The following is a 57,671-nucleotide window of genomic DNA, read 5'->3' on the forward strand; positions in this document are numbered from 1 at the left end:
CTTTCGGGACCGTAGGCGACATGGATGTCGCCTACGAGCCCCCATGGATGGGTTCACGGCGTGTCCCGAAAGGGCCCAGCCCCCGCAGGCCGTGCACGATCAAAGAACAGCCGATCAACCTCGAAGGCCAACACGCCCCAAAAACAAAGCGCACAAAAGAAAAGGCGGCCCGCAGGCCGCCTCTCCAACATCCAAAATCCACTGCAAAGATCAAAGCGCCTCGATGATCCCCGCAGCGCCCATGCCGGTGCCGATGCACATCGTCACCATGCCGTACTTCTGCTGGCGACGACGCAGACCGTGCACGATCGTCGCGGTACGGATCGCACCGGTCGCACCGAGCGGGTGGCCCAGCGCGATCGCACCGCCCAGCGGATTGATCTTCGACGGGTCCAGCTGGCTGTCGCGGATCACCGCCAGCGACTGCGCCGCGAAGGCCTCGTTGAGCTCGATCCAGTCGAGCTGGTCCTTGGTCAACCCGGCCTGCTTCAGCGCCTTCGGGATCGCCGCGATCGGACCGATGCCCATCACTTCCGGCCGCACGCCCGCCACCGAGAACGACACGAAGCGCGCCAGCGGCGTCAACCCGTAGTCCTTGATCGCCTGCTCGGAAGCCAGCAGCACCGCGCCGGCGCCATCGCTCATCTGCGACGAATTGCCCGCCGTCACCGAACCGCCGAACTGGCCGTTGCGGAACACCGGACGCAGCTTGCCCAGGCCCTCCAGCGACGTGTCCGCACGCGGGCCTTCATCGGTATCCACCAGCTTCTTGCGCAGCGCGATCGCGTTGCCCGCCAGGTCCGGCACGTGCGAGACGATCTCGTACGGGCTGATCTCGTCGCGGAACTCGCCGGCCGCAATCGCCGCCAGCGCCTTCTGGTGCGACGCCAGCGCGAACGTATCCTGGTCCTCGCGCGACACCTTCCACTCCTCGGCCACCTTCTCGGCGGTGATGCCCATGCCGTAGGCGATGGCCACGTGGTCGTCCTTGAACACCGACGGCGACAGCGCCACCTTGTTGCCCATCATCGGCACCATCGACATCGACTCGGTGCCGCCGGCCAGCATCAGGTCGGCATTGCCCAGGCGGATTTCGTTGGCCGCCAGCGCCACGGCCTGCAGGCCCGAAGAGCAGAAGCGGTTGATCGTCTGCCCGGCCACCGTGTTCGGCAGGCCGGCCAGCAGCACGCCGATGCGCGCCACGTTCATGCCTTGCTCGCCCTCGGGCATCGCGCAGCCGATGATCGCATCGTCGATACGCGCCAGGTCGATGCCCGGCGCCTGCGCCACCACCGAACGCAGCACGTGCGCCAGCATGTCGTCGGGGCGGGTATTGCGGAACATGCCCTTCGGCGCCTTGCCCACCGGGGTGCGGGTGGCGGCGACGATGTAGGCGTCCTGGATCTGCTTGGTCATTTCATTACTCCGGAATTCGAAGAAGGCCTCAAGCGCTGCGCATCAATTGCGCAGCGGCTTGCCGGTCTTGAGCATGTGGGCGATGCGGGCCTGGGTCTTCTCCTGCTGGGCCAGCTCCACGAAGTGCTGGCGCTCGAGCTTGAGCAGCCATTCCTCGTCCACCAGCGCGCCACGGTCCACTTCGCCACCGCACACCACCGTGGCGATGCGGCTGGCGATCTCGTAGTCGTACTCGCTGATGAAGCGGCCTTCCAGCATGTTGACCAGCAGCATCTTGAAGGTGGCGATGCCGACATCGCCGGCGACCTGGATGCGGTTGGCGGGCAGCGGCGGGCGATAGCCGCCCTCGGCCAGCGCCAGCGCCTCGGCCTTGGCGATGTACAGCGACTCGAAGGTGTTGAACACCACCTTGTCGGTCTGGCGCAGCAGGCCCAGTTCCTTCGCGTTGACCGCCGAGTTGGACACCTTGGCCATCGCCACGGTCTCGAAGGTCTTCTTCAGCTCGGCGAACACGTCACCGCCCGGACCGGCCGCCTGCGAAGCGCGCACCGCCAGTTCCTTCAGGCCGCCACCGGCCGGCAGCAGGCCCACGCCGGCCTCGACCAGGCCGATGTAGCTCTCCAGCGCGGCCACCGTCTTGGCACTATGCATCTGGAACTCGCAGCCGCCGCCCAGCGCCAGGCCACGCACCGCGGCCACCACCGGCACCAGCGAATACTTGATGCGCTGGCTGGTGCGCTGGAAGTTGGCGACCATCGCCTCGAACTCGGCGACCTTGCCGGCCTGCAGCGCGCCCAGCGCACCGGCCAGGTCAGCGCCGGCGGAGAAGGGCTCCTTCTGCTGCCAGATCACCAGGCCCTTGAAGTCCTTCTCGGCGCGCGAGACCGCTTCCTGCAGGCCATCGAGCACTTGGTCGGAAACGGTGTTCATCTTGGTCTTGAAGCTGACCACGGCGATATCGTCGCCGTCGTGCCACATGCGCAGGCCATCGTTCTCGAACACCGTCTCGCCCGGGCTGAACTTCTCGCCCAGCAGCGGATCGGGGAAACGCTGGCGGCGGTACACCGGCAGCGAGGAACGCGGCAGCTTGGCATCGCGCGCCGGGCTGTAGCTGCCCTCGGCGGCGTGCACGCCGTCGCGTCCGTCGAACACCCAGTTCGGCAGCGGGGCGTTGCTCATGCTCTTGCCGGCGGCGATGTCGTCGGCGATCCACTGCGCGACCTGCTTCCAGCCGGCGGCCTGCCAGGTCTCGAACGGGCCCAGCGACCAGCCGTAGCCCCAGCGGATCGCCAGGTCCACGTCGCGCGCGGTGTCGGCGATGTCGGCCAGGTGGTAGGCGCTGTAGTGGAACAGGTCGCGGAACGTCGCCCACAGGAACTGTGCCTGCGGGTGCTGGCTTTCGCGCAGCTTGGCGAACTTCTCGGCCGGGTTCTTGATCTTCAGGATCTCGACCACTTCCGGCGCCGCGGCGCGGTCGGCCGGGCGGTAGTCCTGCTTGGCCACGTCGAGCACGACGATGTCCTTGCCGACCTTGCGGAAGATGCCCGCGCCGGTCTTCTGGCCCAGCGCGCCCTTGGCGATCAGCGCCTCCAGCCACTTGGGCGACTTGAAGAACGCATGCCACGGGTCATCGGGCAGGGTGTCGGCCATGGTCTTGATGACGTGCGCCATGGTGTCCAGGCCGACCACGTCGGAGGTGCGGTAGGTCGCCGACTTCGGGCGGCCCACCAGCGGGCCGGTCAGGCCGTCGACCTCGTCGAAGCCCAGGCCGAACTGCTCGGTGTGGTGGATGGTGGACAGGATCGAGAACACGCCGATGCGGTTGCCGATGAAGTTCGGCGTGTCCTTGGCGTACACCACGCCCTTGCCGAGCGTGGTGGTGAGGAAGGTCTCCAGGCCTTCGAGCACGGACTTGTCCGTGCCCTTGGCCGGGATCAGCTCGGCCAGGTGCATGTAGCGCGGCGGGTTGAAGAAGTGCACGCCGCAGAAGCGGTGGCGCAGCTGCTCGGGCAGCACCTCGGCCAGCTTGTTGATGCCCAGGCCGGAGGTGTTGGAGGCCAGCACGGCGGTGTCGGACACGAACGGCGCGATCTTCGCGTACAGGTCCTGCTTCCAGTCCATGCGTTCGGCGATGGCTTCGATGATCAGGTCACAGCCGCGCAGCTGCTCCAGGCCGGTGTCGTAGTTGGCCGGGGTGATGGCCTCGGCCAGCGACTTGGACGCCAGCGGCGCCGGGCTCAGCTTGCCCAGGTTGGCGATGGCCTTCAGCACGATGCCGTCGGCGGGGCCTTCCTTCGCGGCCAGGTCGAACAGCACGGTGTCGACACCGGCGTTGGTGAGGTGCGCGGCGATCTGGGCGCCCATGACGCCGGCGCCGAGGACGGCCGCGCGACGGACTAGCAGGGGATTGGACATATCGATAAACCCTTGATGGATAACGACTACGGTGTGAACGGCTTAGGGTTGGGGGCGGGCCAGGAAGCCGGCCTCCGCGAAACGGATGAGTTCGCGCGCCGCATGGGCGCGGTGGTCGGCCTCGCTGACGCCGGCCGGGCGCTTGATCAGGCCGAAGTCGGCCATGGCGTAGGTCAGGGCGCCGGCCAGGAAATCCAGCCGCCAGTACAGCTCCTCCTTGCTCAGGCCCGGCACGCAGGCCGCGATGGCCTTGCCGAACTCGCGCAGGACATGGCCGTAATGGTCGGAGAGGAACTTGCGCAGGTTGTCGTTCTTCTCGGCGTAGGCCCGCGCGATGACCCGCACGAAGGCGCCGCCGCTCTGGCGGTCCTGCGCCATCGCCAGCGCCGGTTCGACGAAGGCGGCCAGCACGGCGGCCAGGTCGCCCGGGCGCTCGCGGCGCGCCTGTTCCAGCTGGGCCAGGCGGGCGGCGGTCATCTCGTCCATGCGCCGGCGGAAGACCTCGTTGACCAGGTTTTCCTTCGAGCCGAAGTGGTAGTTGACCGCGGCGATGTTGACGTCCGCGTGGCTGGTGACCAGCCGCAGCGAGGTGCCGGCGAAGCCATGCTGGGCGAACAGCTCCTCCGCCGCGCCGAGGATGCGGTCCTTGGTGGAGAAGTGGGCGGGCTTGGGCATGGCGGCGAGGGCATCAATCAAACGATTGTTTGATCCTATACCCTGCCGTATGGAAGTGCATTGTGCGCCGCAGCATGACCGCCCCGGCAGCCGGCGCCCGCCCAGTATGCAAAGCCCGCGCCAAGGCGTTAGAATTGTCCATCGCAAGTTCGGCTAAGCCCGCGTTTTGACGCGGGTTTTTTTCATGTTAACCTCGGGCCAGTCAGTGGCCCGCCCTCGGGAGATTTTTCCATGGCGCTGGAGCGCACCCTGTCCATCATCAAGCCCGATGCCGTCGCCAAGAACGTCATCGGCGAAATCTACAGCCGCTTCGAGAAGGCCGGCCTGAAGGTCGTGGCCGCCAAGTACAAGCAGCTGTCGCGTCGCGAGGCCGAAGGCTTCTACGCCGTGCACCGCGAGCGCCCGTTCTTCAACGCGCTGGTCGAGTTCATGATCTCCGGCCCGGTGATGATCCAGGCGCTGGAAGGCGAGAACGCCGTGGCCGCGCACCGCGACCTGCTGGGCGCCACCAATCCGAAGGACGCCGCGCCGGGCACCATCCGCGCCGACTTCGCCGATTCGATCGATGCCAACGCCGCCCACGGTTCGGACTCGGTCGAGAACGCCGCCATCGAAGTGGCGTATTTCTTCGCCGCCACCGAAGTGGTTTCGCGCTAAGAGAGAAGTGCCGTGAACGAGGTCGTCAGCCCCACCGAGCCGCGTGAGCTTCCCGTCCTCGACGGGAAGGTTGCCAAGCAGAACCTGCTGGACCTCGATCGCGCGGGCCTGGAGCAGTTCTTCGCCGAAACCCTCGGCGAGGCGCGCTACCGTGCCCACCAGGTGATGAAGTGGATCCACCACCGCTACGTCACCGACTTCGACCAGATGACCGACCTCGGCAAGGCGCTGCGGGCCAAGCTGCACGCGCACGCCGAGGTGGTCGTCCCGAACGTGGTGTTCGACAAGCCTTCCGCCGACGGCACGCACAAGTGGCTGCTGGCGATGGGCGCCGATGGCAAGAATGCCATTGAGACGGTGTACATCCCCGACAAGACGCGCGGCACGCTGTGCGTGTCCTCGCAGGTGGGCTGCGCGCTGAACTGCACGTTCTGCTCCACCGCCACGCAGGGTTTCAACCGCAACCTGTCCACCGCCGAGATCATCGGGCAGGTGTGGGTCGCGGCGCGCCACCTCGGCAACGTCCCGCACCAGCAGCGCCGCCTCACCAACGTGGTGATGATGGGCATGGGCGAGCCGCTGATGAACTTCGACAACGTCGTGCGCGCCATGAACGTGATGCGCGACGACCTCGGCTACGGCCTGGCCAACAAGCGGGTCACGCTGTCCACCTCCGGCCTGGTGCCGATGATCGACCGCCTCTCGGTGGAGAGCGACGTCTCGCTGGCGGTGTCGCTGCATGCGCCCAACGACGTGCTGCGCGAGACGCTGGTGCCGCTCAACAAGAAGTACCCGATCGCCGAGCTGATGGCGTCGTGCGCGCGCTATCTGCGCGCGAACAAGAAGCGCGACTCGGTGACCTTCGAATACACCCTGATGAAGGGCATCAACGACCAGCCCGAGCATGCGCGCCAACTGGCCAAGCTGATGCGCCAGTTCGACAATGCCGTGCAGGCGAAGGATTCGGGCAAGGTCAACCTGATCCCGTTCAATCCCTTCCCGGGCACGCGCTACGAGCGCTCGGACGAGGGACAGATCCGCGCCTTCCAGAAAATCCTGCTCGATTCGCAGGTGCTGACGATGGTGCGCCGTACCCGCGGCGACGACATCGACGCCGCCTGCGGCCAGCTCAAGGGGCAGGTGATGGATCGCACCCGCCGCCAAGCCACGTTCCGCCGGCAACTGGAAGCCCAAGACGGCCATGACGCGGCGGCATGAGCTGACGTTGTGTTTGCTGGTCGCGACCGCGCTGCTGACCGCCGGTTGCGGCACCGGGTCGCGCAACGCGAAGGCGGGCAAGGTCAAGCGCGTGGACAATGTCGCCCCGCGTTACGACGTGCGTGACGACCCGGCCACCCGCCAGCGGCTGGCCCGGCAGGAAAAGCTCGGGCTGGCGGTCAACCGTCTCCAGGGCGGGGATATTCCCGCCGCCGACGCGCTGGTGCGCGAGGTGATCAAGCAGGACCCGCGGCTGGCCGACGCCTATACCGTCCAGGCGCTCGTGCGCGACCGCCAGGGCGATGCACGAGGCGCCGGCGAGGCCTATCGCAAGGCGGCCGAACTGGCCCCGGAGCAGGGCGACACCCTCAACAACTATGGCGCGTGGCTGTGCGCGAACGGCTTCGCCGCCGAAGCGCTGGTGTGGTTCGACCGTGCGCTGGCCGCGCCCAATTACCGCACCCCGGCCGCCGCGCTGGCCAACGCCGGGGGCTGCGCCTTGCAGTCCGGGCAGGGCGAACGGGCGGCCGCGGACCTGGAAAAGGCGCTGCAGCTCGATCCCACCAATGCCTACGCGCTGGAATCGATGGCGCGCTACCAGGTCTCCCAGCGCCGCTACTTCGAGGCGCGGGCTTTCAGCGAACGGCGTCTGGCGGCTGCACCGGCCACGGCTTCCGTGCTACAACTTGCTATTCAGATTGAACAGGGGCTTGGCGACAAGGCAGCCGCCAGCCGATATCAGCAGCGGCTGGTCGAGGAGTTTCCGCCGACCACCGCCAACCCGGGGGCCAAAGCATTGTGATCAGTGAGTCCAATCCGAACCCTTTCGAGCAGGAAAAGGGATGCGGACAGTACCTGCGTGAAGCGCGCGAGGCCGCCGGGCTGACGGTGGACCAGGTGGCGACCCAGCTGCGCATGCCGGTACAGGTGGTGCGGTCGCTGGAGCAGGAGGACTGGCAACGCCTGGGCGCCCCGGTATTCGTTCGCGGCCAGCTGCGCAGCTACGCGCGCCTGTTGAAGGTGGACCTGGCGCCGCTGTTGCAGCAGGCGCGGCTGGAGAACGTGGAGCCGGTCAAGCTGGTCAGCCATTCGCACACCCCGCGCGGCCGGCGGATGATGGAGAGCATCGCCCGCCGCGCCGTGTACGTCGTGATCACCGGCGTGCTGGTCGTGCCGGTCTGGTACGCCATCCGCAGCGTGCCGGGCGAGCAGGGCCGCAACACCGCATCGCTGGACGTGGTGCCCGGCGAGAGCGCCGCCGCCCAGGTGGCCGGCGAGCCGGCCGCCACGCCGGCCACTTCGTCCACCCCGGCCGCCGCGGCGGCCAGCGCCGATGTCCCCAAGCCCACCACGCCGACCGCGCCGTACATCGCGTCGTTGACGCCGATGCCGCGCGCGGCGAGCGCGCCTTCCGGCGCCGGCCTGTCGTTGCACTTCACCGGCGAAAGCTGGATCGAGATCGTGGCGCCGGACGGCAGCGTGGTCGAGAAGGGGCTGGTGCGCGCGGGCGAGGATCGCAGCTACGAAACCGGCCGCGTCGGCCGCGTCAAGCTGGGCAATGCGTCGGCGGTAGAGGTTCAGCAAGCCGGCAGTATCGTCGACGTGAAACCGTTCCAGCGCGCTAACGTGGCGCGTTTTGCGGTATCCTCCGACGGCTCCGTGGTGCCCGCTGCCGAGTGATGTCGCAGGCTGCAGGCACCGCGGTTTTTCGTTTCCCCTTTGATGCTCCGGATCCGACAAGGACGGGGTGAGAGTACGCATGGCGATCGACGATCTGCTGGACGAACACGAACAAGGCGAACGCGTTCGCTCGTGGTTGAGGAAGAACGGCGCCGGCCTGATCGGCGGTGTCGTGGTGGGCCTGGGCCTGATCCTGGGCTGGCAGTGGTGGCAGAAGCAGCAGCTTTCCCACGCGGCCGAAGCCGGCCGCCGCTACGACGCGGTGGTCAAGGGCGTGGAAGCCGGCAAGCTGGACGAAGCCGCCAAGGCGATGCAGGACCTGTCCGCGGCCAAGGCCGCCGGCGTCTATATCGACCTTGCGGCGCTGGACCTGGCCAAGGCGCAGGTCACCGCCGGCAAGAACGATGATGCGATCAAGACCCTGCGGGGCATCCAGGCCGACGGCGCGCTCAAGCGGGTGGTCGACCAGCGGCTGGCCAAGCTGTTGATCGACGCCAACCAGGCCGCCGAGGCGGACAAGCTGCTGGCCGGGTACGACGACGGCATCAGCCTGGAAATCCGCGGCGACGCGGCGCAGGCCCAGGGTCAGCGCGACGCGGCCCGCGACCTGTACACGAAGGCCCTGGCCCAGGTGGCGGTCGGCGCGCCGCAGCGCGCCCTGCTGGAAGTCAAGCTCACCGATGCGGGCGGCACCGTGCCCGAACCCGCGGAGCAGATCTGATGAATCACTCGAAGTTGAAGCAGTTGGCGGCCATCGTGCTGCTGGGCGCCGCGCTGAGCGGCTGCAGCACGGTCAAGGGCTGGTTCACCAGCAAGGACGCCGCCGCGAAGAAGGCACAGGAGCCGGCCGAACTGGTCGATTTCAAGCCGACCGTGGAAGTGCGCAAGCTGTGGTCCACCGGCGTGGGCAAGGGCGAAGGCCGTATCGGCGTGCGCCAGCATCCCTCGGTCGCCGACGGCAAGGTGTTTGCCGCCGCGGTGGAAGGCGGCGTCGTCGCGCTCGACCTGCAGACCGGCAAGCAGGTCTGGGAATACAAGCCCGAGAAGGTCAAGAAGAAGCCCAAGCTGCGCCTGTCCGGTGGTCCCGGCGTGGGCGAGGGGCTGGTGGTGATCGGCACGCTCGACGGCCAGGTCATCGCCCTGGACGCGGCCAACGGCAGCGAGAAGTGGCGCGCCCGCGTGCCGAACGAAGTCATCGCCGCCCCGGCCATCGCGCAGAACCTGGTGTTCGTGCGCAGCAACGACGGCCGCGTCACCGCCTTCGAGGCGGGCAACGGCCAGCGTCGCTGGTTCCATGACAAGGAGTCGCCGTCGCTGACCGTGCGCGGCAACGCCTCGGTGCTCGCCGGCCCGGGCGTGGTCTTCGTCGGCAACGACGACGGCACCGTCGACACGCTGGCCATGCAGGACGGCCGCCCGCTGTGGTCGCAGGCGATCGGCGTGCCGGAAGGCCGCACCGAGCTGCAGCGCATGGCCGACGTGGACGGCACCCCGGTGCTGGAAGACCGCACGCTGTATGCCACCAGCTTCAAGAACGAGACGCTGGCCATCGACGGCCCGACCGGTCGCCCGATCTGGTCGCGCGACCATGGCGGCGCCGGCGCGGTGGGCGTGTCCCCCGGCCTGGTGGTCGTGGCCGACAACGCCGGCTCGGTCTGGGGCCTGGACAAGGGCACCGGCTCGGCGATGTGGTCGCAAGCCGCGCTGGCCCGCCGCTCGCTGACCGGCGCGGCGATCCAGGGCGACTACGCCGTGGTCGGCGACTACAAGGGCTACCTGCACTGGTTGCGGCTGGACAACGGCGAACTGGCGGCGCGCGAGCGCGCCGGGCGCGACGCCCTGGTCGGCCAGCTCGTCGTCTCCGATGGCATACTGCTGGTGCAGAACACGGACGGCAAACTGACCGCCTTCCGGCTGGCCCAATAAGACAGGAGTGACGCGATGCTGCCTTTGGTCGCCCTGGTTGGACGGCCGAATGTCGGCAAGTCCACGCTGTTCAATGCGCTGACGCGCAGCCGCGACGCGCTGGTCCACGACCAGCCTGGCGTCACCCGTGACCGCCACTACGGCGTGTGCCGGCTGGAAGGGCACGAACCCTTCATCGTGGTCGATACCGGCGGCATCGCCGGCGATGAAGAAGGCCTGGCCGGCGCGACCGCGCGGCAGGCCCGCGCCGCGGCCGGCGAAGCGGACCTGGTGCTGTTCGTGGTCGATGGCCGCGAAGGCGCCTCCGCGCTCGACGACGAAATCCTGGCCTGGCTGCGCAAGCTGTCGCGGCCGACCCTGCTGGTCATCAACAAGATCGACGGCGTCAACGAAGACGCCGTGCGCTCGGACTTCGCGCGCTACGGCTTCGCCGACGTCATCACCGTCTCGGCCGCGCACCGCCAGGGCCTGGACGACCTGCTCGACGAGGTGTGCGAGCGCCTGCCCGAGGAAGGTGCCGGCGAGCTGCTGGACGAAGACCCCAAGCGCATGCGCATCGCCTTCGTCGGCCGCCCGAACGTGGGCAAGTCCACGCTGGTGAACCGCCTGCTGGGCGAGGAACGCATGATCGCCTCCGAGGTGCCGGGCACCACGCGCGATTCCATCGCCGTGGACCTGGAGCGCGATGGCCGCGAGTACCGCCTGATCGATACCGCCGGCCTGCGCCGCAAGTCGCGCGTGGAAGAAGCGGTGGAGAAGTTCAGCGCGTTCAAGACGCTGCAGGCGATCGAGCAGTGCCAGGTCGCCGTGCTGCTGCTGGACGCCACCGAGGGCGTCACCGACCAGGACGCGACCGTGCTCGGCGCCATCCTGGAGGCCGGCAAGGCGCTCGTGGTGGCGATCAACAAGTGGGACGGCCTGACCGACTACCAGCGCGAACAGGCCGAAGACCTGCTTTCGCGCAAGCTGAGCTTCGTCAACTGGGCCGAAGCGGTGCGCATCTCGGCCAAGCACGGCTCGGGCCTGCGCGAGTTGTTCCGCGCCATCCACCGCGCGCACGCCTCGGCCACCAAGGAATTCAGCACCGCCGAGGTGAACAAGACCCTGGAAGTGGCCTACGAGACCAATCCGCCGCCGAGCATCCGCGGCCACGTCTCCAAGCTGCGCTACGTGCATCCGGGCGGCAGCAACCCGCCGACCTTCATCGTCCACGGCACGCGCCTGAAGGTGCTGCCCGATTCGTACAAGCGCTACCTGGAAAACTTCTTCCGCAAGCGCTTCAAGCTGGTCGGCACGCCGGTGCGCTTCATCTTCCGCGAAGGCGCCAATCCGTACGAAGGCAAGAAGAACGAGCTGACGGACCGGCAGATCGCGCGCAAGCGACGCCTGATGCGCCACGTCAAGGGCAAGTGACCGCGGCATCGCCGATGACCGCGTTTCCCACCCGCCTGTCCGTCGATGAAGCCCTGGCGCTGCTGCGCGGGCTGGCGGCAGCGCGTCGCATGCCGGTGGAACACCTGGCCACCGCCCGCGCGGAGGGCCGCGTGCTGGCGGCCGATGTCATCGCCGAGGTCCACCTGCCGGCGTTCGACAACAGCGCGATGGACGGCTTCGCGTTCCGCCATGCCGATGCCGCCGGCCACCGCCTGCGCCTGGCCGGCGAGCAGTTCGCCGGACATGCCGACGCCGCGCCGCTGGGCGAGGGCGAATGCGTGCGCATCACCACGGGCGCCCTGTTGCCGGCGGGTGCCGACACCATTTTGATGCGCGAACTGGCGCGCGAGGAGGGGGGCTGGATCACCTTCGACGCCGCCCCCGCGCCGGGCAGCTACGTGCGCCGCGCGGGCGAGGACGTGGGCGCCGGCGATGTCGTGCTGCGGGCCGGCAGCGTGCTCACCGCCGCGCGGATCGGGCTGGCCGCCGCCGTGGGGCGCGCGCAGTTGCCGGTGCATGCGCGGCCCACCGTGGCGGTGTTCGCTACCGGCGACGAACTGGTGGAACCCGGCGTGCCGCTGGCGCCGGGGCAGATCTACAACGCCAACCGCGACCTGCTGATGGCGCGGCTGCGCGAGCTGGGCTTCACCCCGGTGGCCTGGCCCACCTTGCCCGACGACCCGGCGCGCATGGAAACGGTGCTGCGCGATGCCGCCGCCGCGTTCGACCTGATCCTGACCTGCGGCGGCGTGTCCGCCGGCGAGAAGGACCACTTGCCGGCGCTGCTGGAACGCACCGGCCGCATCCATTTCTGGAAGGTGCGCATGCGGCCGGGCATGCCATTGCTGTGTGGTGAGCTGGACCGGGCCCTGGTGCTCGGGCTGCCGGGCAACCCGGTCTCGGTGTTGGCCACGTTCACCGCGTTCGCGCAGCCCCTGCTGGACGCGCTGCAGGGGCGGTCCGAACCGGCGCTGCGCCTGTACGCGGCGCTCGATGCGCCATGGGACAAGCGCCACGAGCGGCTCGAACTGCTGCGCGGGCGGCTGCACTGCGATGCGACGGGCCAGCTGCGGGTGACGCCGAACGCGGCCGACGCATCGCATCGCCTGCGCGGCGCGGCCGACCGCGCGGTGGGGGGGGTATGGGGCGTGGGCGTCCGCGCCCGCGGCCGGGGGGGGGGGGGCGTGGGGAGCGGTTTTTGCTGGGGGGCGCGCGGCCTTCGCGGGCCGCGCGACGCAGTGATCCGCGTTGCGCGCATCGCCGGCACGCCTTTGCGCGGATAATGGCGGCATGAGCATCGAACAGATCGACCCGGCGCACGCGCGCCGCCGTGCCCTCCAGGGCGTGCGGCTGATCGACATCCGTGACGCACACGAGCGCGTGGAGGGCCAGGCCGAGGGCGCGCTGGCGCTCACCCGCGCCGAACTCGAGGCGGCGCCCGGCGACCACCTGGGCGCGGCCGACCAGCCGGTGATGCTGATCTGCCAGACCGGCAAGCGCTCGCTGGCCGCGGCCGAGGCACTGCATGCATTGGGCTGGACGCAGGTGGCCTCGGTAGCCGGCGGCACCACCCGCTGGCGCGCCGAAGGCCTGCCGCTGGTGCGCCCGCACCTGCCGGCCGACCAGCAGGATTTCCTCGAACGTTATTCGCGCCATCTGCGCCTGCCGCAGGTCGGGGTGGAGGGGCAGCGCCGCCTGCAAGCCGCGCGCGTGCTGGTGGTCGGTGCCGGCGGCCTCGGTTCCCCGGCCGCGTACTACCTGGCCGCCGCCGGCGTGGGCACGCTGCGCCTGATCGACGACGACGTGGTGGACCGCAGCAACCTGCAGCGGCAGATCCTGCACACGGACGCGCGCGTGGGCATGCCGAAGGTCGATTCGGCCACGCTCGCGCTGCAGGCGCTCAATCCCACCGTGCGCCTGGAGACCTTCGTCGAGCGCCTGCGCGCGGAGAACGTCGAGCGCATGCTGCAGGACGTCGATGTGGTCCTCGACGGCTCGGACAACTTCCCGCTGCGCTACCTGCTCAACGATGCCTGCGTGAAGCTCGGCAAGCCGCTGGTTTACGGCGCCGTGCAGCAGTTCGAGGGGCAGGTGAGCGTGTTCGATGCCGGCCGCCACCGTGGCCAGGCGCCCTGTTACCGCTGCCTGTTCCCCGAGCCGCCATCGCCCGAATTCGCGCCGAACTGCGCCGAGGCCGGCGTGTTCGGCGTGTTGCCGGGCATCGTCGGGCTGCTGCAGGCCACCGAAGTGCTCAAGCTGCTGCTGGACCTCGGTGAACCACTGCGCGGCCGGCTGCTGGGCTTCGACGCGCTGGCCATGCGCTTCCGCGAACTGCGCCTGCCGCCCGATCCCGATTGCCCGGTGTGCGCGGCGGGGCGCGCATTTCCCGGCTATATCGACTACGCCGCGTTCTGCCGCAGCGCCGATTGAGCGTCTTCACCGGCTTCCCACACCGGTGAACCGCGCGCGTATGTGAAGCGCGCGGCAAGACGCCTTCACCCGCGCGGCACCTCGTCGGTCGCACGCTGGGCGTATGCGCTTCGCGTTCGCCACTGCTGCCGCCGCCTGTGCCGGTCTCGCCTGCTGGCCGGTGCATGCTGTGGCGCAGACCGACCCCAACGACCCGGACGAGGCGCGTACCCATTACGAGGCGCCCGTGCCGGAGCGGCGCGGGCCGGCGGTGCTCGGCTGGCCACAAGCCACCGCGCGCGAACGCGCCGGGCTGGGTTTGCTGAGTGCGCTCGACCAGTACCAGGCCGATCTCTCGCGGCTGGCGCTGGACCGAGGGCTGGACCCGGATGTGCAGGCCTGGGCCGAACGCATGCTCGCCGCGCACGCCAGCGGCAAGGGCCGGCACGATCCGTGGTTGCCCGACCTGGCCCAGCCGCGCACGCAGGACCTGATCCGGCGCGGGCAGCGCGAACTGACGGCGCTGCGCGCTGCCGACGCGCAGGCCGTTTCCTCGTCCTATCTGCGGGCCATGCGCACGAGCCTGGCGCAGACCTTGGCCTTGCTCGACCACGAACTCATCCCGGCGGCCAGCACCGCGGCAGTGCGTGCACACCTGCATGCGCTGCGCGACCCGCTGGCCGGCGAACTCACCGTCGCGCGTCGCCTGCGGGCGCACGACGACGCTCACCAGGAGCCACGCCATGAAGCACGAAGCCCCCACACCGCCCACCCCGTCGGACCCGAAGCATCCCAAGGAAAAGCGCAAGGAAGAAAAGCGCCAGGACGAAGCCCTGGAGGAAACGTTCCCGGCCAGTGACCCGGTGTCGCCCTTCATCCCGGCCAAGGTCCCCGATTGATGGCGGCACGCGCGTTGAAGGTGGCGACCTACAACGTCAATGGCATTGGCGCGCGCCTGCCGCACCTGCTGGAGTGGCTGGCGCGCGAGAAGCCGGACGTGGTGGCGCTGCAGGAACTGAAGGCGGTCGACACCGCCTTTCCGCGCGCGGCGCTGGAAGAGGCGGGCTACGGCAGCCGCTGGGTCGGCCAGCAGTCCTGGAACGGCGTGGCCATCCTGGCGCGCGGGCAGGTGCCCGAAGAAGTGCGCCGTGGCCTGCCATGGGATCGCAGCGACACGCAGGCCCGTTACCTCGAAGTGGACGCGCACGGGCTGCGCGTGGCCGGGCTCTATTTGCCCAACGGCAACCCGCAGCCCGGCCCGCGCTTCGACTACAAGCTCAAGTGGTTCGCGCGGCTGATCCGCCACGCACGCACGCTGGTCGATGCGGACACGCCCGTGGTGATGCTCGGCGACTTCAACGTCGTGCCGACGGATGAAGACATCTACGACCCGAAAGGCTGGCGCAAGGACGCGCTGCTGCAACCGGAAAGCCGGGCGGCGTGGTTCAAGCTGCTCGACCTCGGCTGGACCGACGCACTGCGTGAAGTGCACGGCGATGCGCGCATCTACACGTTCTGGGATTACTTCCGCCAGCACTACGAGCGCGATCGCGGGCTGCGCATCGACCACTTGCTGCTCAATCGCGCATTGGCGCCGCGCCTGCGCGATGCCGGCGTGGACCGCTGGGTGCGCGGCCTGCCCAAGGCCAGCGACCACGCGCCGACGTGGATCAAGCTCGCCCGTTGATTCTTCACCCTTGCGCGACTTTCGGCGGCGTAGCGTCGCGTGCAACCCCTGGAGGCCAGACCATGAGCGACGACAAACAGGACCGCGGCCCGCGCGATCGCGAACGCATCAACCTCTCCGAGGACTACGAGGTCCGCTATTGGACGCAGGCGCTGGGCGTGAGCGAGCAGAAGCTGCGCGAGGCGGTGCATACCGTCGGCGCGTCCGCTGCTGCGGTACGCGAATACATCCGCAAGTAGGCGCCCGGCGTGAGCCTCACCGAGTATCGGCGCAAGCGCCGCTTCGACCAGACCCGCGAGCCCGAGCCGGGCAAGCGCCTGCCGAAGGGGCGCCGGCCGATCTTCGTGGTGCAGCTCCACCACGCCAGCCGCCGGCATTACGATTTCCGCCTGCAAGTGGGCGATGCGCTCAAGAGTTGGGCGGTCCCGAAAGGGCCCAGCTACGACCCGAAGGTCAAGCGCATGGCGGTGGAGGTGGAAGACCATCCCCTGGACTACGCCAGCTTCGAAGGCGAAATCCCCCAGGGCCACTATGGCGGCGGGCATGTGGCGCAGTTCGACCACGGCGTATGGTCAAGCGAGGGCGATGTGGAGGCGCAGCTGGCGAAGGGCCACCTGCGCTTCGAGCTGTTCGGCGAAAAACTCAAGGGCGGCTGGCACCTGGTGCGCTCCGGCAAGCCGGCGCGGCAGCCGCAGTGGCTGCTGTTCAAGGACGAGGACGCCTACGCCGGCAAGCTGGAAGCCGACGACCTGTTGGCCGATGTCACCGCGCCACCGGAAGCCGACGCCGCGCGCGCCGGCCGCGGCAAGCCGCGCAAGCTCAAGCGCGAACGCGTGGAAGTGGCCGGCCCCAAGCGCAAGCGAGACTGGGCCGCGATCGCCGCCCAGTTGCCCGGCGCGCGCAAGGCCAAGGCGCCGACCGCCGCGTTCGAGCCGCAGCTGGCGCGCCTGGACGATGCCGCGCCCGAGGGCGAGCAGTGGCTGCATGAAATCAAATGGGACGGCTACCGCATCCTCGCCACGATGGCCAAGGGAAGCGTGCAGCTGTGGTCGCGCAATGCGCTCTCCTGGACGCAGAAGCTGCCCGACGTGGCGGCGGCCATCGAAGGGCTTGGCCTGGCTTCGGTCGCGCTGGATGGCGAGCTGATCGCCGGCAAGGGCAGGAAAGAGGATTTCAACCTGTTGCAGGCCACGTTGTCCGGAGAACGCGCGGGCAAGCTCGTGCTCGCGCTGTTCGACCTGCTGCATGTCGATGGCGTGGACATCTCCGCCGCGCCGCTGCGCGAACGCAAGGCGTTGCTGCAGAAGATCCTGGACAACGCGCGCAGCCCGCACCTGGCCTTCAGTTCGCACATCGAGGCCGATGGCGCCAGCGCCTACGCGCTGGCGGGCGAGCAGCATTTCGAGGGCATCATCTCCAAGCGCGCGGACCGCGGCTACCACCCGGGACGCAGCGACGACTGGCGCAAGACCAAGCAGCTTGCCAGCGACGAATTCGCCGTCGTCGGCTATACCGCGCCGCGCGGCAGCCGCAGCGGCTTCGGCTCGCTGCTGCTGGCCAAGCCCGATCCCGAACACGGCTGGCGCTATGTCGGCCGCGTGGGGACGGGCTTCACCGACGCCATGCTCGCCGAGATCAGCCAGCGCATCGGCAAGGCTGGCGGTCCCAAGCCCACCGCGCATGTCGGCACGATGGATACCGACCTGCGGCGCGCCACCTGGTTCGCGCCGCGTTTCGTGGTGGAGGTCTTCTACCGCGGCATCGGCCGGCAGGAACTGCTGCGGCAGCCCTCGCTGAAGGCCGTGCGCGAGGACAAGCGCATCCAGGACCTGCGCGACAGCGACCGCCGCCCGGCGCCGAAGGCGGCCGGAAAAGCGGCCGCGAAGCGCTCCGCGAAGGCGTCCACGAAGGCGTCCGGCCGGGTGGGCGCGACTTCGAAGCGGGCCGCCGCCGAGCTGCCCGCGCTGAGCAGCCCGGGCAAGGTGCTGTATCCGGACGACGGCATCACCAAGCAGCAGGTGTGGGACTACTACCGCGCGGTGATGCCCTGGCTGCTGCCCGAAATCGTGGGGCGGCCGCTGTCGATCATTCGTTGTCCCGCCGGCACCGGCAGGCCGTGCTTTTTCCAGAAGCACCACACCACCGGGTTGGAACGGGTGGATGCGGTGCGGCTGAAGGAAGAGGGCGGCCATGCCGCCGAGTACCTGGTGGCGCGCGACGAGGTCGGGGTCATGGAACTGGTGCAGTTCAACGCGCTGGAATTCCATCCCTGGGGTGCGCACGCGGAGGAGCCCGATCGCGCCGACCGCGTGGTATTCGACCTCGATCCGGGGCCGGACGTGCCATTTGCCGAAGTGCGCCGCGCGGCGGTGGACATTCGCCGCCACCTGGAGGCCCTGGAGCTGGAGTCGTTCCTGCGCGTATCCGGCGGCAAGGGGTTGCACGTGGTGGTGCCGTTGAACCCGGGGTGCGACTGGGCGCTGGTGAAACGCTTCGCGCACGGCTTCGCCGATGCGCTGGCCCAATCCGAGCCCGACCGCTTCCTGGCCACCGCCACCAAGCGCCTGCGCGCCAAGCGCATCTTCGTGGACTACTTGCGCAACGGCCGCGGCGCCACGGCCGTGGCCAGCTATTCGCTGCGGGCGCGGCCGGGCGCACCGGTGGCGATGCCATTGTCGTGGGCGCAGTTGCCCAAGCTCCACCGTGCGGACAGCTTTCCGATGGCCGAGGCCCTGGCCCACCTGCGCCGCCGCCGCAAGGATCCGTGGGAGGGCATCGAACGCTTGCGCCAGAATCTTTCGCGCTGGGCGCAGTGAAAGTCAGTCCGGCGAGGCGGCGCGCGTGCAAGGTGCAAACACGTCCAGGCCCTGGCGGTAGCTACGTGTCTTGACCTGCATCAGGCCGAGCACCGAGTGGAACAGGTGGTCATGGCTGGCGGGCTGACGCGCGCGGGCGCGCAGGCAGTCGCCATCGACCCCGCGCGACTTCGAAAAGCCGGGCGACAGCCACGCCACCATCGGCACCTTCAGCTGTTCCGGCGGCGCGATGGGGTAGGGCAGGCCGTGCAGGTACACGCCGTTCTCCCCGAGCGATTCGCCATGGTCGGACACGTAGAGCAGCGCGGTATCCAGGCCGCGCTGGCGTTTCAGCAGGTTTACCGCGTTGTCCAGCAGTTCGTCGGTCGCGAGCACCGCGTTGTCGTAGGCGTTGGCGATCTCCTCGCGCGTGCAATCCCCGAGGTCGGCGCTGCGGCAATCGGGCACGAACCGGCGCAACCGGGGCGGATAGCGCCGGTAGTACGCCGGGCCGTGGTTGCCGAGTGGATGCAGTATCACCACCAGGTCGCGGCGTGCGGCGGCCAGCACGCCCTCCAGGCCTTCCAGCAGGATGCTGTCCGGGCAGCGGCCCCCGACGCACCCGCTGCCCGTGCCCTCGCGAAAGCTCTGGAACGGAAGGCCATCGCAGGTGCCCTTGCAGCCGCCCTGGTTGTCGCGCCAAAGCACGTCCACGCCCGTGCGGTCGAGCACGTGCAGCAGCGATTCGCTGCCCTCGATGCGGCGGCGGCTGTAGTCCTCCCGTCCATAGGGGGAGAGCATGCAGGGCAACGAGACCGCGGTGCTGGAGCCGCAGGCACTGACGTTGCCGAAGTTGACCACGTCCTGGCGTGCCAGCCGCGGCGTGGTCTGCCGCCAGTGGTCGTTGAGGCCCCAGTTCTGCGCACGCACCGTTTCGCCGACGACCAGCACCAGGACATGCGGCCGCGGCGCCAGGCCGTGGTCCAGCCGCGCGTCCGGGGCGACGATCGCCCGTGGCCGCGCGGCCACGTTGACCAGGTCGCGGGCCAGTACGCGGCTCGTGGAGACCAGCGCATTGGCCGGCGTCACCAGGTAGCGCAGCGACGCGTGCATGCGCATCAACGCTGAAACGTCCTGGAAGCGCAGCCATGCCCCGGCGCCCAGCAGCAATACGGTGAGCGCCATGCTGGCGGCGAAACCGCGCCACGCGCGCGCGAGGCTGCGCGGGCGCAGCCTCACCCACCACAGCAGCGCGATGGGCACGCCACCGTAGATCGACAGATGGCCGAGCAGGGCAGGCGTGAGCAGTTCTGCCGCTTCGCGTCGATCGGTGGACAGGTTGCTGCGGGCGATCGCCGTGTCGTAGTGCACGCCGTAATGCCACGCGAAGTAGGCCACTGCCGCGGCGAGCAGCAGCCAGGCGGTCAGCACGGGCTTGAGCGTTCGCTGCCACGCCAGCGGGCGCAGCAGCAGGACATGTACGCCGATGGCGAGCATCAGCAACGCGAGCGCGGTGAGGCCGCCTCCCGCCTCCGCCAGCGCGCCCGTGCCGGCGACCGCGCGCCAGAACGCCGCGCTGCTCACCGTGGCGAAATACACGGCGGCCGCCCACACCACGCCTTCGGCCGGGACCTGCGGCCGCCAGACGGCCTCAGCCACGCGGGGTTTCCTCCGTCATGCGCGGTGTGGCCTCGCGCCGGTGTACCCACTGGTAGAGCATGGGCAGCACCACCAGTGTCAGCAGCGTGGAGGACACGATGCCGCCAATCACCACCGTGGCCAGCGGCCGCTGCACCTCGGCGCCCGCGCCGGTGTTCAGCGCCATCGGCACGAAGCCCAGCGAGGCCACCAGCGCGGTCATCAGCACGGGCCGCAGGCGGGCCAGCGCGCCGCTGCGCACCGCCTCGCCCAGCGGTGTGCCGCGCTGCCGCAGTTCGCGGATGAAGCTGATCATCACCAACCCGTTGAGGACCGCCACGCCGGAAAGCGCGATGAAGCCCACGCCGGCGGAGATCGACAACGGGATGCCGCGCAGCGCCAGCGCCAGTACGCCGCCGGTCAGCGCCAGTGGCACGCCGCTGTAGACGATGGCCGCATCGCGCGCCGAGCGGAACGCCCAGAACAGCAGCACGAAGATCAGCGCGAGCGTGGCCGGCACCACTACCGACAGCCGCTTGCCGGCGGAGATCAGTTGCTCGAAGCTGCCGCCGTAGCCGATCCAATAGCCCGCCGGCAGCTTCACCTGGCGCGTCACCGCTTGCTGCAGCTCGGCCACGAAGCTGCCCAGATCGCGGTCGCGCACGTTGGCGGTCACCACGATGCGCCGCTTGCCGTTGTGCCGGTTGACCTGGTTCGGGCCTTCCATCGGCACCAGCGCCGCCACGCTGGACAACGGCACGGCCGCCGGCGCCCGCGTGCCTTCCACCGCGCCGCCGGCTTCGTCGCGCTGCCCGCTGGCCAGCGGCGCGGCCAGCGAGATCGGCAGGCCGGCCAGGGCGACGGGGTCCTGGCGCAATGCTTCGGGCAGGCGCACCACGATGTCGAAGCGGCGGTCGCCCTCGAACAACTGGCCGGCGACTTCGCCCCCCACCGCCGTGGATACGGCGCGCTGCACATCGTCGGCGTTGAGGCCGAGCCCCGCCAACGCGCGCCGGTCCGGCTGCACCTGCAGCAGCGGCAGGCCGGTGGCCTGCTCCAGGCGCACATCGGCCGCGCCGGGTACCCCGCGCGCGACCGCCTCCAGCCGCCGGCCGACGGCGAGCAGGGTGTCCAGCTCGTCGCCATACAGGTTGATCGCCACGTCGGCACGCACGCCGGAGATCAGCTCGTTCATGCGCATCTGGATCGGCTGGGTGAACTCGTAGTTGTTGCCCGGCACCTGCGCCAGCGCCTGCTCCACCTCGGCCACGAGTTGCTGCTTGGGCTTGGACGGCTGCGGCCACTGCGCGCGCGGCTTCACCATCACGAACACGTCGGCGACGGAAGGCGGCATCGGATCGGACGCCACCTCGGCGGTGCCGATGCGCGAGAACACGCGCTCGACTTCGGGAAACTGCGCGATGCGCCGCTCCACCTGCTGCTGCATGCGCACCGATTGCGTCAGGCTGGTGCCGGGTACGCGCATCGCCTGCAGGGCGAAGTCGCCTTCATCCAGGTTGGGCACGAATTCGCTGCCCAGGCGCGTGGCCAGTATCCCGCTGCCGGCCAGCAGCACCAGTGCGCCCACGGCGATCCACCGCCCGCGCCGCAGGCTCCAGTCCAGCACCGGCACGTACGCGCGCCGCATCGCGCGCATCAGTCGGTTCTCCTTTTCCTCGACCTTGCCGCCGAGCAGCATGGCAATGGCGGCCGGCACGAAGGTCAACGCCAGCACCATCGCGCCGGTGAGCGCCAGGACCACGGTAATCGCCATCGGATGGAACATCTTTCCTTCCACGCCGGTGAGCGCGAAGATCGGCAGGTACACTGCGGTGATGATGCCCAGGCCGAACAGGCTGGGCCGGATGACTTCGGCGGTGGCCTCGGCGGTGAGGGCGAATCGCTCGTCGCGGGTGAGCCATCGCCCCAGTTGCTGCTGGCGATGGCCCAGCCGGCTCAGGCAGTTCTCGATGATGATGACCGCGCCATCGACGATCAGGCCGAAGTCCAGCGCGCCCAGGCTCATCAGGTTGGCCGATACGCCGCCCTGCGCCATCCCGGTGAGCGTGAACAGCATCGCCAGCGGGATCACCGCCGCGGTGATCAGCGCGGCGCGGAAGTTGCCCAGCAACAGGAACAGCACGACGATCACCAGCAACGCACCCTCGACGAGGTTCCTGGCGACCGTGGCGATGGTGCGATCCACCAGCGCGGTGCGGTCGTACACCGGCGTGGCAGTGACCCCGGGCGGCAGGCTGCGCGCCGCCTCGGCCAGCCGTGCCGCCGCAGCCTGCGCGACATCGCGGCTGTTGGCCCCGGTCAGCATGACCACCATGCCGAGCACGACTTCCTCGCCGTTCTCGGTGGCCGCGCCGGTACGCAGCTCGGCGCCTTCGACCACCTGCGCCACATCGCGCACGCGCACGGCCACGCCGCCGCGCCGGCCCAGCACGATCTCGCCCAGTTGCGGCGGATCGGCGACCTGCCCGGGCACGCGTACCAGGAACTGCTGGCCGTTGCGCTCGATATAGCCGGCACCGACGTTCTGGTTGTTGCGCTGGATCGCCTGGACGATGTCCTCGAACGTCAGCCCCAGCGAGCGCAGGCGCTGCGGATCGGGCGTGACGTGGATCTCGCGCCGGAAGCCCCCCAGCGTGTTGACCTCGGTGATGCCGGGCACGTTGCGCAGCTGTGGCCGCAGCACCCAGTCCTGCAGCGTGCGCAGGTCGGTGGCGGTGTACGCGCTGCCGTCGGGCTTGCGCGCCTTCGGGTCGGCCTTGACGGTGTAGGAGAAGATCTCGCCCATGCCGGTGGCGATCGGGCCCAACGCCGGCTCCACGCCCTCGGGCAGCTGCGATTTGACCTGCTGCAAGCGCTCGGCCACCTGCTGGCGGGCGAAGTAGATGTCGGTGCCATCGGCGAACACCACGGTCACCTGCGACAGGCCGTAGCGCGAAATCGAGCGGAAGTAATCCATCCGCGGCAAGCCGGCCATGGCCATCTCCACCGGGAAGGTCACGCGCTGCTCGGCTTCCAGCGGGGAGTAGCCGGGCGCGGCGGTGTTGATCTGCACCTGCACGTTGGTGATGTCCGGCACGGCATCGATGGGCAGCTGGCGGAAGCTCCACACGCCGACACCGATCAACAGCAGCGTCAGGCCCATGACCAGCCAGCGATGGCCGATCGACAAAGGGATCAGTTTCTCGAGCATGGTCGTTCTCCTAGTGGGCGTGCGAAGCGCCGGCCTTTTCGATGTCGGCCTTGACCAGGTAGCTCTGCTCGACCACCACCTCCTGGCCGGCGCGCAGGCCTTCCAGAACCTCGACGTTGTGCGTGTCGCGCTCGCCCAGCCGCACCGGCTGCGCGTGGTAGCGCTCGCCCTCGCGCACCAGCACCACGTCGCGTCCGTCCATCGTCTGCAACGCGGTGAGCGGCACCTGCACGGGCACCGCGCGGTCGTCGATCCGGATGCGCGCGGTGACCGCCGCGCCGGGGCGCCACAAGCCGTCGTCGTTGTCGAGAACGGCGCGGGCGACCGCGCTCTGGCTGGCGGTATCGGCGCCGGGCAGCACGCGGTCCAGGCGCACTTCGCGCGTCACGCCGTCGTACAGGCGGGTGACCGTGACGACGGCGCCGGGCTGCAAGTGGCGCATGTCGCCGCCAAACGCATGCAGATCGACCCACACGCGCGACAGGTCGGCGATCTCGAACAGCGACTGGCCTTCAGCCACGCCCGCGCCGGCCGGCACCTGGCGGGCCAGCACCTGCCCGGACAGCGGCGCGGTCACCGCGTAGGTGGTCAGGCTGAGATTGCTTTCCACCGTCGCCAGTACCTGGCCAGCGCGCACGCGGTCGCCGACGTGGGCGCGCAATGAACGCACCTGGCCGGGAAAGCGCGCGGTGGCCGCGCCAGCGCTGCCATCCACCGGCGCGATCAACCCCTGGACTTCGAGGTCGCGGATGATGCGGCCTTCGCCGGCGGGCGCTACGCGAATGCCGCTCTCCTCGGCGATGCGCGCTGGAATGGTGGTGCTTTCCACGTCTTCGCCTTGCGTGTCGTCGGCATGCGGGCCGGGCGCTGGCTGGCCTGCGGGCGTGGTGGGCGCCGCATCGGCCGGCGCGGGCTTGCCGCCACACGCGGCAAGCGCCGGGGCGAGCAGCAGGAGTAGGGTCAGGCGAAGCAGGAACACGGGATTCATGGAGCGGTCTCCGGCAAGGAGGCGAGACCCGGCGCCACCAAGGGCTGCCCGGTCAGGCGCTGGATTTCGATGAGGGCCTGCTGCGCTTGCACCGCGACATCGAGCTGGCGCTTGCGTGCTTCCACGCGCATGGCCTGCAGCTGCGACCACTCGAGGTAGCTGATCGCACCGGCGCGCCAGGCACGATCGGCGGCCAGTTCGGCGCGGGCCAGGCGTGGCAGGACATCGGTGCCCAGCCGCGCGGCTTCCAGGCGCGCGGTGGTGTACTGCCCATGCGCGCTCGCCAGCAGGACGTACAAGCGGCTGCGCATCGCGTCGCGCTCGGCGTCGCCCAGGCGCAGCCCGGCTTCGGCGGCACGGATGCCCGGCGCGGCGCGCGACGCACTGCCCAACGGCAGGCTGAAGCCGCCCGTCAACGCCAGTGCGTCATCGCCATTGAGCCCTCGGAGGCCCGCCTGCCATTGCAGGTCCGGCTGCCGCGCGGACTGGGCCAGCCGCAGTTCCGCCTCGCGCACGCGCGCCTGCCCGGCCAGCGCGGCGAGCTCCGGCGTGCGCTCGAGCCATTCGGCCAGTTGCCGGAAATCCTCCAGCGCGGGCAGGGCCAGTGGATCACCGGCAGCCGTGCGGAATTGCCCCTCGCGGCCGTTCCATAGCGCGGCCAGGCGCAGGCGCGCGACTTCCTCGGCCTGGTAGGCGCGGTCGCGGTCGAGCTGGGCCTGCGCGAGCGCGGCTTGCGCCGTCATAAGCGCGGATTCCGGCGAAGCGCCGGCACTCAGGCGACGCTGCGCGGCGTCCACCGCGCGCTTGCGTTGCGCGATGTCCTCCAGCGCGATGTCGCGCTGGCGCTGCGCGGCGGTGACATCGAGATAGCGACGCGCGGTCTCGGCGAGCAGGTCCAGCCGCAGCACTTCGCGCTGCGGTGCAAGCGCGTCGAGCTGGGCCATGGCTACCGCGCGACGCGCTTCGAGCTTGCCACCGCGCTCCAGCACGCCGGCCAGGGTGACCGTGAGTTCGGCGCGGCCGGCGCCGGCATACGGGCCGTTGCCCGCGAAATTTTCGAGCGTGGCGCCCGCGGTCAGGGGCGGGCGCTGCGAAGCCGCATCGATGCCGGCTTCGAGCAACGGACGGCGCGCATCGGACAGGCGCAGATCGGGGTGGACACGGCCGACGCGTTCGAGCGCAGCGTCCAGCGTAAGAACATCCAGGCGCGATCGATCGTCCTGCGCATACACGCAGGGCGCGATCGCCATGGCGACACACGTCGCCCATCGCAACCACATGGCAAAACCTCCGGAAAGGGAAAGCGTTCATCCGGCGCGGACGCGCCGGCGGACTCGCTTATCCGATCGGAGGACGCAGCAGGGCCGCGGGGCGGGGCTGCAGGCGCAACGGGGCAGGGCGCGGCAGCGCCACGCGGGTGGACCACGCCGGTGAGGACAGCGCCAGCGCATGCATGTCGGCCACCACATGGGCGCAGCAATGCGCGGCGTGTTCCAGCGCGAACAGCAAGGTATCGCGCGCGGGTTCGGCGTCCTGGGTGGCCGTCTCGCCCGCGTCGTGCGCATGCAGCTGCGCACCCATCAGCGCCGAATGCGCATCACCAATGGCCATCAATGCCGGGTTGACCAGCATGGCGAACGCCAGCAGCCACAGCGCCCAAAGACGCTGTGGTCGGCGAGTTCGCATTGGACGCAGGCGGGGCCACATGGCCATGCATCCTATTCGTAGCGCGAAGGGTTAGACAATTGCGTTTCAAACCTCGCGCAGGCGCTCGAACTGCAGGCGGCTCTCCACCGGCACCGCCACCAGGTTCTGGTGCACCCAGCCCGGAAAGAGATTTTCTTCCTGGCCGTTGAAGTTGTCCGGGTTGAACAGGTACGGCAGGTGCGACCAGCAGCGATAGCCCCGTTCCTTCAGCGCGCGCACGTCCTGCACGGCCTGCTCCACGGCCGGGCCCAACCGCAGGTACAGCGTCGGGCGATGCCGGCGCAGGGTTTCGTCGGCACCGGCCAGCACGGAAGTCAGGCTGCCGGGAATGTTGACCTTGAGCAGGTGGAGGGCGTCCAGTTCGAGGCTGTCCACGCTGATGCACCGCACCTGCTGCGCTTCGCCGCCGGGCGGGACAAGTTCGACCACCGCGCCTTGCTCGCCGAGCCACGCCGCATAGGTGTAGGCGTTGGTGACGCCATTGAGGGCGAGGTTGGCACAGGCGCGTTGCAGGTTCAGCCGGTGCGGCTCGGCGATGTGCACGCTGCCGCGTTCACCTACCGCGCGCGACAACCACAGGGCATGGGCGCCGAATTCGCCCCCGAACTCGAGCACGGTTTCGCCTTCCTGCACGAAGCTGCCGAGCAGGTCCAGTTCCTGTTCCATCCATTCGCCGTAGCGCGCCAACGAACGCGCGACCGCGTTGTCCTGCGGCAGGGCGGTGCTGACGCCGTAGCGGATCTGGCTGAGGCGATGGTCGGCGTCGGCGGGGGCGGGGTGCTGCATGTCCATGATGTGATCTCCTGAGAACGGACGGGGTGCGCGATCAGCGCGAACTGGTGGCGAGTCGAAGCAGGCGGTGCTGGCGTTCCCACGCGCTGCGTTCGGAGGTTTCCGCAAGTTGATTGGCCCAGGCGGCATCGGCCTGTCGCCAGCCGGGCAGCAGCACGTCACGCTCGGCGCCTGCCTCCCAAGCAGCCGCGCTCAGGCGTGCGGCTTCGGCCATGTCCTGGCGGGAAAGCGCGGCCGCTGCGAGCAGGCGCAAGGTGCTGGCCGAGGGCGGCGTATCGGCCTGTGCCAGCCATTGGGCGACGAGGGCGATCTGCCTGGCGCGTTCGGAGGCCGGTTGCAGTTGCTGCAAGCCGACGAGCGAGGCCAGCAACACGGAGAAGGCGGGCACGCGCGTCTGCGGCAGGTCCGCCGCCGCGCTGGCGTGCTGCGCGGCATGCTCGAAGTGGCGCTGGGCGTCGCGGCCCTCGCCCGCGAGCGCCAGCGCGACCTCGGCCTGCTCCATCATCACGCCGGCCTGCGCCGGGAATTGCGGGTGGTCGCGCAGGCGGGCGAGCAGTTCGGCTGCATTCGCCAGCACCTGGCGGCGCGCGCCGGCCGGCTCGTGCATGGCGCGCAACCGTTGGTAATACGCGCGTGCGAACGTGACGGCCAGCGGATCGCCTTCGGCGTCGGGTGCGCGGGCTTCGAGCCGGGCGAGGATCGCATCGGCCTCGCCCAGGCGCTGGCGCGCGGCGGGGCCCTGCAGCCATTGCGAGGTGTCGGCCAGCACATGCACCCACGCCAGCCACGGTGCCGTGCCGCGTGCTTCCTCGAGGCGGGCGCCCAGCCGCTGGACCAGGCCGCGGTAGCCGTCGCTGCGGGCCGCCGGCGACAAGGTGGCCAAGTGGCGGCGCCCGGCTTCGATGCGTTCGGCCAGCCATGCGTCGCGGACCTCGGGCTCCTCAAGCGCGGCGTGCGCGCGTTCGGCATGCATGGCGGCCTGCTGGTCGAGGCGATGTCGCTCGGCAGCGGTCGGCGTGACCGTGGCGCGCAGCCAGGCGGCGCGCGCGCGTTGCCGGTTCCACGGCGAGGGCGCCTGCGCGGGGTCCGGGCCTTGCGCCAACACCGCATCCAGGCGCGCCAGCAATGCCGGGCGTGCCGCCGTGTCTTCCACCGCGAGCTCGTAGAGCGCCTGCGCGTATTCCAGCAGCGCAGACTCGCTCGTCATGCCCTTCGCATAACCTCTCTCATAGGCTGAGGTGGCGGCGGCGAGATGAGTGCCGCGTCGCGCGGCCTCGTCGGCGTCTGCCTGCAGGAGATGGCAGCGCCCGACCATGCGCGACAGGGTGCCCTCGCGCGTGGGATCCAACGCGACGGCGCGTGCGAACGCGACGGCCGCCTCGTCGGCCAACGCCAGGGGTGACGCCGATTGTTCGGCGAGCGTCCATGCGCACCAGCCGGCCATCGCCCAGGCCGTGGCCGGTGCGTGCTCGTCCAGCGCGGGCCGCAGCACCGCCAATGCGTCGGCCTGCCGGCCCTGCGCCGCGAGTCGGCGTGCCTGCGCAAATACCGCTTCGAGCGATGGCGCGTCGGCAGCGGGCGCGTCCAAGCTGGCGAGGGGCGCCGCCGTGGAGAGGCCTCCCTCCGGTGCGAAAGTCGCGGCTGTTGGCGTGACTTCGCCCGCATCGGGTTCGGCGGCTGTCGAAGCGTCTTGCGATGGGGAGATCTCGCGTGGCGCCGATGCGGCGTGATCTCCCGTCACCACCGCTGGCGCGCGATCGAGATGCAGGGTGGCCTGCGGCATCGGCGGCGATTGCAGCGACGGACTGCGCAAGGCTGCGGAATAGCTGCTCGCCGCGACGCTTCCACGCGCCGGTTGCATGGCCATGGCCTCGCTGCTGGCCACGGGCGGTGACGTCTGGGAATCCGCGGGTTTGTCGGCCACAACCGCAGCAGCGGGAAGTGCCGAGGAGGGCCTCGACGCGATAGGCGGGGGGGGCCGCGACGTCGCTCTGATCGACCGGCGCGGTGTCCTTTTCGATCAAAGCTTCATCCGTGTGTGCCGTCGACGGCGAAACGCGCCGACGTATCGTGGCGTTGGCCAGCCATGCGGGCGGCTCCAGCACTTCATCGACAAGCGCGTGCGGCCCCGGCGGATGCTGCGCCTTGCCCGGGTTCCACACCCGCAGTTCCGCCCGCCGCGCGCGACGCCGGCGCGCTCGCCAAACCCATAGGAGGAATACCAGGCCCACCAAGACCAGTCCCGCATAGAGCAGTAGATGCGCGGGCAGTTGGCGCAAGTCGGGCAGCGCGATGGTGGGGAGGGACATGGCAGACACTCCGGTCCGTTCGTGAGGAGAGGCGCCGGTACGCACCTCGATGGCAGGCAAGGGGGGAGAGACGGGGGAGAGGGGTTCCGGAGACGGAGGCGCTTGCGCGGTCGGTGTCGTCGCTGCTTCATCCGCGGAGGCGGCCTGGAACGGCGGCGCGGGCGCGTCTGGCGCCGGAGCGGGGTTCAACCCTGCGTCTCTGCTCGCGGTCGCCCCCAAGGCACCCGCCGCCGCGCGGGGCGACCACGGCATGGCGGTCGTCGGCGCGGGCCTGGCCGTGCGGTGTTCTTGGGTGGAAGCGGGGAGGCGACCCTCACGCCCTGCGGTCGAGGAACGCGCGGGCAGGCCGGTGAGTGGCGGCGCGGAAGGCGGGCGCGCAGGCGGGCGCCGCTCGGAAGCAGTCCCCGGCGGCTCAATCTGGGTGCCCGTGCGACCGGGCTGTCGGGCATCGGGCGAGAGCAGGCAGCCCGAGACGCACAGGCAGAAAATCCATCCGAACGACTTTGCAACGAACTTCATGTTCGTTACCTCCGCGTCGCGTCGCGAGAGGCGCGGCGCGCGGAAAGGCGGGCTCGGCGACGTGCCGGAGCCGACGTGGTGCGGTGGAAACGGCGCCACATTAGCGCATCCGGGGAACACGCACGTGCGCAAGTTGGCGGTTTGGCGGATTCATGATCCGCGCATCGTAGAAGGGCAGTTCTGAAAGGCTGCCGCTGGCCTAAACCGCCGTTGGATTTCTCCAATAGCCGTCAATTCAGACAGCGCGGGCAAAAAAAAGCCCGGCACCAGGCCGGGCTTTTTTAGAAGTGGCGTCCCCACGGGGATTCGAACCCCGGTCGCTACCGTGAAAGGGTAATGTCCTAGGCCTCTAGACGATGGGGACGCAGTAAAACTTGTGCAGACGGACCGGCCTGTGTCCGAAAGTTGGTGGAGCCAGCCGGGATCGAACCGGCGACCTCTTGCATGCCATGCAAGCGCTCTCCCAGCTGAGCTATGGCCCCACGATGCTGCGAGCCGCCTATCATAGCGGCCCTTTCCGCGCTTGGGAAGAGGGGGTGCATTCCCGCCTTGCCTCGGCCACCGGGCTGATCCGGTGGCCGCGAAAACCAGCGCTTCCACAAAAAGCAAAGCCCGGCGCGAAGCCGGGCTTTGGCAGATGGCGTCCCCACGGGGATTCGAACCCCGGTCGCTACCGTGAAAGGGTAATGTCCTAGGCCTCTAGACGATGGGGACGTTTTGTTTCTTTCGCGATCCGGACAGGCCTGGTGTCCGAAGTTGGTGGAGCCAGCCGGGATCGAACCGGCGACCTCTTGCATGCCATGCAAGCGCTCTCCCAGCTGAGCTATGGCCCCACGTCGCTGAGGAGAGAAATCATATCTGCGGGTTCATGCACGCGCAAGTTTTTTTTCACTTCGATGAAGCCGTGGCCGGCGTGCCGCGCGCATGCATTCCCATGCGGCGGCACGCGGCATCGATCAACGCACCAGCGTCTGGATCGCGTGCGCGGGAATCTCCACCTGCGCCGACGCGGTACCCACGTAATAGTTGTACGTGATCGCCTTGTCGGTCGGGTTCATCACGATGGTGGCGAGCTTGCCGTCCTGGTTCACGAAGCCGGTGGCGAGCAGGTTGCTGCGGCTGCTGGCCACGCTCACGCGGCGCGCGTCGGGACGCACGAAACGCGAGAAATGTCCGATGACGTAGTAGCTCGGCGTGTAGATCAATTCGCCGGTGCGCGTGTCGGCATGGATCGGCGCGAAGCACCAGTTGCCGACGTGGTTCGGGCCGCCCTTCTCGTCGAGCAGGATGTTCCAGTCGGTCCAGCCGACGACGCCGTTGTTGAAGTCGTGGATCATGCTCTGGCCGTAGCGCTCGCCGTTGGCCCAGTCCTGCAGCCGCGCCGCATCGTATTTCTCCACCGAGGCCTCGGTCAGGAGGATCGGCTTGTCGGCCCAGGCTTCATGCACCTTGCCGACGTTGTCGAACATCGGGTCGAAGCCGGCCCAGGTTTCGTACCAGTGGAAGCCCATGCCCCAGGCGTACTTGGCCGCTTCCGGGTCGCCGAAGATCACCTGCGCGCGGTAGTTCATCATGTCGCGGTTGTGGTCCCACACGATGATCTTCTTGTCGCCGTAGCCGGCCTTGGCCATCACCGGGCCAAGGTGGTTCTTGAGGAAGTCGCGCTCCTGCTCGGCGGTGTAGATCATCGACTCCCATTTCTGCACGGCCATCGGCTCGTTCTGCAGGCTGATGCCCCAGATCGGGATGCCTTCGGCCTCGTAGGCCTTGATGAACTTGGTGTAGTAGGTGGCCCACGCATCGGCATACTCGGGCAGCAGCGAGCCGCCGCGCAGCATGTTCTTGTTCGTCTTCATGAAGGCCGGCGCGCTCCACGGGCTGACGAACATCGTCAGCTGGCCGCCCGCCGCGGCGATGGCCTGCTTGATCAGCGGAATGCGGTACTGCCGGTCATGGTCGACGCTGAAGGTCTTCAGCGCCTTGTCGCCTTCCTTGACATAGGTATAGCTGGCCGAACTGAAGTCCGAGCTGTGGATGGTGGTGCGCGCCAGCGTGTAGCCGATGCCCTCGGTCGGGTCGTAATACGCCTTGAGGAATTCGGCCTGCTTTTCCTTGGACAGCTTGGCGAAGACCTCGGCGCTGGAATCGGTGATCGCCCCGCCGATGCCCATCACGGTCTGGAAGCGCTTGTCCGGGTCCACGAACACGGAGTTCTCGACCTCGGTCAGCGCGTGGCCCGGCTTGAGCTGTACGTCCTGGCCGCGCGCCAGGCGCTGGTCGGTGCCGGCGGCGGAGGTGAACACCTGTACCGTTGCGGCGCCGGTCGACGCGGTCTGGGCCAATGCCGGCAACGAGGCGCCCAGCAGTAGGGCGGACAAAAGGGCGGTGTGCTTCATGGGGTCGAAACCTCTCCTTGCGGGGCGCGTCACCCGCGCTGGCACGGCCTGCCGGCGCATTCATCGCGCATGGGAAGCGGGTTGTTTAACGGCTGGGGGCGATGAAGTCTTGCCGCATTGCGGCATGACAATCCAGGCCGGACGTGGGCCATGACAGCGCTTGGCATCGCCGCCCCGGTATACCTTACGATCCGTCACCGCCCCCGTCCGCCGTCGACTTGATGCCCACGTTCGTCTCCCTGCTGCTGGATGCAGCGATCTTCATCGGCTTGGCCTGGGTCCTGTGGCGGCTGTGCGGGCGTGCCTTCCCGTTCGCGATCGTACCGATCGCCATCGGGCTGGCCATCGCGGGGTTTGGCGGCCTGCCGGCGTCCTGGGGCGTGCCCTCGGCGAGCGGGCAGGGCATCGGCTGGCTCGGCGTGCTGCTGCTCGCCTTCACCGCAGGCCTGGAAACGCGCCATGCGATGAGCGAACGGCCTTCGGCGGTGGAGCAGGGCGCCACCGCAAGGCGCGTGATCGCGTCAGCCGGCGTGGCGATGCTGCTGCCCTTCGTGGCCGGCGCGCTGCTGGCCTATTGGGTGCTCGATGGCGTCGCGCAGTGGTCGGCAGGTACCGCGCATCCCGTGCTGGGTGCGCTGGCGGTGGGCCTGTGCGTGGCGGTGAGCGCGCTGCCGGTACTGATCGGCATCGTGCGCGAACTGGCGCCCGCGCATCGTCCGTATGGGCGAATCGCGGTGCGCATCGCGGTCATCGACGATGCCGTGCTGTGGATCGGCCTGACGGTCCTGCTGCTGTTTGCACGCGGAGAGGCGGGCTGGCGCTTTTCCGGCTTGCATGTACTGGCGTTGTGCGTGCCGGTGCTGTTGCTGGCGCTGGGCCGCGGGTTGCGCGACTGGGTGCCGCCGGCCTGGGCGCTGTTCCTGCTGCTGCCGGCGTATCTGGCGGTGGGCGCATGGGCCAGCACGCAGTGGGGCCTGCACGAGTTGCTCGGCGCCTATTTCGCCGGCACCGCCGTGCCGGCCGCCTGGTTGCGCCGCGTGCCGATCGAACGCCTCGGCCAGCTGGCGCTGATGGTGCTGGCGCCGATGTTCTTCGGCCACAGCGGCCTGAAAGTGCACGGTGATGCGCTCAATTGGAATACGTTGCAGATTGCGCTGCTGGTGCTGGGTATCTCGGTGTTGGCCAAGCTGCTTGCGGTGGCGCTGTATCCACCGATGCGCGCGGGGACGCGCCGGGAGACGATGGCCATCGGCGTGCTGCTGCAATGCAAGGGATTGATGGAGATCGTCGCCGCCACCATCCTGCGCGATGCCGGCCTGATTTCCGAATTCGCCTTCGCCGTGCTCACCACCTTGGCCATCCTCTCCACGCTGATGACCGGCCCGCTGTTCCGCTGGCTGATGCGGGGCCACGCCACTACCGCGCAGTCCCGCGTCGCCGGCCCGCTGCACTAGCCGGGAGAGCGCATGTCAGCAGCCGATGAATGCGCGGTGCGACGCTGTGCCGAATCGGGCATTGGCCTTCGGCATCAGAAGCCGCTTTCGCGCAGGAACGTCGCGGCCATCCAGCGTCCCGCGCTGCCGAGCAGGCTGCGGCGTCGCCCGACACCTGCACTTCGCCCGGCGCTTCCAATGCCTGCACCGGTGCGTCGTGCAGTTCCACCACCACATGGAACACCGGCAACCGCGGCACCAGGCCCTCTTTCTGTTGTGTGGTGGCGATCGGGCCGCCGTAGCGGTCGGCGAGAACGGGCCAGTCGAGCTGGCTTGCACGCGTCCCGGCGATGGCGGTCACCGTGCCGTCGTAACGTCGGGCGCTGCCCTTGGGATAGAAGTGCACGCGGTCGCCGACCGCCATGCGCGACACGTCGTCCTGCCGCACGTAGGCATCCACGCGCCAGTGCGAGGGAACGTACAGCACGCCCAGCGCCTCGTCCGTGCCGATCCACTGGCCGGCCCGGCGCTGCGGATCGATGTCGCTCCATACGCCGGCAAACGGCGCCACCAGCCGCAGGCGCGCGGTCTCGGCGTGCGCGGCGCTTGCTTCGTCCACCTGCACGGCGGCGCGCTGGCGCATTGCCGCCTGCTGGCCGATACCCTGCGGGTCGGCCAGCAGCGCGGAAAGCTGGCCTTCCAGCGCGTGCAGGTTCGCCTGCGTGCCCTGCAATCGTGCCGACGTGCAGCCCTCGGTGCTGCAATTTGCCGGCGGGCTGGTGTTCCTGCTGGTGGCACTGCAGCTGGTGCTGGCCCAGTACCGCGCGCCGGCGGTGGCGCTCGCGGGAGTCGCGGCTGCGCCGCCGCCGATCGCGCACCTCGTGTTCCCGGTGACGCTGCCGGCCTACGGCATCGCCGCGCTGATCGTGTTGATGGCGATGAGCGGGAGCATGGAGCGCATGATCGCGATCCTCGCCCTGGCGTGTGGCGTGCTCGTGCTGGATCTTCTGGTGATGCTGTTCATACGCCCGCTGCTGCACTGGATCGGCCAGTTGCCGCTGCAGATCCTGGGTGCGGTGCTGGGCATGTTGCAGGTGGCGCTGGCATTGCAACTGCGGGTGTCGGCGGTGCGGCAGATGCGCGGCGTCTGATCCCGGGCGCCCGCCGGCCGGGCGGTAGAAATACTGAGGAAAATGACGCCGGATTTCGCCCAGACTGCAGCGGACCCCAGCCCCGAGGCGACCATGGCCTTCTCCTCCACCTATCCCTACATGCCGCTGTGGCTGTTCACCGCGCTGTTCTTCGTGCTGATGCTGCTCGCGCGTGAGGTGGGCGTCTGGTTCCGGCACCGGCGCCCGCCGGCGGAGGAGACGGACAAGCAGAAGGACGAAGACGCCTTCGCCATGACCTCGGTGATGGGGCTGCTGGCGCTGTTGATCGGCTTCACCTTCTCGGTGTCGCTGTCGCGTTACGACGAACGACGCGAGCTGGTGGTGAAGGAGGCCAACGCCCTCGGCACCACGTGGCTGCGGACCAGCCTGCTGGAGGCGCCCGCCGCCGAACGCATGCGCGATGTGCTCCGGCGCTACGTGGACGCGCGCATCGCCTTCGGCGCGGCGCGCGACAATGCCGAGGAACGCGCGCAGTTCGCGCGCACCGAAGCCCTGCAGAACGAGCTGTGGACGGTGATGAACGCCGGCATCGCCGGTTTCCGCGACACGCCGCGCGCTTCGCTCGTCGTCAGCACCACCAATGAATCCATCGACTTGGCCGCGGAGCGGCTGGCCACGCGCGAGGCGCACATTCCCTCGCGCATCCTGCGCATGCTGCTGCTGTTCGCGGTGCTGGCCGCCGGCCTGGTGGGCTATGAGCGCGCGCGCCAGCGCAAGGAAACCACGTTGGTGCTGCTGCTGTTCGCGCTGGCGGTGGGGCTGGTGATCGACCTCGACCAGCCCAGCACCGGCATGACCAACGTGCCGCAGACGCCGATGCTCGATCTCAAGGAAAGCCTGGGCACGCCCCCGGCCGCATCGTCCCCGCGCTGAGGAGGAAATCATGGACGCCTTGCGTTTTCGCCTGCTGGCCAGCCTGTCGCTGGCGGCACCGTGGTCGCTGCACGCGCAGCAGCCGGCCGCCGACGCCACGACGGCTGCTGGCCCGGCCACAACTCCCGCGCACGACGCCGATTCGCTGGCCAAGGCACTCTCCAACCCGGTAGCGGCGCTGATCAGCGTCCCGCTCCAGTACAACTACGACCAGACCTATGGCGACGACGGCTACAGGCACACGCTGAACATCCAGCCCGTGGTGCCGATCTCGATCTCCGCGCACTGGAACCTGATCTCGCGGACCATCCTGCCGGTGGCTTACCAGAAGGATGTCATCCCCGGCACCGACCAGGCCGGCATCGGCGACATCACCCAGAGCTTCTTCTTATCGCCCAAGCAACCGACGGCTTCCGGGGTGATCTGGGGTATCGGCCCGGCGATGCTGCTGCCCACCGGCACCGACGACCTCGGCGCCGATACGTGGGGCCTGGGGCCTACCTTCGTGGTGCTCAAGCAGGACCACGGCTGGACCTACGGCGCGCTGGCCAACCACATCAGCGACGTGGGCGGCGTGGGCCGCCACCGAGCGGACATCAGCAACACGTTCCTGCAGCCGTTCCTCTCGCGCGCGTTCGCCGGGGGCCGCACGCTCACCTTCAACCTGGAATCGAGCTACGACTGGACGGCCAGGCAGTGGACGGTACCGCTGAACATCGGCTACTCGAAGGTGACCCAGCTGGGCGGGCAGATGCTGAGCTTCCAGGGCGGCGTGCGCGCCTACCTGGAAAAGCCGGAAGGCGGCCCGGACTGGGGCCTGCGCTTCACCGTCACGTTGCTGTATCCGCGTTGAGGCCGCTCAGTGGTCCAGCAAGAGCCATAGCGCGGTCAAGCCGCCGAGCAGCAGCAAGCCCAGGCTGAACAACGTGGTGGCGCGGTGGCGCGCCACCACCACCCCGCGCTCGATGTCGCGCGCGACATGCCAGTAGCGGGTGATCGACCACACCAGCAGCGCCAGCCCGAGCAGCACCATGCCGATGCCGGCGTTGCCGGCATCGCGCAGCATCAGCCGGCCGCCCTGCGGCGCCTGGTCGTTCTGCACCAGGTACATGCTGAAGCGGTTGATGGTGATGCCGAAGCCGATCAGCGACACCGTGGTCCGCAGGTACGCCAGGTGCGTGCGTTCGTTGGCCATGTGCGTGCGGCCGCGGGCCAGGTCCGTGGACAGCGAGCCCGCAGCAGGCGGGGTGGGCGGGGCAGGGTCATGCATGGCGGCTTCCCGAAGAAGGCGCGGCGGCCCTGGACGATGGCACGCCGTGGCGCGGCCCGCGTGGCCGCGGGCCTTGCGAGAACGGCGACGGCCCCGGGCGGGGCCGCCGCGTGGCCTGGCTCAGTCGACGGCGAAGGCGGCCGCGGCCAGTTTTTCCAGGTCCAGGTACTGGGTTTTCTCGATCGTCACGCCGACGCCGAGGATCTGCCCGCCCTTGAACTCGCCCGGCGTGGCGTATTCCTCGCTCACCGCATCGCCGCTGTCGCGGCCGATGCACAGGCCGTCGCCGGAGAGGGTGAACTTGCCGAGCTGGGTCTTCATGTCGCCCTCGGCCTCGAGGGTGTCGTTGACATACAGCCGGGTCCTGCCCAGCGACTCGCCATGCTCGCCGGCGCCAGTGCGCTCGAATTCCATCCCCAGCGAATACTTTCCGGGCTTGAGCTCGGTCTTGGAGACGAACTTCTGCTCCGGCTTGATGCCCAGGAAGTTGTAGACGTAGTACAGCTTCCGGTTCTTGATGAACAGGCTGTGGCCGCCGAAACGCGAGCCGTGGGCGAACAACACGCCGGAGGCATCGGCGTCGGTGATCTCCACGTCGGCGATGATCTTGTACGAGCGTCCGCGCACGTTCACCGCCACGCCTTCGGGCACCGGCGAGGTACCGGGGTAGTCGCGTGGGCGAACACAGCGCGGTGGTGTGCCATTGCGTGTAGGTCAGGCCGTTGTCGGCGAGCTTCTGCAGCGTGGGCATGTTGATCGCGCCGCCATACGGCTGCCACGCGGCCTGTCCGGTGTCGTCGTAGAGCACGATCAGGATGTTCGGCGCGCCATCCGGCGCCTTCGGGGGAAGGAACGGCTCCCAGTCTGCCTTGGAGTCGCGGATATCGAGCTTGATCACGCCCTTGAATTTCTTCTCGGCCATGGCGGCGGTCTCTTCGTGTGGACACGGGGAATGGAGGGCCGCACGGCGCGGGATCGGCGCGGAGGGAAGCTCCGGGGCCAGTCTGTACTGCCACCTCCCACCGCACATGCGAGGGATTTCGGTATTTGTCTCAGTAAAAGTACCTAGCGCATTCGATCCGCGCCGAGGATCGGCCGCCGGTTCGCACGGCCGTGGCGTGCGAAAACACGCACTCGGCGCCCGTCTTTCCACCGGCGCGCGGCTCAGGTCTCCAGCGAGATGATCCCGCGCCGCAGCGCCACGGTCACCGCATGGGTGCGATCGCGCGCACCGAGCTTGCCGAGAATGCTCTTCATGTGGGCCTTCACGGTCTGCTCGGAGATCGACATGTGCTGCCCGATCACCTTGTTCGACTGCCCGGCGGCGACCTGCACCAGCACCTGGATCTCGCGCTGCGAAAGTTGCCCGTCGGCGATGTGCGCGGCAATGCTGCCGGCGATGGTGGCCGGCATCTGGTGGCGGCGGCCCTGGTGGACTTCGCGCAGCGTGTGGACCAGTTCGCGGCGCAATGCATCCTTGAGCAGGTAGGCGCTGGCGCCGGCCTGCAGGGCGCGCACCGCGCGCGCATCGCCGCTGTAGGTGGTGAGGATGATCACGCGCGCGCGCGGGTCGAGCGCGCGGATGCGCGCGGTGGCCTCCACGCCGTCCACGCGCGGCAGCTGCAGGTCCATCAGCACCACGTCAGGGCGCAGGTCCTCGTAGCGCGCCACCGCTTCCTCGCCGTCGCTGGCTTCGCCGAGCAGCTGCATGTCCGGCTGGTGGGCAATCATCGCCGCCAGGCCATCGCGCAGCAGCGGATGGTCGTCGACGATCAGCACGCCGATGGGGGCGGGGCAGGCGGACATCAAGCTTCTCCTCGGGTGAATGCAAACGCGCGCAGCCAGGCGTGGCCGCGGCGACGCGCGGGCCGGCGGTACGCGCGCACCGCCGGCAAGCTGATCTGTATCTCGGTTCCCGCGCCTACGCGCGACCACACTTGCAGGCGCGCACCCAGCCGCGCGGCGCGCTCGCGCATGCCGTGCAGGCCCCAGTGGCCGGCCTGTTGCGTGGCTGCGTCGGAAAGGCCGCGGCCATCATCGCGGATGCGCAGCCGCAGCGCACGGCGGGCGTAGCCGACCTCGATCTCCACGGCCTGCGCGTGCGCATGCTGGAAGGCATTGAGCAGGGCCTCGCGGCCGATCATGTAAAGCTCCTCGGCGGCGTGCGGCAGCAGCGGGCGCGGCTCGCCTTCCACCAGCAGGCGCACTTGTGGCAGCACGGCGCCGCCGGCGTCGTCGCGTACCTGCAACAACGCGGCGCCCAGGTCCTGGCCTTGCTGCACCGGGCCGCGCAGGCCGCGCACGCGCTCGCGTCCTTCGGCCATGGCCTGTTCGGCCAGGTCCATCGCGGCTTCCAGCTCGGCGCGCAGCGGGTCGCCGGCGGGCAGGCGCTGGCTGGCCGCGTGCAGCCGCAGGATCAGCCCCTGCGTGCCTTGCAGCAGCGTGTCGTGCAGCTCGCGGGCGATGCGCTCGCGCTCCTGATGGCGCTCGTCCAGGCGCGCGCGCAGCCGCGCTCCGAGTTGGCGCGCACGCGCGCGCACCGCCAGCGCCAGCACGCCCAGGCCCAGCGCCACGCACAACACCTTGAAGGCGACCGTCTGCGTAAACGCCGGCGCGATGCGGAAGCTGCGCGTAGCCGGTGCCGCGCTCCATACGCCATCCTCGTTGCCGGCCTCGGCCTCGAAGCGGTACTGGCCCGGGCCCAGGTTGCTATACGAGGCCCGCGTGAGTTCGCCCGCGTCATGCCAGTCCCGCTCCAGGCCTGCGAGGCGATAGCGGTAGCGCACGCGATCGGGCCGGGCGAGGCTGGCGGCCGCGTAGTCGATCTGCAGCTGCGTCGTGTGCTGGGGCAGCACGAGCCCTTCGTGCAGCGGCCGCGACGCGGAGCCGCCGTAGGCGATCTCGCCGATATGCACCTGCGGCGCGATCGGGTTGCGGTGCGGCTGGCGCGTATCCAGCCACGCCAGTCCCTGGTTGCTCGCCAGCCACAGCAGGCCCTCGGCCCCGAGCACGGCGGTGGGCACCGGGCTGGCCTGGCGCGAAATGCCGGGCAGGCCGTCGATCGCATCGAACAGGCGCGGCGCGCGCAGCGGCGCGTCATGCGTTACCGCCTGCGCGAGGTCAGCCGCGTCGATGCGCAGCAGGCCGCGCGCGCCGTACAGCCAGTACTGGTCGGACGCGTCGCGGACGATGCCGTTCACGCCGTCGAGCAGGTTGCCGCCACGCGCCTGCAGCGCATGGAACCGGCCGTCGGCGCCACGCGCCGCCACGCCGGTCTCGCCGGCGACGATCAGCCGCTGCGCGTCGCGGTACAGCATGGTCACCGGCCCGACCGCCAAGCCCTGCGCGGGGCCATACGTGGTGACGCGGCCGCCTTCGAGCACGCGCACGCTGCCGTCCTGGTAGCCGAACAGCGCCGCATCGCCCTGCAGCACCACCGTCGTGCAGGCGAGGTGCGGCAGCCGCGTCTCGCGCGCCCAGCGCTGGCCGTCATGGCGGTAGACGTAGTCGTCGCCGAAGCACGCCCATGCCTGGCGGTCGCCATCGGAGGCCATCGCGTGCAGGTAGCGGCGGTCGGGCAGGTCGGGCAGCGGGCGGGCGTCGAGCCTACCTGCGTGCCACAGCGCGACATGGCTCAGCCCCGACATCCATATCCGCGCGCCCGGCGCCGGCGGCTGCGGCGGTTGCGCGCCGGCCAGGCGGGCGAGCGTGTCGCGATCGAGCCGCAGCGGCTGCATGTCCTCGGTGTAGGCATACACGGCCCCGTCGGGCGCCTGGTACAGGGTCTGCAAGGGATCGCCGCCGGTGTGCGGTTCGCCGAGCCGATGCACGCTGTGCGCGCGGAAGCGGTCCAGGCCCAGGTTGGTGCCGACCCAGATGTTGCCTTCGCGGTCCTCCAGCAGCGGCGCCGGATACGGTGAACTCAGCCCCTGGGCGACGGCGAATTGCTCCACGCGCGGCGGCGCATCGTCGGCGAAGCGCACGCGATACACGCCGCCGCCCTGCAGGCCGCTGGCCCACAGGCTGCCGTCGCGCGCGAACAGCACGCGGTTCGCGCGCACCTGCGGCAACCGGCCGGCGAGGCGCTCGGCCTCGGGCAGGATCGCGCCCCCGCGCGCCACCGGCATCAGGCCGCGCTGGCGGTCGGCCAGCCACAGCTCGCCGCTGGGGCTCTCGGCGAGCGAGGAGAAACGCGACACCGCCACGCCCGTCGCTTCGAAGCGCTGGGTGCCGCGGCGCAGGCGCAGCAGTTCCTCGTCATTGCTCACCCACAACGTGCCGTGGCGATCGCGCAGCAGCCACTGCGCATGCGCGCCGGGATCGCCCATCGCCGGCGCCGGCGCACGCCAGGCGTGGCCGTCGAACCAGCGCAGCCCGCCATCGCTGGCGGCCCACAGGCGCCCGGCGGCATCGCGCGCCAGGCGCGGCAGCAAGGCGGTGGGCATGCCTTGCGCGGGCTGGTAATGGTCCAGGCGATCGCCGGCCAGCCGGCTCAGCCCGGCGTTGTAATAGCCAATCCACAGCGTGCCGTCCGGTTCCAGCCGCAAGGTGGTCATGTTGCCCGACAGGAAGTGCGTACCGGCCGGGGCTTCCTGGCGGGTGAACACGCGGCCGTCGAAGCGGTACAGGCCGGCCCCGGTGGCCAGCCACAAGGCGCCGTCGGCGGCCTGCGCGATGTCCCAGATGTCGCCCGGCGCGCCGCGCTCCACCGGCCAGGCGGCGTGGTCGTAGCCGGCGATGCCGGCCGCCACCGCCGGCGCGCCGTCGTCTGCGCGCGCGTTCGGCGAGGCGAGGGTCAGCGCGGCGGCGGCGCACAGCGCATGCGCGGCGACACGCAGGCTGCGCGCGAGGGTGGGGGAGACGCGGGGCATGCCACATTTTGGCAGGCTCGGGGGAGCGGCCAACACCTCTTTCGGGGGATGCGCCGACGCGTGCCTCGATGGCTAATGGACCCTGGCCGGCACCGGACGAGGGGATGCAGCGACTGTACGCAATGTTCCCGGACCGGGGACCCGGCCTGGGCCTGCTGCTGCTGCGCTTGGATGCCGCGATGGTGATGGTGCTCGATCCGCAGGGCGCGGGGTGGATATCGGGCGGGCCGTGGCCGATGCGCGCGGCCTGGGCCGTGGCGCTGCTGCTGGCCTGCGGCTGGCTGACGCCGGTGGCGCTCGCGCTGGGCCTGCTGTTGACGCTGGCGCGCCTGCCCGAGCCGGCCGCCGGGGCCGTGCTGATGCTGTTGCTGGGCGTGATGCTGCTCGGCCCCGGCGCGTATTCGCTCGACGCGCGGCTGTACGGAAGGCGCGTGCTGCGCCGGCCACCGCGCGGCTAATCCATTGGTCGTAACCCGAAAGAGGGGGTAGGGCGGCGCACCAAGGAGGGTTGGGCGCCCGCGCCGGGCAGGCGAGGATGGAGCCCCGTTCATTGGAGACGCGCGATGGCCGCTTACCTGCCGTACTTCATCGCCGCCCTTCCGAGCGCGTCGGAGTGCTGGCCGCGCGCGGTGCGCCGCGCCATCGACTACATCGAGCAGCATCTCTACGAGCCGGTGTGCGTGGAGCAACTCGCCGCTGCCGCCTGCATGAGCCGCTTCCACTTCGCGCGCACGTTCCGCGCGCATACCGGGCTGAGCCCGATGGAATACCTGCGCCAGCGCCGCATCGAGCAGGCCCAGCGGCTGCTGCGCGAAGGCGGGCGCAAGGTGTGCCAGGTGGCCAGCGACCTGTGTTTCTTCGACCAGAGCCACTTCGTGCGCAGCTTCCGCCGCGCCACCGGCTGCACGCCGGCGCGCTACGCCGCCGCCGCGCGCGCGGCCTGACCCCTCGGCGCGAGCGGCCGGCATCGCGGCCGGCCCCTCGTGTGGCCGGGTTCAGGCCTTGGCGAAGGCCAGCAGGTCCTGGTTGAACTGCTCGGCGTGGGTGACGGTCAGGCCGTGCGGCGCGCCCGGGTAGATCTTCAGCTGGGCGCCCTTGATGATCTTGGACGACAGGCGGGCGGACGCATCGATCGGCACGATCTGGTCGTCATCGCCGTGGATCACCAGCGTCGGCACGTCGATCTTCTTCAGGTCCGGGGTGTAGTCGACCTCGGAGAACTCGTGCACGCAGTCGTACTGGCCCTTCACGCCGCCGGCCATGCCCTGCAGCCAGAACGAATCGCGCATGCCTTGGGTGACCTTGTTGCCGGCGCGGTTGGCGCCGAAGAACGGGGTCGTGAGGTCCTTGAAGAACTGCGACCGGTCGCCCGCCGTGCCGGCGCGGATGCCGTCGAACACGCTCAGCGGGGTGCCATGGGGATTGTTCGCGGTCTTGAGCATCAGCGGCGGCACCGCGCCCACCAGCAGCATCTTGGCCACGCGCCGGGTGCCGTGGCGGCCGACGTAGTGCGAGATCTCGCCGCCGCCGGTGGAATGGCCGACCAGGATGACGTCCTTCAGGTCGAGGTGTTCGATCACCGCAGCCAGGTCGTCGGCGTAGGTGTCCATGTTGTTGCCGTCCCAGGTCTGGCTGGAGCGGCCGTGGCTGCGGCGGTCGTGCGCGACCACGCGGTAGCCCTGTTGGCCCATGAACAACATCTGCGGGTCCCAGGCATCGGCGCTGAGCGGCCAGCCGTGGGCGAACAGGACAGGCTGACCCTTGCCCCAGTCCTTGTAGAAGATCTGGGCGCCGTCCTTGACGGTGAGGAAGTGACTCATGGAATGGGCTCCGTGGGGGGTGGAAGAAGCGGGAGGGGCGGCGCGCGCGCCACCGGGCAGGCCGAAGCCGATCGAGGACGCGGCCAGCGCCGCGGCCAGGCCGGCGGACGTGGCGAGGAAGCCGCGGCGGCCCGGATCGTCCGGGGACGACTCGCTCGGGTCATGCATGGGGGAACTCCTGTCGGGAGGGAGGTTGACGGCCGCGGCAGTAGACGCCGGCCGGCATTGGCCACGCTTGCATGAATGTGCGCAGGGTCCGCGGCTGGCCCGGGCCGCACCGGGCCGATGGTTCGTGCCGCTAACAGCCACTTATTGCCAACGCATGAAATCCTTGTTACCAATTGCTGCGGTGCAGCACCGGACAGGGGGAATGCCGGGCGCACGCAACGACCATCAGGAGCGCATTAGCGGGAACACCACCACCCACATCGTCAAGGGGACGCACGCATGGGCAAGCACGTACTTCCGTACTCCCGAATTCCGAAAGCGAAACTGGCGTCAGCCGTGACCCTCGCCCTGGCCCTCGTCGTGGCCGGCGCACCCGCCAGCGAAAGCCGCGCGGCCGAGCCGGACGATCCGCAATCCGGCGACGGGCCACCGACCACCCTTGAGACCGTCTCCGTGCTGGGCAGCCGCGGGCAACCGCGCAGCGTGGCCTCCTCGGCGGTGCCGATCGACATCATCACCGCCGAGGAATTCCGCAGCCAGGGCGCCACCGACGCGCTCGACCAGCTGCGCGTGCTGGTGCCCTCGTTCAACGTCAGCACCATTCCCATCGACGATGCCGCCAGCCTGATCCGCCCGGCCAACCTGCGCGGCCTGCCGCCGGACAACACGCTGGTGCTGGTGAACGGCAAGCGCTTCCACCGCTCGGCCGTCATCACCTTCCTGGGCCATGGCCTGTCGGATGGCTCGCAGGGCCCGGACCTGTCGGTATTCCCCTCGCTCGCGCTGGACCAGGTCGAAGTGCTGCGCGACGGCGCCGCCGCGCAGTACGGCTCCGATGCCATCGCCGGCGTGATCAACTTCAACCTCAAGCGCGCCGACCACGGCGGCAGCTTCGAAGTGTTCACCGGCCAGTACTACGCCGGCGATGGCCTGACCACGCAGTACTCAGCGCAGGTGGGCCTGCCGCTGACGTCGCGCGGCTTCGCCACGTTGACCGCCGAATGGCGCGAGGCCGACGACACCTCGCGCAGCGTGCAGCGCGCCGATGCCGCCGCCGACACCGCGGCCGGCTATCCCGACGTGAAGGACCCCGCGCAGATCTGGGGCTCGCCCAAGGTGAAGGACGACCTGAAGTTCGTCGCCAACCTCGGCTACACCGGCGACAGCGTGGACCTGTACCTGTTCGGCAACTACGCCAAGCGGCGCGTGGACGGCGGCTTCTATTTCCGCGACCCGAGCGCGCGCTCGGGCGTGTATTCCAACGATGGCGGCCAGACGTTGCTGGTGGGCGACCTCACCGGCGCCGGCGGCTGCCCCACCATCGCCCTGCGCGATGGCGACGGCAACCTGCTGCCGTACAGCACGGTCAGCGCCGCGGCCGGCGCGATGCCGGCCAACTGCTTCAGTTTCCTGTCCATGTTCCCCGGCGGTTTCACCCCGCGTTTCGGCGGCGACCTGGAGGACAGCTCCGTCGTGGCCGGCATCAAGGGCATGTGGGGCGACGGCTGGCAGTGGGACCTGAGCGGCACCTACGGCCGCAACAACATCGACTTCTTCATCTACAACACCATCAACGCCTCGCTCGGCCCCGACCAGCCGGACGGCTTCCGCTTCAATCCCGGCGGCAACACCCAGACCGAGACCGGCTTCAACTTCGATGTCGGCAAGGATGTGGAAACCTCCTTCCTGGTGCAGCCGCTGCGGCTGAGCGCCGGCGCGGAATGGCGCAAGGAGGAGTTCGAGATCAAGGCCGGCGATGGCCCTTCCACCGCGATCGGCCCGCTCACCGACCAGGGCTTCGCGCTGGGTTCCAACGGCTTCAATGGCTTCAGCCCGCGCACCGCCGGCACGTTCGACCGCAAGAACTGGGCGGTGTACCTGGACGTCGAAGGGCAGGTGACCGAGCAATTGCAGCTGGCCGCCGCCGTGCGCCACGAGGACTACGACGATTTCGGCAGCACCACCAAGGGCAAGCTGACCGGCCGCTTCGACTTCACCCCGGCCTTCGCCGTGCGCGGCGCGATCAGCACCGGCTTCCGCGCGCCCACGCCGGGCCAGGCCAACGTGAGCCAGATCAGCACGGTGTTCGCCGGCACCGGGCTGGTGGATATCGCCACGCTGCCGCCCACCAATCCCATCGCCGAGCTCAAGGGCGCCCGCCCGCTGACGCCGGAGGAATCGAAGAACTACTCGCTGGGCTTCGTCTACAACGACGGCCCCTGGCTGGTGACGCTGGACGGCTACCGCATCGAAGTGGACGACCGCATCGCGCTGAGCACCAGCTTCGATCTCACCGATGCCGAACGCGCGGCGCTGGTGGCGTCCGGCAACCCGGAGGCGGCGTCGATCTCGTCGGTGACCTACTTCGGCAACGCGTTCGACACCACCACCAGCGGCGTGGACCTGGTGACCAGCTACCAGATCGAGCAGTGGGGCGGGGAGACGACCTATTCGCTGGCGCTGAACTGGAACCGCACCGAGGTGGACAGCTACAACGCCGACTTCGTGGACGAGGCGCGCGTGTACAAGCTGGAGAACTCGCTGCCCAAGACCAAGGGTTACTTCAGCATCAACCACCAGCGCCAGGTGTTCCATGCCAACCTGCGGCTGGGCTACTACGGGTCGTGGTACGAAGACCACCTGGACAGCGGGGTGATCTCGGCGGCCGACGGCGGCCTGCCGATCTACGGCGATGCGCGGCTGATCGTGGACGCGGAGGTGGGCTGGAAGTTCGCCAACGGGATCTACGTCAACGTGGGGGCGCAAAACCTGTTCGACGAAACGCCGGACAAGAACCCGTGGTCGGATATCGCCGGCGCGGAGTATCCGGTGCATTCGCCGTACGGCTTCGCCGGTGGGTTCTGGTACGTGCGGGCGGGCTGGAAGTTCTGATCCACGGGGACCGGGGCGGGACTGCCTGCCTCGGTGCTTCCCAGGTGGCCGTTCGGGCGTTTCCGCGTATCACGCCCGGCGCCTCCAGGCTATCGCGCGGCGACCGGCGGCATGCCTTGGCGGGGGACGCCGAAAACGGCCCTCCCTGGCCACGCGCTCGTAAGGCGACGTCCTGTCGCCTTACGCCCCCGCCAGGGCATGCCGCCGGTCACCCTCAAGGCTCCTGCATAGGCGGTGAGGAAAGCGGGGCGCGGTGCGTGCTGTCAGCCGTCCTTCTTCCTGATCGTGCGTGTCTTCTTGGCGACCGTGTCGACCGCCGGCTTTGCATCAGGGGTGCTGTCGGTCCGGGTGTTCGGCTTGGTGTCGGTTGGCGTGTCGTTGCGCACGACGATGGCGTCGATCGGCGGCTTGGGTTGGCGGGTCAGCGCGCCACAGGTGCGGAACGGTTTCACCACGCAGCCGCAGGTCGTGCTGATGCCGGGGGCGCCGGTGGGCAGCAGGCCCACGAAGCCGAGCGGGGCGTAGTGGAACTCGGTGCCGTGCGGGGCGCGGGGCAGGGGCTCGCCGTCCTCGTCCTGTGCCCAGCCGGTGTCGCCGGTGGTGCGCACCGGGGTGTACCAGTAGTCGCCGGTGCGGTATGCGCGGGTGAGGTCGAAACGCACCTGCACGCCGTCTTCCAGGTCGATCCAGTCGTCCTCCAGGCCGGAGCTGGCGCGCAGCGGCACGGCGCCGTCGTCGAGCACGATGTCTTCGCGTTCCTGCTGGTCCCAGCGGCGGATCCGGCTTGTCGGCCCGATCACGCGCGGGGCGTCGGCGGCCAGCACCAGTTCGTCGCCTTCCACGCTCGCCAGTCGGCACAGGCTGCCGGGCCGGCCGAGCAAATCGTCGGCCTCATCGCTCAGTTCCACCCATTGCGCGTCGGCGAAGCCACGGGTGCTCGCCACGCGCAGGCGCTTGCCGCCGCCGGATATCCAGCGCGTCACCACGCTGCCGTTGTCGCGCGACCACTTGAACGTCGGCGCGCCGCTGTCGCTGCCGCGGTGGATCTCGATGCGGTACAGGTGGTTTTCCGCGCCGCGGTAGGCCACGTCCGGGTCGGTGATGCAGGGGTCGTCCAGCCGCTCCGGCGGTTGCAGGCGCAGGTTCATCAGCGGCGGATCGCGGTCGAACACGCGCAACGGCACCGCGCAGGCTTCATCCGGCGTCTCGCGCAGCAGCGACAGGTCCGATTGCAGGGCGTCGATCGAGGCCTGCAGGCGTTCGATCTTGTCCTTGTCCTTCGCCTGGTCGAGCGCCTTCTTCAAGGCCTCCAGCTGGCCCTGCAGCGTTTTCTCGACGACGGCCATCTCCAGTGCGCGCACCTGCCACACCACCTGCGTGCGGCTGCAGGTGTCCGCGCCGCCGAGCGCGACCTCGCGCAGGTGCGGCATGTCCAGGCTAGTGACGTGGCGCTCCCACACCTTCAGGTACACGAAGAAGCGGGCGCTGTCGCGGTTGCTGGCGCCGAGCCAGCGGCGCAGCGCATCTTCCTCGCCGTTCTTGCCGTCGCCGGGCGTGAAGTGGGGCTGGTCGAGATAGTCGCAGCCCTCGCTTTCGCACAGGATGCCTTGCACGTAGTAGCGACCGGCATCGATGCGCAGCGCCAGGCCGCCATTGGCCTCGGCCAGCGTGAGCCCGAAGCCCGGTGCCATGGCCGGCGCGGCATACGGGCCGAACAGGTCCAGCGCCATTGTGCGCAGGTAGTGCAGGAGGATGGCGCCCTGTTCGTTGGGGTCCGCGTCCAGCGTGACGCGTCCTTGCTGCAGCAGCACCTGGCTGAAGTGATGGCGGGGGTCAAAGCTCACCCGCGAGAAATCGCCTTTCATGGGAGGGTCCTTGGGTCAGTCGGCGAACAGGAGCCCGACCGTCATGCCGGCCGGCGTGTGTTGGTCCAGCCGCGCGCGCAGGTTGGCCTCGCGCTGGGCTTCGTACAGGTCGTGGTAGGCGCCCATCTGCGCGCCATCGTCGGCGCCGCGCAGGATCTCCGCGGCGCTGTCGGCGGTGAGCCGTGCATAGCCGGGCAACCCGTAGTGGCGCGACTGGAAGCGCGGGCGCACGCGCTGGCGTTCGGCCTCGACCAGCCGCTTCTCGGTCGCGGCCGGCAGATGCCGGGCGCGTACTGCGGCGGTCGCGTCGTCCGGCTGGCAGCGGTAGCGGCGCGGCGAGCGGCAGTGGCAGGGGATGTGGCAATAGCGCATGCACCCGCGCTGGCGACGCACGACGTTGAGGCAGGCATCGAACAAGGTGTTGGAGGCCAGTTCGACTTCGTGCACCTCCACCGCGCCGAACACCGTGCTGTCGCGCACCGTCAGGCGCACGTGCGCCACGCCGCCGTCCACCCCGCCCAGCGCATCGCCGCTGCCGGCGGCATCCAGGATGCTGTCCTCGATGTGCAGCGGGATCGGGTCGCTCGCCACTTCGTCCTGGCGCACCTGGATCGAGCCGAGGATGCTGCGTTCGATACGCACCTTCGCCTGCACGCCGAGCAGTTCCAGGCTCGGCTCGGACGGCCGCTCGGGCCCGCAATCGCAGCCGATGCCCCAGCCCGGCACCAGCGTGCAATGGCGGATCGCCAGCTCCGCGCCGCAGGCCGGCGTGCGCGCGGCGTCTTCGGCGTAGGCCTGCGGATCGTGCGGTGCGCTGACCTGCATCGGCCGGCCGGCCAGCAGGATGCCGTCCAGCGCGAAGCGGCTGCCGACGTCCATTTCCACGCTCAAGGCATCGGGCAGGTCGGTCTGCCAGTCGATCAGGCGGATCACCGGCCGCGCCCCGTCGGCGGCGCGCAGTACCAGCGACTGCCCCGGCCGCAGCCGCACGTGCACCGGCTCCACCCACACGCCGCTGTGCGCCAGCTCGATCACCGCGTGCGCCGGCGCTTCATCCGCCCACTGGCGCAACGCATCGCCGATGCGCGCCAGCGGCGCGCTGCCGGCCTGGCCCACGCGATACAGCGTGAACGCCGCGCTGGGCAGCGGCGCAGGGCGCGGATATTCGCCGCCCCCCAGCTCGGCCGCGAAGCCGTAGTGGTAGCTGACCCGCACGCCTTTCTTGGGCACCTGTTCGGGCGGGAACATCAGCCGGCCCAGCTCCGGGTCGATGGCGATCTGCCCGCGCGCCGGCCGGTAGCGCCAGCCGCTCAGATCGGCCACCACCACGGCGGCGGCGGGCACCGGTTCGCTGCCGTCCTGTCCGTTCCATTGCTCGGCCCAGACCGCCAGGCTCTGGCCCGCGCCGTAGTCGGCCTGCAAGGTGTCGCGCAGGCCGCGCCGGCGCAACGTCAGAGGCAGGTTCGCTTCCTCGGCCAGATGGAACGCGTCGGGCTCGGCGCGCGGCTTGCGGTACAACGGGGCGTCCTGGCCCAGCACGCTGAAGGTGTAGCAGTGCGCGCCGGCATCTTCCACGCAGTAGGCCGGCGTGCGCGTCACCGGAAAGCTGCGCATGCGCCAGACATGCACGCCCACGCCGGGAATGTTGAAGCGTCCGCGCGTGTGCGCCGAGGCGATGCGGCGCAGGTCCGCGCTGTGGGCGAGGGTATCGAACGGGGTATCGATGCCGTCCAGCTGCGTCATCGCGCGCACGTCGGCGGTGCCGAGGCGGTCGGTGTGCAGGTGGTTGGGATGCTGCGCGCGGTCGATCAGGCGGAAGTATTCCACCGCGCGCGCCGGCCAGCCGGCTACGTCGAAGGCGAGGTCCTCCAGCAACGAAACGGTGCCCTTGCGCCGCCGCTGCGAGATCAGGTGCGCCACTTCGCGGCGCGGCACGCGCACGCGCTCCAGCGCATCGCCGCCGTGCCCTTCGCCCAAGGGCGCCTCGACGGGCTGGTAACCCAGCAGCTCGGCGATGTACGGCACGGCCCAGTCGTCGGCGGTCTCGATGAACCAGTTTTCGTACAACTGCGCGATGTCGTCCTCGACCAGGTTCATTTGCTCGGCGATCACCCGCAGCAGTGCCTGCAGCGGATAGCCCTGGGCGGCGTCGCGGGTGCGGTGGATCGCCGGCAGCAGCCGGTACAGGCGATCCTCGCGCGGAAGGGTGTGGAGGGAAGGCAGGTCCATGGCGGCGCTCACGGGTCGGGGTTGAGGATCAAGGTGTCGGCGACATCGGCCATGAAGCAGGCGATCTGTGCCGGCCGCGCCACGCCGTTCTCCACGCGCCCGGGCAGGGCCTCCACGCGGTCGGGCGGGCGGCGCAACGCGCTGGGGTCGAACGATCCCTTCTCGCCACCCTCGCCATGCACGATGCGCCGCACCTGCGCGGTGATCTGTTCCTGGCTCACCAGCCGCGGCGTGCCGGTCTGCGGGTCCGGTTCGGTATCGGCGATGCCGCCGAAGCTGTCCACGTCGACCCAATCCACGCCCGGCACGGACTGGATGGCGGCGATCAACTCGCACAGCAGCGCCGGTTGCGCGAGCGCGCGCGCGTCGAAGCCGAAGCGCTCCAGCAAACGCGCGCGCACCGCGGTGGCGACCGGCTCCCAACGGTAATCGGCCAACAGCCGCAACCGTGCCTGCAACACCAGCGCGATGCGCTCGCGCCAGGCCAGCCGCACCGGCAGGCCCACGTCGCCGAGCGTGCGCAGCGCATCGGCGAGGTTGCGGTACAGGTCCGAGTCGATGTCGATCGGCATGTCGTCCACGCCGGCGAAGCTGACGTACACGTATTCGCCGCCGGCATCGGCGAGCCGGCGTGCGTCGGCCTTGGCGATGCCGGCGAACAAGCGGGTGAAGTCGGCGTAGTCGGAGAGGGAGACCAACCGGTCCAGTGCGATCACCGAACGCGGCGCGTTCTCGCGGATCAGCCGCTCGCTCTCCCGGTCCGCGCCGCCGGAGGCGCGCAGCGGGTTGACCACGTCCTTGAGCCCGAGCGGACGGCTTACCATCAGCGCAACCTGTCCGGCGCGCACGTTGCCACCGCGGCCGATACCGTTGCGGTATTCCGCGCGCAGGTTCTCCAGGCCGCTGGGCGGGCGCAGGCCGTGCTCGCCATCGCCGAACACCACGGTGGTGGCGCCATCGCCTTCGGTACGGGTGACGAAGGCACGGTCATCGGGACCGAGCTGCGCCAGGCTGCTGGCCTCGTGCCAGGCGACATCGTTGACGTAGACCCGCAGCGTGCTGGTCGCGCCCACCGCGGTGAGCGCCGGACGGAAGGTCAGCGGCGGCTGGCGCAACGTGAACGATTGCAAGGGCACGCGCGCATCGCTGCCGCCGAGCACCTCGCGGCGGGTTTCGCCGTGGCTGGCCGCCACCACGTTGCCGCGCACGATCACGCCGGCGCGGTAGTAGCGGTAGGCCAGTGGCGTGGCGAGTTGCAGCGTGGTGTGCGGGCGGTCGCCCGGCAGGTCTTCGTCCTGGCCGTGGCGCAGGCCGGCGACCATCATCAGCTCCGACGCGCGCACGCCGCGCACGCCGGCAATGTCGCTGCGTTCGCCTTCCACCACCACCCAGCGGCCAGAGGTGAGCTGCTCGTGCAGCGGCGCCAGCTCCAGCGTGTCGCCGAATACCTCGTCGAGGATCGGCGCTTCGGCCAGCGCCAGCACGCGGCGCGAGGGATGCAGCCACGTCGCGCGCAACTCACCGATGGATGCGCGGCCTTCCTTGCCGGCTTCGACCTTGCGCCACTCGGTGGGCTTGCCGGCTGCGTCGCCGAAATCCAGCCGCGTGGTCTCGGCATTGATGCCGTAGGCGCTGCGCGGCCCGCTGCGGGTGCGCGCCACGCGCAGCACGTCCAGCTGCGTGGGGTCGCCGAAGTCCTCGCCGGGGCGCGCGGCCAGCACCCAGGCGCCCTCGGCCAGCAGCGCATCGGGACTGGCAAGGTACGCGTTGCTGTTGGTCTCGTCCTGCGCGTATTCCCAGTCTTCCCACGACGAGAACGACTTCAGGATCACCCCGCCGCTGTCGGAGGACACCGGCGTCGGCCGCGCGGAGGTGGCGCCGAACAACGCCTGGCCCGGGCCGAGCAGGTGCACCGCTCGCAACGGCGCGGGCCGGGCGCCGGCATCGGAGCCGCGCCAGGCCGCGTAGTAGCTGTCGCGCAGGCGCGGAGCGAAGCGGGTGATCAGTTGCGGTTGCAGGTCGGCGCCGCGCGCGAAGGCGCTGTCGAGGTCGCGGCGCAGGCGCAGGCGGTTGGCGGCCTGCACCTGCGGCGGACGCAGCAGCGCCTCCACCGCCTGGTCCGGCGTGGAGGTCACCGGCGTGGCGTCCGGCGCCTTGAGCTGGGCCAGCGCATCGGCGAACTGCTTGATGCGGTCGATGGAGGGGCCTTCAACGGCGTACAGCAGGTGCTCGGCCCATTCGTCCATCGGCCAGGCATCGGTGCCCAGGTACAGCCAACGGCGGATGTTCGTGCTGTTGCGGATCGCGCGCGCATCGCCCAGGCGTTGCAGGTCGTACACCAGCACGTCGAGCAGGCGCAACGCCTGTGGCCAAAGCGCGGGCAGCGGTTGCAGGCGCAGCGTGGTGCGCTGGGCCTCGAAGTCGGTCTCCACCGCCAGCACGCGGCGCACCTGCCAATCCACGACGCCGCCGGTGAACTCGAACAACAATGGGTCGCCGGGGCGCACCTCGTTGTCCACGCCGGCCACGTACAGCACGTCCAGCGCGGGCAGGGTGGCGGCGTCGATGGCTTGCGGCCGTTGCCGGCGGATGCCCAGGTCGTTCCACTCGCGGCGCGCCTGCATCGGCTCGTCGGTCTCGAAGGTCTGCGGCAGTTCGTCCGGGCCGGGGATGGACTGCGCGCGCGTGCCGACCGGCACCTCAACCGGTTCGACCTGGTTCGAGTCCACCGTATAGGAGAGATGCACGCTCGCCGACACGCCGGGCCGTGGCGTGTAGCCGACCAGCCGCGCCAGTTCCACCAGCGAGCGACGTTCGCCGGCGGTGCGCAGGTAGCCCTCGTTGGCGATGCGCTCCTGGTAGAAGGTGAGCACGTCGCCCACGCAGGCCCAGGCATCGAGCAGGGCGAGCGCGGGATCGGCCGGGTCGCGCGTGGTGAGCGCGGCCAGCGGGCGGTATTCCTGCGGCGTCTGTCCATCGCTGCCCGGTGCGGTAAGCACCAGGCCGGGCAGGCGCGCCTTCATGCTCGCGAGGAAACGCGCCTGCGTGCCGACCCGGTACGGCAATGCCGGCAAGCCGGGGCGCGGCGCGATCGGCACCGGCGTCATCGTTCGCACGCCGTCGCAGCAGCCGCATTGCGCGCCGCCGCATCCGCAATCGTGGCCGCTCATCGTCCACCTCCCACGCTGATTCGCAGTCGTCCGTTCGTCGGTTGCGCCGCATCGCCGTCCAGCCGCGCGATCTCGTGCCGGCGCAGGCGCAACACGCCGTCGTCGAGTTCGCGGTTCGGCGCTTCGTACAGGCGTTGCAGGCGCGTGACCCGCGCGCACTCCACGCCGGGCACCGCCATCGCCTCAGCGACGATCGCGCTGATGCGCACCGGCTGGCCGAATTGCAGGCGGTCGGGATGGAAGTAGCCGGGCGTGCCATCGCGGCGGCAGCCGGCGCTGAACACCTCGCGCAGGGCCGCCCGGATCGCGCCGCGTTCGTAGCCGGGCAAGGCGCAGGCCTGGATCTCCAGGTCCAGCGGCACGTACACGGCGGTTTCCACGTGCAGGTCGTGGCCCATGCGGCGCACGCGCTGCAGGGCGGCATCGGTGTCGGCGATCAGCGCGTCGCCGGCCGGCACCTGGCCGTAGGGATCGAGCGCCACATCGGCCTCGTACCAGCTGCCGGTCCACACCAGTTCGGCGCTGGCACGCTGGATACGGGCATCGCGCTCGGCGATGCGCGCGTAGTCGTCGGCGATGATGGCGCGCTGCGGCTCGGTGCGGAACGCGCCCGGCGCCAGCAGGCGCGCCTGTGCCAGCGGTTCGGGATCGACACCGCCGCGCGCCGGCAACGGATTGCCCAGCCGCAGGTCGAGGCCGCCCAGGTGCTGGCCGCGCACGTGCAGCCGGTTGATGCTGCCGGCACCGACATTCCCGGCGCGGCCATTGCCGAGGCGATAGCGGGCCTGCATCGCCGCACCGGCCTGCGGCGCGCGACCGAGCTGGCCGTCGCCGAAGCGCAAGCGCGCGCGGCCCGCGTTGTCGATCTCGGCCACGACGTGGCGGTCGTCCGCGCGGCTGCCGAGCAGGTCGAATACCGGCGTCCATTCTCCGCCGCCGTCATCGCGCACGCTCAGTGCGGGCAGCGCCTCGCGCGGCGCGCCGTCCAGGCAGGCGCTGGCGGCGCTGTCGTCGGCGGGGAGCGGGGCGCGGTGCGTCAACGGCGTATCGGGCAGCGTCCAGCGCACGCGCGCCGGCACCGGCGCGGCATCGGCGGGCTGGCCTTCGCATTCGCAGCGCGTATCCCCGGCCACCGCCGGCACGCTGCCCAGGGGCACGGGCCCGACGCTGGCGCCGTGGTCCACCAGCACCACGTTGCCGAACGCCACCGAGATATCGCGCAGCGGCGCACACGCCGGCGCGGGGCCCAGCGCGGACAGGCACAGCGGGAACGGCAGGGCATCGGCGGGATGCCATTGCACGCGCAACAGCGGCAACGGGCGCGCGTCCTCGGCGCTGGCCGGGAACAGGTCGTCGGTGCAGGCCTCCACGCGCACCAGCCGCACCGGCCACACGCGCTGCGGATCGGCATCGGCTTCCACGCCGCTGCGCGCACCCATCACCTCGCGCAGTACGAGCACGTCGCCCACGCGCAGGTCCAGTGTGCGCGCATCGCCTTCGGCACCGGCCCAGCCATCGCGCAGCACCGCCTCCGTCGCACCGCGCGGCAGGCAGCAGTCGGCGCGCCCCCAGTCGTAGAACGCAATGCGGTTGTGCGCCGCGCGCAGGCGCACGCTGCCTTCGTGGACCGGCTCGAAGACTTGCAGCGCCTGTTCGGACAACGCGGCCCGGCGTTCGTCGTCGAGCAGCACCGGCAGCGGGGCGTCGGCGGCGATGCCGCTGAGGAAGGCGAGTTGCGCGGCCGGCAGGTCGAGGTCGCTGCCGGTCTCCAGCGTCACCCACGCGCGCGCATTGCAGCCTTCGTGCAGGCGGTAGTCGACCAGGCGCGCGTGCCGGCGCACGGAGATCCGCTGGCGCGCGGTGCCGAGATAGGCCTCGGTGGCGACGGCGTCCTGCGTGTAGCTCAGATAATCGCCGGCATAGGCCAGCAGCTCGACCAGGGTGACGCCCAGGTCCGGCACGTCATCGGCCTGCCACTGCGGTGATACCAGCGCGAGGCGGTCCTGCAACAGGCGGCGGAAGCTGGCGTAGTCCTTGGCCAGGTAGGACAGCACCGGTTCCGCGGGCGCCGCGTCCACGCAAGGCGTGCTGTCGGCGCAGTCCCCCTCGGCGGGGCAGCCGACCTTGAAGGAGAACTCGACGCTGTCGTATTGCGGGTCCAGGCCCGCCACGTCGTGCAGGCGCAGGCGGTAGCGGCCGGCATCGCCGCGACGGTCCAGCCGCAGCAACAGCCAATCGTCGCGCTCCGGGCCGTCGCCGTGCTGCGGATCGACATCGACGATGTTCACCGGTGCGCCGCCGCGCCCGCCTTCGAGGCTGAAATGCTTCGGCAGGTCCGGGCCGTCCTGCGCCAGTTCCGGCGGCAGCTTGCCAAGGAAGGTGACGTGCAGCACGCGCTGGTCGGCGCTGACTTCCACGTAGTCCAGGCCCACGCGGCCGGCACGGGCGCGCACCGCCTGGCGGCGCGGATCGGAATGGCAGGCGAGATTCATGGCGGCGCCCTCACAGGTCGTATTGGTAGTCGGCGCGGGCGTCTTCGCCGCTGCGCAGCACGCGGTAATCCACCTGCACGCGCAGCGTGGCGTCGTCGGCCATCACCTCCACCGCGCGCACCTCCACCACGTCCTGCAGCCAGCGCTGCAGGCCGGCCTGCAGGGTGAATTGCACGGTCGCGGCCAGCTCCGGGCTGTTGCCGGCGAACACCAGCTGCAGCAGCCCGCTGCCGAACTCGGGACGGTTGACCCGCTCGCCGGCCTGGGTGAACACCAGTTGCTCGATCAGGTCGCGCACGTGGCCGTCGAGGTCGACCTCGGCGCTGCGGCCGCGGCCGTCGATGTGGAAGGGGAAGTCGAGATACATGGCCGTCTCCTAGAGCGCGCTCACGCGCGCCTGCATCGCGCCGAGCACCGGCGCGCCCTGCGGAATCTGCTCGGCGCTCTGGCAGACGCCCGGGCCGGTGCCGGGGCCTGGCGCGAGCATCACCGGCAGGCCCATCACCTTCACCCGCGTGCTCGGCTGCATCCAGCGCACGGTCACGCACGGCTGCGGCTTGGTGCCGACGGTGAACGGGCAGCCGGCCACGGCAATCGTCGGCATGCCCGGCGGCATCACCGCCACCGGTTGCGCGTTGACCAGCACGCGGGTCTGGCCCGGGGCGACGGTGGCCTGGCCGGCGACGTGCTGGCAGGTCATCGCGGCATTGGCGTGGAGCAGGAATCCAGGCATCGCGGCCGTCCTCTAGGTGATGGTCATGGCGACCTTGTTGAAGGTGATCGTCGGGCCGACGAGGTAAATCGACGCGCCCTTGCCGTTGTCCAGGTAGATGCCGCTGTCGTTGACCACGAGCATCGCGCCGGTCGCGCTCTTGAGCACGATGCCGCCGGTGACCGGCGAAGGCGGCATGTCGCTGACCATCACCATGTTCTGCAGCAACGACTGCAGCACGATGTTCGGATCGGCCGGGTTGCCGAGCTTGGCCATCGCCGGCGCGTCGGTGCTGGTGTCGAAGCGGCAGCCCAGCCACACCGGCTTGTTGACGTTGCCCTGCTCGAACATCACCCACACGCCGGCGCCTTGCGGTGGCACCGCGTACACGCCCATGCCAGGACCGGGCGGGCCGGCCAGCACGGTGCACGGCTCGGCCCAGGTGGTGGGCACGAACGAGGCGACATCCGGGATGCTCAGCATCAGCCGGCCGCGAAAATTCGGGTCGGCGTTGACGGTGACCGTGCCGCGGTAGATGCCGGGGAACTGGCCGTTGCGCTGGGACTGGCTCATGTCGGCACCTTGGGCGTGAGCGAGATCAGGCCATCGCGGCTGAGCTGGAAGCTCTGCTTGTATTCGCCGCGCTTGAGCTTGTGGGTGACGCTGTCCACGTAGTACAGGCCGTCGTAGGCGAGCCCGGCGCCGCGCACGCCCACCAGCATCCGCGAGCGCAGCACGTGGCCGTAGCGCAATACGTCCAGCGAGCCGCTGGCGGTGATCGCATTGGTCGAGCCCTTGAGCAGGCGGCCAAGCACCTTCTTGGCGGTGGATG

At 69.9% G+C, this 57,671-nt stretch carries 41 protein-coding genes, 4 tRNA genes and 4 pseudogenes (1 of these 49 running past the window's edge); 20 read left to right on the forward strand and 29 right to left on the reverse strand.

Translation table 11 applies throughout. The annotated features are described in order from the left end of the window. Positions 1 to 210: 210 nt before the first annotated feature. Genes P6166_RS01870 through P6166_RS01880 form a run of 3 tightly spaced genes read right to left on the reverse strand, consistent with a single transcriptional unit; the run spans position 211 to position 4,506 of the window. The gene (locus P6166_RS01870; protein ID WP_277762845.1) at positions 211 to 1,416 is read right to left on the reverse strand and encodes an acetyl-CoA C-acyltransferase; all 1,206 of its coding nucleotides are present in this window, start codon (positions 1,414 to 1,416) and stop codon (positions 211 to 213) included. Between the two features lie 42 nt (positions 1,417 to 1,458). Beyond that, positions 1,459 to 3,831 (reverse strand): 3-hydroxyacyl-CoA dehydrogenase/enoyl-CoA hydratase family protein, encoded by a 2,373-nt coding sequence (locus P6166_RS01875; protein ID WP_277762846.1) that lies wholly within the window; start codon positions 3,829 to 3,831, stop codon positions 1,459 to 1,461. 42 nt (positions 3,832 to 3,873) lie between these two features. Then, the gene (locus tag P6166_RS01880) at positions 3,874 to 4,506 is read right to left on the reverse strand and encodes a TetR/AcrR family transcriptional regulator (protein ID WP_130318581.1); all 633 of its coding nucleotides are present in this window, start codon (positions 4,504 to 4,506) and stop codon (positions 3,874 to 3,876) included. A 231-nt stretch (positions 4,507 to 4,737) separates the two neighbouring features. Between P6166_RS01880 and ndk the strand changes: the two genes are divergently transcribed. The 13 genes and pseudogenes from ndk to ligD all read left to right on the forward strand — a co-directional run bounded on the left by ndk (position 4,738) and on the right by ligD (position 18,333). Beyond that, positions 4,738 to 5,163 carry a nucleoside-diphosphate kinase gene (gene ndk / locus P6166_RS01885; protein WP_022973082.1) on the forward strand — a complete coding sequence of 142 codons (426 nt, stop codon included), beginning with the start codon at positions 4,738 to 4,740 and terminating at the stop codon, positions 5,161 to 5,163. A gap of 84 nt (positions 5,164 to 5,247) precedes the next feature. After that, positions 5,248 to 6,381, forward strand: a complete 1,134-nt coding sequence (gene rlmN / locus P6166_RS01890; RefSeq protein ID WP_277763133.1) for a 23S rRNA (adenine(2503)-C(2))-methyltransferase RlmN — start codon at positions 5,248 to 5,250, stop codon at positions 6,379 to 6,381. Further along, positions 6,365 to 7,183: a type IV pilus biogenesis/stability protein PilW gene (gene pilW, locus P6166_RS01895; protein WP_277762847.1), complete on the forward strand. Its 819-nt coding sequence runs from the start codon at positions 6,365 to 6,367 to the stop codon at positions 7,181 to 7,183. The genes rlmN and pilW overlap by 17 nt, the downstream gene beginning before the upstream one ends. Next, positions 7,180 to 8,061 carry a helix-turn-helix domain-containing protein gene (locus P6166_RS01900; RefSeq protein ID WP_277762848.1) on the forward strand — a complete coding sequence of 294 codons (882 nt, stop codon included), beginning with the start codon at positions 7,180 to 7,182 and terminating at the stop codon, positions 8,059 to 8,061. Before pilW ends, P6166_RS01900 begins: the two co-directional genes overlap by 4 nt. A gap of 79 nt (positions 8,062 to 8,140) precedes the next feature. Next, positions 8,141 to 8,782, forward strand: a complete 642-nt coding sequence (locus P6166_RS01905) for a tetratricopeptide repeat protein (RefSeq protein WP_277762849.1) — start codon at positions 8,141 to 8,143, stop codon at positions 8,780 to 8,782. After that, positions 8,782 to 9,987 (forward strand): outer membrane protein assembly factor BamB, encoded by a 1,206-nt coding sequence (gene bamB / locus P6166_RS01910; RefSeq protein ID WP_277762850.1) that lies wholly within the window; start codon positions 8,782 to 8,784, stop codon positions 9,985 to 9,987. The genes P6166_RS01905 and bamB overlap by 1 nt, the downstream gene beginning before the upstream one ends. A gap of 15 nt (positions 9,988 to 10,002) precedes the next feature. Beyond that, a complete protein-coding gene (der, locus tag P6166_RS01915; protein ID WP_277762851.1) occupies positions 10,003 to 11,400 on the forward strand; it encodes a ribosome biogenesis GTPase Der in 1,398 nt (465 codons plus the stop codon). Between the two features lie 14 nt (positions 11,401 to 11,414). Beyond that, positions 11,415 to 12,545: pseudogene (gene glp / locus P6166_RS01920) on the forward strand (gephyrin-like molybdotransferase Glp); the annotation flags it as partial. Between the two features lie 166 nt (positions 12,546 to 12,711). Further along, entirely contained in the window at positions 12,712 to 13,851 is a 1,140-nt protein-coding gene (gene moeB / locus P6166_RS01925) for a molybdopterin-synthase adenylyltransferase MoeB (protein ID WP_277762852.1), read from the forward strand. A 103-nt stretch (positions 13,852 to 13,954) separates the two neighbouring features. Then, positions 13,955 to 14,527, forward strand: a pseudogene (locus P6166_RS01930) (DUF4142 domain-containing protein); the annotation flags it as partial. 201 nt (positions 14,528 to 14,728) lie between these two features. Next, positions 14,729 to 15,508 (forward strand): annotated as a pseudogene (gene xth, locus P6166_RS01935) (exodeoxyribonuclease III); the annotation flags it as partial. A gap of 71 nt (positions 15,509 to 15,579) precedes the next feature. Then, on the forward strand, positions 15,580 to 15,756 hold the full coding sequence (locus tag P6166_RS01940; RefSeq protein WP_277762854.1) for a DUF3606 domain-containing protein: 177 nt from the start codon (positions 15,580 to 15,582) through the stop codon (positions 15,754 to 15,756). Between the two features lie 9 nt (positions 15,757 to 15,765). After that, on the forward strand, positions 15,766 to 18,333 hold the full coding sequence (ligD, locus tag P6166_RS01945; protein WP_277762855.1) for a DNA ligase D: 2,568 nt from the start codon (positions 15,766 to 15,768) through the stop codon (positions 18,331 to 18,333). A 3-nt stretch (positions 18,334 to 18,336) separates the two neighbouring features. On the opposite strand, the gene P6166_RS01950 is transcribed toward ligD, so the two are convergent. From P6166_RS01950 to P6166_RS02005, 12 genes are all read right to left on the reverse strand, one after another. Beyond that, the gene (locus P6166_RS01950; RefSeq protein WP_277762856.1) at positions 18,337 to 19,971 is read right to left on the reverse strand and encodes a sulfatase-like hydrolase/transferase; all 1,635 of its coding nucleotides are present in this window, start codon (positions 19,969 to 19,971) and stop codon (positions 18,337 to 18,339) included. Continuing rightward, positions 19,964 to 23,161 (reverse strand): CusA/CzcA family heavy metal efflux RND transporter, encoded by a 3,198-nt coding sequence (locus P6166_RS01955; protein ID WP_277762857.1) that lies wholly within the window; start codon positions 23,159 to 23,161, stop codon positions 19,964 to 19,966. The genes P6166_RS01950 and P6166_RS01955 overlap by 8 nt, the downstream gene beginning before the upstream one ends. A gap of 10 nt (positions 23,162 to 23,171) precedes the next feature. Continuing rightward, positions 23,172 to 24,149, reverse strand: a complete 978-nt coding sequence (locus P6166_RS01960; RefSeq protein ID WP_277762858.1) for an efflux RND transporter periplasmic adaptor subunit — start codon at positions 24,147 to 24,149, stop codon at positions 23,172 to 23,174. Further along, positions 24,146 to 25,429: a TolC family protein gene (locus P6166_RS01965; protein ID WP_277762859.1), complete on the reverse strand. Its 1,284-nt coding sequence runs from the start codon at positions 25,427 to 25,429 to the stop codon at positions 24,146 to 24,148. The genes P6166_RS01960 and P6166_RS01965 overlap by 4 nt, the downstream gene beginning before the upstream one ends. A gap of 58 nt (positions 25,430 to 25,487) precedes the next feature. After that, positions 25,488 to 25,862 (reverse strand): hypothetical protein, encoded by a 375-nt coding sequence (locus P6166_RS01970; protein ID WP_277762860.1) that lies wholly within the window; start codon positions 25,860 to 25,862, stop codon positions 25,488 to 25,490. A gap of 39 nt (positions 25,863 to 25,901) precedes the next feature. Further along, a complete protein-coding gene (locus P6166_RS01975; protein ID WP_277762861.1) occupies positions 25,902 to 26,648 on the reverse strand; it encodes an FkbM family methyltransferase in 747 nt (248 codons plus the stop codon). A gap of 34 nt (positions 26,649 to 26,682) precedes the next feature. Further along, a complete protein-coding gene (locus P6166_RS01980; RefSeq protein ID WP_277762862.1) occupies positions 26,683 to 28,236 on the reverse strand; it encodes a hypothetical protein in 1,554 nt (517 codons plus the stop codon). A 1,528-nt stretch (positions 28,237 to 29,764) separates the two neighbouring features. Further along, positions 29,765 to 29,840 (reverse strand) — tRNA-Glu (locus tag P6166_RS01985). A gap of 42 nt (positions 29,841 to 29,882) precedes the next feature. Next, positions 29,883 to 29,958 (reverse strand) — tRNA-Ala (locus tag P6166_RS01990). A gap of 156 nt (positions 29,959 to 30,114) precedes the next feature. After that, positions 30,115 to 30,190 (reverse strand) — tRNA-Glu (locus P6166_RS01995). 43 nt (positions 30,191 to 30,233) lie between these two features. Then, a tRNA-Ala gene (locus P6166_RS02000) sits at positions 30,234 to 30,309 on the reverse strand. Between the two features lie 123 nt (positions 30,310 to 30,432). Next, positions 30,433 to 31,872: a glycoside hydrolase family 30 protein gene (locus P6166_RS02005; protein WP_277762863.1), complete on the reverse strand. Its 1,440-nt coding sequence runs from the start codon at positions 31,870 to 31,872 to the stop codon at positions 30,433 to 30,435. A 221-nt stretch (positions 31,873 to 32,093) separates the two neighbouring features. Here P6166_RS02005 and P6166_RS02010 point away from each other — a divergent pair, with 221 nt between their 5' ends. Beyond that, positions 32,094 to 33,326, forward strand: coding sequence for a cation:proton antiporter (locus P6166_RS02010; protein WP_277762864.1), 1,233 nt, complete (start codon positions 32,094 to 32,096; stop codon positions 33,324 to 33,326). Here the strand turns inward: P6166_RS02010 and P6166_RS02015 are convergent. After that, entirely contained in the window at positions 33,289 to 34,038 is a 750-nt protein-coding gene (locus P6166_RS02015; protein WP_277762865.1) for an HlyD family secretion protein, read from the reverse strand. The two genes, P6166_RS02010 and P6166_RS02015, sit on opposite strands and share 38 nt — an antisense overlap. On the opposite strand from P6166_RS02015, the gene P6166_RS02020 reads away from it, so the two are divergent. From P6166_RS02020 to P6166_RS02030, 3 genes are all read left to right on the forward strand, one after another. Beyond that, the gene (locus P6166_RS02020; protein ID WP_277762866.1) at positions 34,028 to 34,456 is read left to right on the forward strand and encodes a MarC family protein; all 429 of its coding nucleotides are present in this window, start codon (positions 34,028 to 34,030) and stop codon (positions 34,454 to 34,456) included. The genes P6166_RS02015 and P6166_RS02020 overlap by 11 nt on opposite strands. Positions 34,457 to 34,549: 93 nt before the next feature. Further along, positions 34,550 to 35,350 (forward strand): hypothetical protein, encoded by an 801-nt coding sequence (locus P6166_RS02025; protein WP_277762867.1) that lies wholly within the window; start codon positions 34,550 to 34,552, stop codon positions 35,348 to 35,350. Between the two features lie 10 nt (positions 35,351 to 35,360). Continuing rightward, positions 35,361 to 36,203 (forward strand): transporter, encoded by an 843-nt coding sequence (locus P6166_RS02030; protein ID WP_277762868.1) that lies wholly within the window; start codon positions 35,361 to 35,363, stop codon positions 36,201 to 36,203. A gap of 6 nt (positions 36,204 to 36,209) precedes the next feature. Here P6166_RS02030 and P6166_RS02035 read toward each other — a convergent pair whose 3' ends face one another. From P6166_RS02035 to P6166_RS02050, 4 genes are all read right to left on the reverse strand, one after another. Next, positions 36,210 to 36,620, reverse strand: a complete 411-nt coding sequence (locus P6166_RS02035) for a DUF202 domain-containing protein (protein ID WP_277762869.1) — start codon at positions 36,618 to 36,620, stop codon at positions 36,210 to 36,212. A 120-nt stretch (positions 36,621 to 36,740) separates the two neighbouring features. Further along, a complete protein-coding gene (locus P6166_RS02040) occupies positions 36,741 to 37,271 on the reverse strand; it encodes a hypothetical protein (RefSeq protein WP_277762870.1) in 531 nt (176 codons plus the stop codon). Between the two features lie 513 nt (positions 37,272 to 37,784). Next, positions 37,785 to 38,426, reverse strand: a complete 642-nt coding sequence (locus P6166_RS02045; protein WP_277762871.1) for a response regulator transcription factor — start codon at positions 38,424 to 38,426, stop codon at positions 37,785 to 37,787. Further along, the gene (locus P6166_RS02050) at positions 38,426 to 41,491 is read right to left on the reverse strand and encodes a sensor histidine kinase (RefSeq protein ID WP_277762872.1); all 3,066 of its coding nucleotides are present in this window, start codon (positions 41,489 to 41,491) and stop codon (positions 38,426 to 38,428) included. The genes P6166_RS02045 and P6166_RS02050 overlap by 1 nt, the downstream gene beginning before the upstream one ends. A 104-nt stretch (positions 41,492 to 41,595) precedes the next feature. Here P6166_RS02050 and P6166_RS02055 point away from each other — a divergent pair, with 104 nt between their 5' ends. Further along, complete coding sequence (locus P6166_RS02055; protein WP_277762873.1) at positions 41,596 to 41,949, forward strand: hypothetical protein; 354 nt, start codon at positions 41,596 to 41,598, stop codon at positions 41,947 to 41,949. Between the two features lie 105 nt (positions 41,950 to 42,054). Further along, a pseudogene (locus P6166_RS02060) lies at positions 42,055 to 42,417 on the forward strand (AraC family transcriptional regulator); the annotation flags it as partial. Between the two features lie 69 nt (positions 42,418 to 42,486). On the opposite strand, the gene P6166_RS02065 reads toward P6166_RS02060, so the two are convergent. Then, positions 42,487 to 43,311 carry an alpha/beta hydrolase gene (locus tag P6166_RS02065; RefSeq protein ID WP_277763134.1) on the reverse strand — a complete coding sequence of 275 codons (825 nt, stop codon included), beginning with the start codon at positions 43,309 to 43,311 and terminating at the stop codon, positions 42,487 to 42,489. Positions 43,312 to 43,815: 504 nt separating this feature from the next. Here P6166_RS02065 and P6166_RS02070 point away from each other — a divergent pair. Then, complete coding sequence (locus P6166_RS02070; RefSeq protein ID WP_277762874.1) at positions 43,816 to 46,371, forward strand: TonB-dependent receptor; 2,556 nt, start codon at positions 43,816 to 43,818, stop codon at positions 46,369 to 46,371. A gap of 263 nt (positions 46,372 to 46,634) precedes the next feature. Here the strand turns inward: P6166_RS02070 and P6166_RS02075 are convergent, their stop codons facing one another. The 8 genes in view from P6166_RS02075 to P6166_RS02110 are tightly spaced (at most 59 nt apart) and all read right to left on the reverse strand, a layout consistent with a single transcriptional unit that may run on beyond the window. Further along, on the reverse strand, positions 46,635 to 48,236 hold the full coding sequence (locus tag P6166_RS02075) for a DUF6519 domain-containing protein (RefSeq protein WP_277762875.1): 1,602 nt from the start codon (positions 48,234 to 48,236) through the stop codon (positions 46,635 to 46,637). A gap of 15 nt (positions 48,237 to 48,251) precedes the next feature. Beyond that, a complete protein-coding gene (locus P6166_RS02080) occupies positions 48,252 to 50,465 on the reverse strand; it encodes a hypothetical protein (protein ID WP_277762876.1) in 2,214 nt (737 codons plus the stop codon). Between the two features lie 8 nt (positions 50,466 to 50,473). Further along, positions 50,474 to 53,572: a putative baseplate assembly protein gene (locus P6166_RS02085; RefSeq protein ID WP_277762877.1), complete on the reverse strand. Its 3,099-nt coding sequence runs from the start codon at positions 53,570 to 53,572 to the stop codon at positions 50,474 to 50,476. A gap of 59 nt (positions 53,573 to 53,631) precedes the next feature. After that, the gene (locus P6166_RS02090) at positions 53,632 to 56,127 is read right to left on the reverse strand and encodes a putative baseplate assembly protein (protein WP_277762878.1); all 2,496 of its coding nucleotides are present in this window, start codon (positions 56,125 to 56,127) and stop codon (positions 53,632 to 53,634) included. 10 nt (positions 56,128 to 56,137) lie between these two features. Further along, entirely contained in the window at positions 56,138 to 56,494 is a 357-nt protein-coding gene (locus P6166_RS02095; protein ID WP_277762879.1) for a GPW/gp25 family protein, read from the reverse strand. 9 nt (positions 56,495 to 56,503) lie between these two features. Further along, entirely contained in the window at positions 56,504 to 56,860 is a 357-nt protein-coding gene (locus P6166_RS02100) for a hypothetical protein (RefSeq protein WP_277762880.1), read from the reverse strand. Between the two features lie 12 nt (positions 56,861 to 56,872). Beyond that, the gene (locus tag P6166_RS02105) at positions 56,873 to 57,412 is read right to left on the reverse strand and encodes a phage baseplate assembly protein V (RefSeq protein ID WP_277762881.1); all 540 of its coding nucleotides are present in this window, start codon (positions 57,410 to 57,412) and stop codon (positions 56,873 to 56,875) included. After that, on the reverse strand, positions 57,409 to 57,671 hold the final stretch of the coding sequence (locus tag P6166_RS02110) for a hypothetical protein (RefSeq protein ID WP_277762882.1). The gene runs 865 nt beyond the window's last position; 263 of the gene's 1,128 nt are visible here — the last part of the coding sequence; its start codon lies beyond the right edge, outside the window; its stop codon occupies positions 57,409 to 57,411. The genes P6166_RS02105 and P6166_RS02110 overlap by 4 nt, the downstream gene beginning before the upstream one ends.

The sequence above is a fragment of the Stenotrophomonas sp. HITSZ_GD genome (assembly GCF_029543105.1).
GTDB lineage: Bacteria > Pseudomonadota > Gammaproteobacteria > Xanthomonadales > Xanthomonadaceae > Stenotrophomonas_A.

Excerpts from the sequence above, each read along its gene's own strand:
- P6166_RS01870 (WP_277762845.1), bottom strand. The coding sequence starts at position 1,416 with ATGACCAAGCAGATCCAGGACGCCTACATCGTCGCCGCCACCCGCACC.
- P6166_RS01875 (WP_277762846.1), bottom strand. The coding sequence starts at position 3,831 with ATGTCCAATCCCCTGCTAGTCCGTCGCGCGGCCGTCCTCGGCGCCGGC.
- P6166_RS01880 (WP_130318581.1), bottom strand. The coding sequence starts at position 4,506 with ATGCCCAAGCCCGCCCACTTCTCCACCAAGGACCGCATCCTCGGCGCG.
- ndk (WP_022973082.1), top strand. The coding sequence starts at position 4,738 with ATGGCGCTGGAGCGCACCCTGTCCATCATCAAGCCCGATGCCGTCGCC.
- pilW (WP_277762847.1), top strand. The coding sequence starts at position 6,365 with ATGACGCGGCGGCATGAGCTGACGTTGTGTTTGCTGGTCGCGACCGCG.
- P6166_RS01905 (WP_277762849.1), top strand. The coding sequence starts at position 8,141 with ATGGCGATCGACGATCTGCTGGACGAACACGAACAAGGCGAACGCGTT.
- bamB (WP_277762850.1), top strand. The coding sequence starts at position 8,782 with ATGAATCACTCGAAGTTGAAGCAGTTGGCGGCCATCGTGCTGCTGGGC.
- der (WP_277762851.1), top strand. The coding sequence starts at position 10,003 with ATGCTGCCTTTGGTCGCCCTGGTTGGACGGCCGAATGTCGGCAAGTCC.
- moeB (WP_277762852.1), top strand. The coding sequence starts at position 12,712 with ATGAGCATCGAACAGATCGACCCGGCGCACGCGCGCCGCCGTGCCCTC.
- P6166_RS01940 (WP_277762854.1), top strand. The coding sequence starts at position 15,580 with ATGAGCGACGACAAACAGGACCGCGGCCCGCGCGATCGCGAACGCATC.
- P6166_RS01955 (WP_277762857.1), bottom strand. The coding sequence starts at position 23,161 with ATGCTCGAGAAACTGATCCCTTTGTCGATCGGCCATCGCTGGCTGGTC.
- P6166_RS01960 (WP_277762858.1), bottom strand. The coding sequence starts at position 24,149 with ATGAATCCCGTGTTCCTGCTTCGCCTGACCCTACTCCTGCTGCTCGCC.
- P6166_RS01965 (WP_277762859.1), bottom strand. The coding sequence starts at position 25,429 with ATGTGGTTGCGATGGGCGACGTGTGTCGCCATGGCGATCGCGCCCTGC.
- P6166_RS01970 (WP_277762860.1), bottom strand. The coding sequence starts at position 25,862 with ATGGCCATGTGGCCCCGCCTGCGTCCAATGCGAACTCGCCGACCACAG.
- P6166_RS01975 (WP_277762861.1), bottom strand. The coding sequence starts at position 26,648 with ATGGACATGCAGCACCCCGCCCCCGCCGACGCCGACCATCGCCTCAGC.
- P6166_RS02005 (WP_277762863.1), bottom strand. The coding sequence starts at position 31,872 with ATGAAGCACACCGCCCTTTTGTCCGCCCTACTGCTGGGCGCCTCGTTG.
- P6166_RS02010 (WP_277762864.1), top strand. The coding sequence starts at position 32,094 with ATGCCCACGTTCGTCTCCCTGCTGCTGGATGCAGCGATCTTCATCGGC.
- P6166_RS02025 (WP_277762867.1), top strand. The coding sequence starts at position 34,550 with ATGGCCTTCTCCTCCACCTATCCCTACATGCCGCTGTGGCTGTTCACC.
- P6166_RS02030 (WP_277762868.1), top strand. The coding sequence starts at position 35,361 with ATGGACGCCTTGCGTTTTCGCCTGCTGGCCAGCCTGTCGCTGGCGGCA.
- P6166_RS02035 (WP_277762869.1), bottom strand. The coding sequence starts at position 36,620 with ATGCATGACCCTGCCCCGCCCACCCCGCCTGCTGCGGGCTCGCTGTCC.
- P6166_RS02045 (WP_277762871.1), bottom strand. The coding sequence starts at position 38,426 with ATGTCCGCCTGCCCCGCCCCCATCGGCGTGCTGATCGTCGACGACCAT.
- P6166_RS02050 (WP_277762872.1), bottom strand. The coding sequence starts at position 41,491 with ATGCCCCGCGTCTCCCCCACCCTCGCGCGCAGCCTGCGTGTCGCCGCG.
- P6166_RS02055 (WP_277762873.1), top strand. The coding sequence starts at position 41,596 with ATGCAGCGACTGTACGCAATGTTCCCGGACCGGGGACCCGGCCTGGGC.
- P6166_RS02065 (WP_277763134.1), bottom strand. The coding sequence starts at position 43,311 with ATGAGTCACTTCCTCACCGTCAAGGACGGCGCCCAGATCTTCTACAAG.
- P6166_RS02075 (WP_277762875.1), bottom strand. The coding sequence starts at position 48,236 with ATGAAAGGCGATTTCTCGCGGGTGAGCTTTGACCCCCGCCATCACTTC.
- P6166_RS02080 (WP_277762876.1), bottom strand. The coding sequence starts at position 50,465 with ATGGACCTGCCTTCCCTCCACACCCTTCCGCGCGAGGATCGCCTGTAC.
- P6166_RS02085 (WP_277762877.1), bottom strand. The coding sequence starts at position 53,572 with ATGACGCCGGTGCCGATCGCGCCGCGCCCCGGCTTGCCGGCATTGCCG.
- P6166_RS02090 (WP_277762878.1), bottom strand. The coding sequence starts at position 56,127 with ATGAATCTCGCCTGCCATTCCGATCCGCGCCGCCAGGCGGTGCGCGCC.
- P6166_RS02095 (WP_277762879.1), bottom strand. The coding sequence starts at position 56,494 with ATGTATCTCGACTTCCCCTTCCACATCGACGGCCGCGGCCGCAGCGCC.
- P6166_RS02100 (WP_277762880.1), bottom strand. The coding sequence starts at position 56,860 with ATGCCTGGATTCCTGCTCCACGCCAATGCCGCGATGACCTGCCAGCAC.
- P6166_RS02105 (WP_277762881.1), bottom strand. The coding sequence starts at position 57,412 with ATGAGCCAGTCCCAGCGCAACGGCCAGTTCCCCGGCATCTACCGCGGC.